We start from the raw sequence: 41,803 nt of genomic DNA, 5'->3' as shown, positions 1-41,803 counted from the left end.
GGAATGACGGGCTCGATCCGGCGGTCTTCAGGAACGGCGTACACCCGGCCCACGCCATGGATCGTGTCCGCCGCAATCCCGTCAGGGGCAAGTGTAACCGCCGCTGGCAATCTCCCCGGAACCGCCGTTTGAAAACCCCCAGAGGGAGCGGTGCCGGCGATTTTCGAACCTCACTCATTCGAAAATCGGCGGCGCTGCGGGCTACCTGGCGGATGCTTCCCGCAAAAAGAGCAGCGGGGGCCGTCAGGTGAAAGGACTGAGGGAGATCGTCTTGATCCAGATCTCAAAAAGCAGGGGCTGAGCATCAGCGCCATCGCGCGAAAGGTCGGCTGCGACCGCAAGACTGTCCGCAAACATCTCGACCGGGGTCCGGAGGCCCCGGTCTACGGGCGGCGCGCGCCACGGCCGCGGGCCATCGAACCCTTCGAGGCATATTTGCGGGAGCGTGTGATATCCTTTCCCGATCTCACCGGCGCCCGGCTTCTGCGCGAGAACAAGCAGATGGGCTACGTCGGCGGCTACACCGCGGTCGCGGATTTCCTGCGCGCCCTCGTCGAAAACGGATCTTCAATACACGTTGCGGTCGCTCAACAGTCGCATCGGTGTGAGGGCGATGATCCACAGGTCGCGGGCCAACGACCAGCCGCGGATGTAGTCGAGATCAAGCGCGGCGCGCTGTGCCATCTTGCCCAGCGTTTCTGTCTCGCCGCGCGCGCCGTTGATCTGCGCCCAGCCGGTCAGGCCCGGCCGGACAGCGTAGCGGGCCATGTAATTGGCGATCTGCGGGGCGTAAAACGCGTCATGGGCCACGGCATGGGGACGTGGGCCGACCAGCGCCATATCGCCCATCAGCACGTTGATCAGCTGCGGCAGCTCGTCGACCGAGGTGCGGCGCAGCACGGCACCGACCCGGGTGACGCGGGCGTCGCCCCGCGTAGCCTGCGCAAGCCCCGCGCCCACGGTCATGGACCGGAACTTGAGGATCTCGAAGGGGCGCCCGTCCAGCCCGGTGCGGATCTGCCGGAAGATCACCGGGCCGCGACTTTCGGCCCGGATCGCGATGGCAACGATCACCAGGAGGGGTGCCAGCAGCAGCAGCGCCAGCGCGGCGAGGCTCCGCTCGACCAACGGCTTCAGCGCCAACTGCAGCGTCTTGTCGGCTTTAGCGAAGCGGTCTGCTGCAAAGGTCATGTCGGCGATCCTCAAATTAGTGCAACTTGTCACGATCCGTATGTATCAGCCCTATCCGTCTGTAGGCAGGTGTTCGATAGCGTGGGCGTGTGCAACTTTGCATATGCCATCTATCTGATAGGTCTAAAGAAAATACGAAAGTCAGGGTTCGGCTGGCAGCCCGGCGGCAGCGTCTTGCGGTTGGGGGTGGTCAGACCGGCCGGGTCCGCGTCACCCCGGCGGCTCCTGAGTGGCGCGGCGCGGACCTCTTAACAGGTTCGCCCAATTGGGCTTTTTGCGCAAACTCAGGATGTTTTGATCGAGAGGGGCTTCTTCCGATGATCCAATCGGTAATCCTGTGCGGCGGGTCTGGCGCTCGCCTGTGGCCCTGTCGCACAAGGGCTTTCCCAATCAGTTCACGCCGCGGCTCATCGGCGAGGACTCACTGTTCCGGGCCTGTGCACGGCGCTTCGCCATGGCCGCTTTCGCCCAGCCACTGGGTCCTTCGATGACCGAGTTCCGCTTCATGGCGCTGGTACAGCTGGGCAATCCGGGCATTTCCGAGGCCACCGTGATGCTGGAGCCCAGCCTCCGCAAAACCGCGCCAAAGTTGCTGCACTTGCAGGCGCAAGGCGAAGGCGACGCGCGGATGCCGGTGGCACCGTTCGATCACGTGATCTGAGATGTCGATGCCTCACCTGAGGGCCATGGCGCACGATCTGTGCGAACTGCGCAAGGCTCGCCGCCTTCTTGCCGTGCATGAGGGTTGGGGGGAGCTGTCATCCCAGTCCGTCCGAAGGCCTCGGCCCTGCAAGGAGACGTCACAATTCGCCTCGGACACCATGGCAAGGTTTTCGATGACCGCTACCAGCGGGAAACTTGGCAGGATAATGGCGTGCATCGTAGAAGGTCGGGGACCCATCCCTCTTAAGCAACTGACGCTGCAACTGGCCATGAAGCAAGGCTTCGCGGCGACCGGAGCAAAGACCCGAAGGTCGCTGGAACCGCATTTCTTGGACTTGCTGTCCACCCCTGTACGTGAGAACCAGCTCTTCCGGCCGCGAGTGCAAACACCGGTCTAGAGACCGAAGTTTCGCGGAATGAAAGTGGCGACGACGCACACAGGACTTGGTATCAGGTGCCGGATCCAGAAGAGTTGCGCCCCATTGCCGAAATTCTCGATGGTATGACCGGAAATCGGGTCCGGGAGCTTTTCCGCCGGATCGGTCGTACAAACCCGAAGGAAAGATTCTGGGACAACTCCGAAGAGCCGGTCGAGCGAGTAGAGGCCGCCGTGGAACTACCCGACGATTGAGTTTGAGCGCGAGCGCACAAGGCGGTACGGCTTTGCGATACGCACTTCCGGAATAGGCCAGCCATCTCGCTGCAAAACGATACGCTCGCGCTTCAGGGCGGCAAAAATTGATCCCTTGTCCCGGGCCGTACCTTGCCCATTCGATCAATGCGCCGTTCTACTCTGCAGGGCGCGAGGGGTGCGAGACGCCAGAGTAGGCGATCAGAGGTCGCGGTAGGCTTCGAGCGCCTTGCTGGCGTACATGAGCGCCGGTCCACCGCCCATCTCCAGCGCGATCTCGAGCGCTTCGACAAGTTCGGACTCCTCTGCACCGTGCTTTCGCGCGCTGTCCACGTGATAGAGGATGCAATCCTCGCACCCCTTCACCACCGCGATCGCCGTGGCGATCAATTCACGCTGGGCGGACGAAAAAGCCCCCGCGCTGGTTGCAGCCTTCGACAACCTTGCAAACCCGTCCATGGCGGCTGGGGCAGCCTTCGCGAACATGCCGATGCGTCCCTTGGCGGCGGACAGCCGGTCTTTCGTTTCAGATCCCATCTGGTCTGTTCCTTGAGCATTCTCGGTTTCGGTTGTTCATGTTCGGCGCTCCGAAGGAAGATCAGGCCCTGAGCCTTTCCAGTGCGACCTGGGCAACCCGTTGGGCCGTGATGCCGAAATGTTCGTAGAGTGCTTCCGCCGGGCCAGACGCGCCGTATCCAGCCATTCCGACGAAGCTGCCATTTTGACCCAGAAGCCCGTCCCAGCCGAACCCGATCGCGGCCTCTATCCCGACGCGCACGGCGCCTAGCGGTCCGAGCACCTGTTCACGCTCCGCCACGGGGCGAGCCGCAAACAACTCGAAACTCGGCAACGAAACGACCGCAGTGCCGATCCCCTGCGCTTCGAGAAGTCGCCGCGCGGCACAAGCGATCTGCACCTCGGAGCCTGTCGCGATTAGCGTGACGCGGCGAGCGCCTGCCGTTGCATCCCGCAGCACGTATCCGCCGCAAGCAGACAGATTGCCGACGTCGGCGCCACGACGCAGCCCCGCCACGTCCTGCCGGGAAAGGACGATCGCGGTGGGACCGTCCTGGCGGTCGAGCGCGATCTCCCATGCCTCGGCGACCTCGACGGCGTCGGCGGGACGCAGGACCAAGAGACCCGGCGTTGCCCGCAGCATGGCCAGCGTTTCGACCGGCTGGTGCGTCGGGCCATCTTCGCCGAGGCCGATGGAATCGTGGGTGAGCACATAGGTCACCGGCAGTTTCATCAGGCAAGACAGCCGAAGCGCCGGGTGCAGGTAGTTGGCAAAAACAAGGAACGTGCCGGAATAGGGCAGGTAACCGCCGTGCAGGGCAAGGCCGTTCATCATCGCCGCCATCGCGTGTTCGCGGACGCCGTAATGTACATAGCGCCCGCCAAAATCGCCCCACGAAACGGGATGCGTGGCGGCCGTCATGGTATTCACTGATCCGGTCAGATCGGCGGACCCTCCAATCAGATGCGGCACCGCCGCGGTCAGTGTTTCCAGCGCAAGCCCGGAGGCCTTCCGCGTCGCCATAGATACGGTGCCGTTGTCCATTCGGGAAAGAAGCTCTGCCTTGCACGCGGTCAGTGCCTCCCGCCAATTTTCCGGAAGCTTCCTTTCAAGATGCGCGCGGAACGTGGCACCGCTGTCAGATTGCGAAAGTCGGTCTTCCCAGGCAAGCCGCTCGGGTGCTCCGCGCGATGCGGCATCTCTCCAGGCTGCACGAATGTGCTCCGGAATGTCGAATGGCGCGTGGCTCCAGCCCATTGCTGTCCGCGTGGCGGCAAGTTCCGCCGACCCCAGCGGTGAGCCATGGCATTTTGCCGTCCCAGCCTTCGAGGGCGCGCCACGGCCGATGGCCGTTCGGCAGGCGATCAGTGTCGGCCGGTCTGCGAGCTTTGCCGCATCGATGGCACCCGACACCGCTTCCGGGTCGTGCCCGTCAACGGCGCAGGTCGCCCAGCCCGATGCCGCGAAGCGTTGCGCCTGGTCCTCGGATGTCGCAAGCGCAGTTTTTCCGTCGATGGTGATGCCGTTGTCGTCGAACAGAACGATCAGGCGCCGCAACTTGAGATGCCCAGCCAGCGATATCGCTTCTTGGCTGATGCCTTCCATTAGGCAGCCGTCGCCCGCGATCACAAAGGTGTGGTGATCCACAAGGTCCATGCCGAATCTGGCGCGGTCCATTTCCTCGGCTAGCGCCATGCCGACAGCGGTGGCGAGGCCTTGGCCGAGGGGGCCGGTGGTCGTCTCGATGCCCGCGCCGTGGCCGTATTCGGGATGACCGGCCGCAGCAGAGCCGATCTGACGGAAGTTCCGCAGAACGTCGATATCCCACCCGGGATAGCCGCACAGGTGCAGCGCCGAATAGAGCAGCATGGAGCCGTGCCCGGCCGAAAGCACGAACCGGTCACGGTCGGGCCAGTCCGATCGGTCCGGATCGAACTTGAGGTGTCGCGTGAAGAGCACCGTTGCGACATCTGCCATACCCATTGGCATGCCGGGGTGGCCGGAAGCCGCCTGTTCGACGGCGTCGGCCGACAAGAATCTGATGGCATTCGCCATGTCTACATGGCTTGCCTGCTGCTGGTCGCGCATTGTCTCGTGCTCCGGCGGGTTTTGGGGATCGCGGGGTAGGGTGGATCCGGGCGGTTGCCGCCCGGATCGTCGCGGGTCAGCCTGCCGCGCGGACCGTGCGAGTTATGAGCGACTGCACAAGCTCCGCGGCCTCGACCTGCGGCAAGTGCCCCACAGCCGGAAGACGGTGGAGAGCGGCATTCGCTGGGACGCTTTCTGCCACTTCATCCATACAAAGGATGACGTCCTTGCGGCCGACGATCACAGTGCAGGGCCCGAGGAAGCGGTCAAGCGCGCGCCCGAGCGAGAAGAGCTGCGTCGACCTCTCGAACACCGCGGCTGCAACGCGCCGTTGTGCGGCCACAAGACCCGGCGTGTCGCGGGCTGCGAGCGTGGCGCGCACAAGAACCGGCGCAAGCTTCTCCGGATCGTGCACGAGGCGGCGCATCCATGTCGCAAGCGCGGTTTCCGACTGTGCTGACAGGAAGCCTTCGATGAAATCGCCGTCGACCTTCGCGCCGAGACCGGCCGGCGAGAGAAGGGTCAGAGAGCGGACATCAAGATCACCGCGCTCCGTCAGTGCGGCCGCTACGGCAGCGCCGAGCGAATGACCGACAAGATGGATGCCCGCCGCGACGTCCCGAAGGCTTTCGCCGACACACGCCACGATTTCCGCGAAGCTGGACGCTCCGACATGTGCCGATGCGCCATGCCCTGGCAGGTCCAGCGCCATTACCGGCAAACCGACAGGCAAGGTGCCTACCATTCCGCGCCACGAGGACAGATCCGCTCCGAAACCGTGAATGCAGATAATTGGCGAACCTTGACCCTCGCGCAATGTCCTGACCGCAAGCGCGCCGCCGCCTTGGCGGTGCGCCGTGGCCGACGCCATTATGGCGGCGGCGACATCCTTCTGGACCACCGCGCCACCCGGCCCCGATCCCTTGATGCTTGCAAGGTCGAGCCCCCTCGCCGCTGCTTCGCGCCGCGCCACCGGAGAGGATCGTCGCCATCCATCGGTGGAACCCTGCGCCTCCGCTTGGGCGGTGATCGCCGAAGCGGCGGGTGCAATAGTCGTTTGCTCCGCAGATACTGGGGCCTGCGCCTCGGACGACTGGGTGGCGGACACCGCGGCGCCTTCCAGGCTTTCGCCGGGTTGGCCCAGGTGCATCAGCGGCGCGAGAACCTCGGCGACATCGCCTTCCTTGTAGGGCATGTTGATAACCACACCCTCGGCGAAGGCTTCGACCTCGAAGGAGGCCTTCTCGGATTCCACCACGGCGACGAGATCGCCTTTCTTGACCGTGTCGCCCAGCTTTACGTGCAGCTCGACGACCGTCGCTTCCGTAAGGTCCTGTCCCACCTGGGGGACCAGAATTGCCTCAGCCATGTATCAGGTCCTCATGCTGCGTGGGGTTGCGCGCGTTCGACGGCGCTCGCCACGAAATCCACCGTCCGGCGGGTTGCGGCGGCGAACTCAGCCGCTGTGGCAACAAAAGCACCGAACCGGCTGAATTCTTCGGGCTGCATGCCGTCAAAGTCGTATGCCTGACGGAAATAGGGAAGGCGCCGCAGTTTCTCGATCAAGTCCTCAGGGGCGTCTTCATCGATTGCTCCGGAGCGGAACGGCTCCATCCTATCCTCGGCATGCATCAGCTGCGCGATGTAGGAGGGCGGACAGGTATAGACGAAATCGCCCCCAGCCAGCATTTCGACATGCCCGCTGGACGCGCGGCCGCCGGGCCCTTCGTCAGTGACACGCATGGAGCATTGCAGCATTTTCGACGGGTGCCCGTTGGCCTTTCCGTGCTTGTAGGCGCGTTTCATCACCGCGATCTCACCCAACAGAATTTCCTGCGGCGACAATTCTATGCCACGAGTTTCGGCCTGCGATTTCAGATCCCCAACATTTCCAAGGCGCGCGGACATATGGGTGATGACAGACCGCCAGCGCGAAAGGTCGATCCCGGCAGCTTTCGCGCGTTCAAGGCCGCGCGAAACCGCGGCCATGCAGGCGACATACTGGGGTACGGTGAAGGAGGTGGTGTTGTTGGTCGAGATACCCTTCGCCGTAAGCTCCTCGATCACGCGGTAGCCCTCGGCCGATCCAGGGATCTTGACCATCAGGTTGGGGGCCAAGGCCGCCAAATCGAGTCCTTGTGCGAGCATCCTTTCGTAATCCGTCACGAACCGCGGATCGACCTGCCCCGAGACATGGCCATGACGGCCGTTGCTGGCCTCGTAGACAGGCAGGATCATCGCCGCGCTCTGGCGCGCGACCTCCAGGTAGGTTTTCCAGTAAATGCCCTCGACGTTGTCTCCTGGGTTCTCGGCCGTGATCCGGCGGATTTCGCCGATCCAGAATTCGGGATCGTTCTGGATCGCTTGGAGTGACAGGGGCGGGTTCGTGGTTACGCCGCAAAAACCCATCTCGCCCGTGTTGCGAACGGTTTCGGGGTTGAAGAGCCGCGTAAGCTGCGCCTCCCAGATGTCGCGTTTCGCCTCGGGCGCGCCTGCGACGACGCCGCGTTTCCAGTTCTCATAGACCAGCGGCGAGGAGTCGAACCAAATTTCGCAGTCCGGATTGGTGGCTGCGAGTTTTTCGAGAATGTGCTGTTTCATGGCGCCACGTCACTCCGCAGCCTTAGAGATGGCGTTCAGGTGGAGCGACCGGCGCACTGCGGCGACTACGTCTTCTTGCTGCGGAACACTCGCGGCCTCGAGGGCGAGGTTGAACGGAACGGGAATATCGAGTCCCGCGACGATTTCTACCGGGGCGTCGAGATCATAGAACGCTTCTTCCTGGATGATCGACGCGATGTCCGACGCCACGCCGCCGCGGCGGTTGGCTTCCTGGACGATGACGACGCGGCGGGTTTTCAGAACGGACTTGAGGATCATCTCACGATCCAGTGGCACGAGCGTGCGTGGATCGATCACCTCGACGGAAATTCCCTGTGCTTCAAGTTCTTCCGCGGCCTTGAGGGTGCGCGGTAACATGTTGGACCATGCGATCACAGTGACGTCGGTCCCGGCACGCTTGATATCGCCGACGCCGAACTCGATTACATGCTCGCCATCAGGCACCGGACCCTTTGTCATGTAGAGGTGCTTGTGCTCTAGGAACATCACCGGGTCCTGCTGTCTCAGCGCGTACTTGAGCAGCCCCTTTGCATCGGCGGGTGTCGATGGCATCACGACCCTCAGGCCGGGGATGTGATAGAAAAGCGCCTCGAGCGACTGCGAATGCTGTGCGGCAACACCGCCACCGGTGCCGCCCTGCGTGCGCATCACAAATGGCACGCGACCGTCGCCACCGGTCATCAGCCGGAACTTTGCCGCCTGGTTCACGATCATGTCCATGCCGAGCATGGCAAAATCGACATAAAGGATCTCGACCACAGGCCGTGCCCCGGCGATGGCCGCCCCAACACCGACCCCTATCATTCCCGCCTCGGCGATCGGCGTGTCGCGCACGCGGCCGGGCCCATATTTCGCCAGAAGACCCTCGGTCACCTTGTAGGAGCCGCCTCGTTCGGCGATGCCTTCCCCTATGATGAATACTTCCTGGTTTGCGGCCATTTCCTCGTCAAGCGCTTCGCGCAGCGCGTCGCGGTACATGATTTCGCGTTCAGCCATGTCTCGTTCCTCCCCTCAAGCGGGTAATCAGTAAGTCGCCGCGAAGGCTCTGAACTCTTCGGCGGTGACCTCGCCGGACTGTTTCGAGAATTCCACGGCCTTCTCGAATTCCTCTGCGATCTCGGCCTCGATGGCCGCGATCGTCGCATCGTCGACATCCGCCATTTCGCGCAGCGACGCCCGGGCGCGGTCAACCGGATCGCGGGCCATGTAATAGGCCAGCTTGTCCTCGGGCATGTACTTGCCGGGATCGTTCACATGGTGCCCCATGTGCCGGAAGGTCTTTGCCTCGATCAGCACCGGACCCTTGCCTGCACGGCAGGTTTCGGCTGCCTTGAGGGTCATCTCATAGACGGCGAGCGGATCATTGCCATCGACCTGATGGCTTTCCACGCCGATGGCTGTTCCGCGTTTGTAAAGGTCGGTTTCCCGTGTGGATTCCTCGATCCGCGTCGAAACAGCGTACTGGTTGTTCTCGATCACCAGGATGAAGTTCAGGTTCCAGATCGCGGCAAGGTTGAGGCTTTCAAGGAACGTTCCGTTGTTGGACGCGCCGTCGGTCGTAAAGGTGACCGTAACGGCATCCGATCCGCGGACCTGGGCCGCCAATGCGGCCCCGACCCCCAACGGTGTGCCCGCGCCGACGATCCCGTTCGCACCGAGGTTTCCGACCGAGATGTCTGCAATATGCATGGAGCCGCCATAGCCCCTGCAATATCCGGTGTCCTTCTGGAGCAGCTCGGCCACCATCTTGTTGACGTCAGCGCCCCACGCGATGCAGTGGCCGTGGCCGCGGTGGGTCGATGCGATGTAGTCGCCTTCTTTCAGAGCGGCGCACACCCCGGTCGCGATGCCCTCTTGCCCCAGGTAGGGGTGAAAGTATCCACGGATCAGTCCCTGGCGGTAGAGCTTGATGCCCTCCGTCTCGAAGGTCCGAATCTTGAAAGCTGTGCGGAAAATTTTCTCCAAAAATTCCTGCGAATAAGCGTTCTTCTTGCTGGCCCTTGCGCTCATCTCTCTCCCCAACACCGAAAGATTCTCGGTTTCCCCTTCATTTCTGGAAAAAGTCATACACACCGCCTCGGCCGCTGTCGAGAAAATTTTTTGCAAGAATGTCGGGCGTCCTCCAGCGCGATCTTTGGGTGCGGCGCGGAGAAAATGGCCTTCTGAAGGGCTTTATCTCTTAGGATCATTGTGTTGCATGAAATTTGGGCGGTTCGGTCCAGTTGCTGACTGGCTGAAAGCTTGAAAATTGCTTTCCTGGAGCTTGGTTTGCCTATAGACATTGGTTAGTCACTTCGGAGCTTCACTTGGACCAGACACCTCCCCCAGGCCCTGCTGACGGCGACCTCGGCACCCGGATCCAGCTTCGCTATGGCGCCCTGCGAAAGTCGGAAAGGATCGTAGCGGACTATCTGCGCGAGCACGCCGGAGAGAGAATCAATTTCTCGATCACCGACTTCGCCCAAATCCTCGGTGTCAGCGAAGCCACGATCAGCCGCGTCAGCCGCGCGCTGGGATACTCGGGATACCCCGATCTCAAGCTGTCCATGGCCCAGAATTCCGGCACACAGTCGATGATTCCGAACATTCCGCAGGAGATCGACAAGTCTGACAGTCTCATTGCGAGCAGTGCCAAGCTCGCCAATCTCCTTGCGCAGAGCATCCTGGGAACGCAGCGCCTGCTTGACGCGCACCGGCTTGAGGCCTGCGTAGAGGCGATCGGCAGTGCCCGCCGTGTAATCCTCGTCGGAGTAGGGGGGGGTGCCGCGATCTGCGAGGAGACCGCGCATCTCTTCATCAAGGCGGGTATCGACGCTTACGCCTACAACGACTCATATACGCAAATCATCGCGGCGGCGAACATCTATTCGGATTGCGCGATGATCGGAATTTCGCACACCGGAACGACCAGTGGCGTCGCCAATGCGCTGACTCTGGCCCGTGAGAAGGGTGCCAAGACCATCGCTATTACCAGCGACCCGTCTTCGGCCGTGGCGCGCGCAGCCGAGATCCTTCTGACGACCTGGAACGCGAGCACGCCGAGCGTGCCGCTACACGGCGATTTCCTAGAGGGCCGGATCAGCCAGCTGTTCTTGATCGACCTGATCTATATCGGGCTTCTTTTCCAGGGCGACGGCGAACGGGGCGAGCATCTCAAGATGACGACTCGGGCGCTTGAACGTTACTATCGCGCCACCGATTGAAGCGTCGTTGATGAAGCCCGCAACCGCTGCCTTTCAGGGGCGGGATGCCCGCGACGGAGCTATCGGGACTGTTCAAGCACGTATATCTGCGGTGCACCCTCCGGAGGCAGGGTCGCGGGATCTAACTCGATCACGCTGCCGTCCACGCGCGTGACCCGCTCGGCCGGGAAACGGGACGTGAAGGTTTCGACGGGTTCTATGTCCAGAACGCCCCTTTCAGAGTAGTAATGCATGGGGATCACCGCGCGCGGCTTCACCCGCGCGATCACCGTATCGAGATCATCCAGCGCAATCGTCGCGTGTTCGCCGGTTAGCGCGAATAGGACATCGACTTGGTTTTCGAGGGCGGCGAGGTGCTCGGGCGCCACTGGGTTGCCGATGTCCCCCATGTGCAGGACGCGGATGCCGCCCAGTTCGAAGTAATAGAGCGCGTTGGCATCCGGGTCGCGCTGAAAATACTTCTGAAAATCGAAAGTCATACTTTCCATGGCCGGAAAGCTACGTATTTGCAGACCCCTAACTTCGATCCCGTCTTCGGGAATTTCAAGAGCGTTGACCACTATCGGATCACCATCCACGTGGCTGGGGTCGGAATGAAACTCGTCTGTGGCCGAACTCATGATGACGATGTCCGCAGGCTCGCCGATCGGATCGAAGCCTGAACGCTCGGGCTTGAACGGATCGGTGATGACTGTCAGATCATCGCTCTCCAGTCGGAAACTCGCATGTGCGTAGAAAGTGATCTTCATTGAGGCACCCTTTCCGAATTGCGCCATCAGCCTGCTGTTTTTTCACCGACGAACAGGTCCCAGCTTTCGACCAGTTCGTCCTGCATTGCGGAAAACGCCTTGAGATGGGGACTTTCCATATGTGCTTCCCACAGCGGGCGGGACGCCCAAGACTCAACGAAGATCACGTGTCCCGGGTTCTCGTGCGACAGGTGCATCTCGTATTTCAGGCACCCTTCCTCGCGGTGCGTGGGTTCGACAAGGCCGCGAAGGCTCTCGGAAAGTGCCTGCTCCTGCCCTGTGCGGGCTTTCAGTGTGGCGATTACGGTAAGCGTCATACTGCGGTTTCCTTGCGCTGAACGATCGACCGGCAGGTAGCCAGGTCGATGCCGTAGTCGAGGTCGGGCACGATCCGGTCGGCGCCAGTGAAATCCTCGTTCGCAGTGTAGGTGGAAAGGGTCACGATGCAGCACATGCCTGCGGCCTTGGCGGCAGTGAGGCCGATATGGCTGTCCTCGATCACCACGCAGTCCGCGGGATCAAGGCCGAGGCTTTCGGCCGCCAGAGTGTAGATCGCCGGATCGGGTTTCTTGCGCGATACGATGTCGCCGGCGTAGATGTTCATCTTCTCCGCGCGTTCCGGTCCAAGAAGCGTTTTGACAACGGCTTCGACAGCACGCTCGTTCGAGGTGGAACAGACGGCAACGACGAGCTGGGCTTCAAGCGCGGCATCGACCATACGCGCCACACCTGGCCGCAGGGGCAGTTTGCCAGCTTCGATGAGCCGCATGAAGATATCAGTCTTGGCGACATGAAGCCCCGAGACAAGGGCATCCCGATCGTCTGTCTTGGGCCAGCCGCATTCGTCGAAATGGCGGCGCATGCGTTCCTTGCCGCCGCCCGTGGTCAGAAGCTCGCCGTATCTTTCGACGGACCACTCCACGCCCAGCCCCGCCTCTTGGAAGGCGGTATTGAAGGCAATCCGGTGCCCGTCGCGTTCGGTGTCGACAAGCACACCGTCGCAATCGAAGATCAGCGCTCCCATGTCACGCGGCATCGGCAACCTCCGGGGCCCGTCCGTCCGAACCGAACAAGCGGATCATCGCCATAACGTCCGCTTCCATAGCGTCATGTTGGGCAATGATGAAGGGAAGCGGTTCGCCAAGCGTTGGCTTTTCGTCCCGAAGGTTGCAGAACCCGTCGATAAACAACCGCTTGTGCCCGGTCGATATGTTCACCTTCGCGCAACCGAGCCCGATGCAGCGATGGAATTGCTCTTCGGTCAAGCCGGTGCCGCCATGCAACGCAATCGGGATTTCTATGACCTTGGTGATCCGTTCGAGCAGGTCGTAGGCGATGTTCGCCTCGCCCTTGTAGAATCCGTGTGCTGTGCCGATGGCCGGGGCGAAGACCGCAAGGTACGGCATTTCACGGCAGAATTCGACGCATTCGTCGAAATTGGCAAGTTGGGCGTCGTCAGCGCCGACGACCTTGTCGTCCTCGACACCTCCTATCGCGCCGATCTCAGCCTCGAGTCCTACACCCGCAGCTTCCGCGAGGCGGTAGACTTCAACGGAGCGGCGCAGATTCTCGTCGAATGGCAGACTGGATCCATCGAACATCACAGCCGTCCAGCCGGCGTCGATGCAGCGCTTGATGACGTCCAGATCGGTGCAGTGGTCGAGATGCAGGGCCACGGGAACCGGGGCGTCCTCTGCCAGCATTCGCACCCAGGAGGCGACGGCGCGTGCGCCCCAGTGCTTGACGGTCTTGACCGAAACCTGGACGATCACGGGCGCGTTCAAGGCCGTGGCCCCAGCGATCACGGAAGCGGCACTGTTGAAGTCGATCATGTTGTAGGCTGCAATGCCGTACCCGTTCGTTCGGGCATGGCGCAGCATCGGCCGCATGGATACGAGAGCCATCGGAAAGTCCTCAAGGTTTTTTGCGCGCCGACCCTGGAAAGCGGCGGCGCGCTGTGCATCAAATCTTGGTTTCGTCCACGAAGGCCGGATGGAACAGCCGCGTTCTGCCGTCGGCCTTCGCCTCGTTGTCATAGACCGTGCCGTTCGGAGCTGACACGATTTCGAGTTGCATGCCCCAGGGCGCCATGAAGTAGCACCAGGTCAGACCAATATTGGGGCCGTCTGTATAGGCCGTTGGCTCGCCCAGCACGTCCACGTCGTTGTCGTGCAGGAACTTGATCGCCGCGTCCATGTCGTCGACATAGAAGGCGAGGTGGTGCCCCCCGATGTCGCTGTTCTTCGGCGGCGTCTTGGCCTGGTCCGGTGCCTCGTACTGAAAGATCTCAAGGTTGGTCCCGTTTCCGCAGCGGACGTACCGGAATTCCTTGATGACGCAGGTGTCATCGACGCGCAGGTGCTTCGACATCCAGCCGCCTTCCCCCGCGAAGTCCTTAGCGGCCGTGTACAGTACCTCGGCGCCGAGGATCTTCTCGAAAAAATCACAGGCCTCGTCGATATCGGGCACGGTGAACCCGATATGTTCCATTCCACGCATTCCTGGCATTGGCATGGTCTTCGTCTCCATCTTGTCGGTGTTCGCAGGATCAGTGATGTTTCTCGGCAAAATCATTCAGCGCGGCGTACTGCCCCGATTTCGCCATGGCCTCGTAGAAGCCGCGATATATGCCGTGCTGTTCCTCGTAGAGATCGTGCAGCGCGGTGTTCGGTTCGAACTCGTTCTCGACCGCGACCATCGCCTCGACCGCTTCTTCGATCGTTGCGAACGCGCCCGAGCCGTAGGCTCCGAGGATCGCTGCGCCAAGCACCGTGCATTCGCGCTCCCGCGTGACCTTGGCTGGCTGCCCGATGATATCGGTCATGATCTGGACGAACCCGTCGGACTTGGTACCGCCGCCGGTCAGGCGGAAATCGGTGATGCCGCCCTCGACGTCGTTCTGAAAGGCGTCGAAGACCATGCGCATCTCATTGGCACAGCCTTCCAGCAAGGCCCGGATCAGGTCGGCGCGGGTGTGGTAGAGGCCTAGCCCGAGGAAACCGCCGCGCGAGACGGCGTCGTAGTACGGTGTGACCTGACTAGCCATGAAGGAATGGAACAGCGCGCCGTTGGCACCGGGTTTGGAGCCCTGCGCGTTCTCCACCATCACGGAATAGACGCTGCATTTGCGGCGCTTGGCATCGTCCAGCTCGTTCCTGCCAAGCTGATCGCGCCACCAGCGCAGGCAGGCACCGAGGCTGAAGGCACCGCCTTCGATGTCCCACGCGCCAGGCACCCCGTGGCCGCCCCACCAAAGGCTCTGGCCCTTGATGCGGTCGACACTGTCCAGATGGGCGACCATTACGCCGGCGGTCCCGACGGTGAACTCGGCCATTCCCTGCCTGATGACGCCCGCGCCGATGGCGGCGCATTGCTGATCGCCCGCGCCGCGGCACAGCGTCAGTCCTTCGGGCAGCCCGGTTTCCTCGGCTGCCGCGCGCGACAGCTTGCCCGCGCGTCCGGAGGGGATGCCCACGGGGGGCAGGCGGTCCCGGTCGATGCCGATTACCTTAAGGATGCGGTCGGACCAGTCGAGCTTTGCGACGTCCATCATTCCGTTAAGTGTCAATGACGCGGGATCGGTAGACCAGTCCTCGGCACCCATGCGGAACAGGAAATACTCCTGACCGTTGGCGAACCAGCGCGTGCGATCAAACTCTGCCTTCCGCTTGTCGGCGAGCCAAGCAATCTTCGCGGCCGTCCACAACGGGCTGACCTGCATCCCTGTATGTTTCTGGTGCTCGTTCGGGCAGGGGAACTCAGCATTCAGCCCGTCAACGTAGCGCAGCGCGCGGCCACAGTTCCAGACGATGGAGTTCCCTATCGGCGACTTGTTCTCATCCAGCATAATGAAGGTGCCGCGCTGGCTTGAAAAGCCCAGCGAGTGATAGGCAGTCGGCGGCAGGTTCGCCTGCGCCACGGCTTGCCTCGACGCGCTGCAGATTCCTTTCCAGACCGCTTCTACATCCTGTTCGATCCAGCCCGCCTGCGGCGAGATGCAGTCGTATTCCTGGTAGCCGTGCCCGACAGGCCGCCCCCCTTCGTCGAAGATCATCACGGTGCATCCCGTAGTGCCCGCATCGACCCCGACGAAAACCCTCTTGGCGCTCATGCTCTTCCTCCCTCCTGCCCAGCGGGCAGTTCCTCCAACCACGCTGAGAGACCCGCCAGAAACGCCTTGCGCGCACTGGCCTCTTCATCGGTAAGTACCGCCAGCAACTCCTCCTTGCTGGCGAGCACATCTTCAGGCGTGGCCTGCACCACGCCGACGGCAGCAGGGCGCGTGTCCCCAGTTCCGTTCCATCCCGTGTTCACCGGGAAGCCGACGGAGGCGTATGCATCGCACCACGTCGCATCCATCAGCACCGAAAGGTTGTTCTCGCCGAGGCGTGCACGCACCCAGCAATGCACGTCCCTGACCCCGCCTGATCCGGCAAGTTTCCGGACTTCCGGCGGCATGGACGGGTGCGGCGGGATCCCCGCCGCAAAATCGCAGGACACCATTTCAACGTCGGCGAAAAACCCCAGCCTGCGAAGCGCGTCCCTCAGGATCATGTGGCGTGCCGTGCAGGCGCAGCGCCCGCTGCGCAGGCCCCCAAGCGGCGTCCGGTCCGGCCCAGACCGGTAGGGCAGGGCACGAACTGCGTGGAACACCTGTACCGCACCACGACGACCTTCCCCGTCCACATGGCATTCGAGGAAGTCATCCAACGCCTTCGCGTAAGCGTGATCTTCCGCTTCGGTCATGTCACTGTCGCCCTTCTCCGGACCGACGTCAGAAGTAGGCATGGCCGTCTGTGGTATCGAAGACGTGCCATTTGTCCCGATTGACGGTGAGGTGACAGGTCTGTCCCGGCTTGCCGGTGAATTCTGGCGTCGTCTTCACCCTGACCCGCGTGTCGGCCAACGCGACTTCCACCAGCATGTCCCCGCCGAGCAGTTCGTTCACGAAGATCTCGCCGGTGATCGACGGGCCGCCGGGCCGTTCGAGGGCAATGTCGAGCGCATCCGGCCGCACGCCCATCCGCGCCCGGCCCGCGGCGGCACCGCCGTTGAGCTGCCGGACCTGCTGCGGAAGAAGCGGAATGTCGAAGTTGCGGTGCCGAAGGCTGACGCTGTCGCCTTCTCCGATCACGTCGCAGGTCAGGAAGTTCATTGCGGGCTCGCCTACGAAACCGGCGACCCAGGCATTGACCGGATGGTTGAAGATCTCGCTCGGCGTGCCCCATTGCTGCAACTCGCCATCATGCATGACCGCGATGTAGTCGGCCATCGAAAGGGCCTCCAACTGGTCATGGGTCACGTAGATCATCGTGGTCCCCAGTTCGCGCTGAAGATGCTTGATCTCGCCCCGCATATGGGCGCGCAGCTTCGCATCAAGGTGCGCGATGGGTTCGTCGAACAGGAAAAGCTTGGGCTGGCGCACGATGGCGCGCCCGATCGCCACCCGCTGCTTCTGACCGCCGGACAACTCGTGCGGGCGGCGGTCGAGAAGGTGATCGATCTCAAGCAGCCGCGCCGCGGCTTCGACCCGCTCCTTGATCGCTTTCTCCTCTGTCTTGCGCAGGCGCAGCGGGTTGGCAATGTTCTCGAATACCGACTTGTGCGGGTAGAGCGCGTAGTTCTCGAAAACCATTGCCACGTCGCGGTCTTTGGGGGCGAGGTCGTTGATACGAAGGTCGTCGAAGAAGATGTCCCCCGACGAAATGTGTTCGAGACCCGCCAGCATCCGCATGGTCGAGGATTTTCCGCATCCGGACGGGCCGAGGATCGACACGAAGCTGCCATCGGGACAGGTGATGTCGAGGTGTTTCACAGCTGCCGTGTCGCCGTAGTATTTCCAGACGTTCTTGATCGTGATGGTAGCCATAACAGGGCCTTTCCAGATAGTGGTGACGCCATGGGTCCCGCAGCGGCGCGGGACTCGCACGCTCATTCTTTGACGGCACCCATGGTGAGTCCGGTAACAAGGTATTTGCGGATTACGAGGCCGAGCAGCATCATCGGTGCCGTCGTGACAACGCCAGCCGCCATGATGGACCCCCACTGGATGTTCTGCGGCTGGACCAGTTCGCGGGTTGCGACGGGCAGGGTTTTTGCCCCACCGGAGCCGATGATCGCCGCGAACAGGAAGTCGTTCCAGGCGAAGAGGATGCACAGGACCACGAAGGCGCCGATCCCCGGCGCGACGAGCGGCAGGATGGACACGAAAGCCTGGAAGCGGGTCGCGCCGTCAACCATCTGACCCTCTTCAATCGCGTATGGAACGTTGTCGAAGAAGCCTTTGAGGATCCAGATTGCGAAGGGAAGGTTGAACGTCGTGTAGGCCAGGATCAGGCCGGGGAGCGTCCCCACGAGGTCGAACGTCCGGAAGATCGAGTAGAGCGGTACCATGACCGCCACGACCGGAGCCATACGGGTCGAGATGATCCAGAAGAATAGGTCCTGCTTGCCGCGAAAATCGACCCGGCTGAGACTGTAGGCGCACAGCGATCCGAAGATGACCGACACCACGGCCGAGCCGCCCGCCGCGATCAGGCTGTTCGCCATGTAACGTCCGAAATTTCCTTCGGCGAACAAGCTGGTGTAGTGCTTCAGCGTGGGTGTGAAGTCGAAGAACACGCCGATGCCGCCCCAGTCTCCCACCTCAGGAAGATTGAAGGCCTCAAGGAGGTCCTTGAAGGACGACGTGAACATGATCACGAAAGGGAGCAGGGTCCAGACAAGATAGAAGATGAGGAAAGCGGCGGCGGCGACCCGCAGGAGCTTCTGCGCGGTGCTGTCATAATGAACGACGTCTTGCGAGGCCATCGTCTCAGGTCCTTCCGGATTTGGGTTTGTCGAAGACGCGCACCAGGATCATTCCGAGCACGATGGTCACAATAAGCAGGGTCAGTGCGATTGCCGCGCCTCGACCGAGCTTGAAGAACTTGAATGCCACTTCGAAGAGATAGACAGGCAGGATCTTCGTGGCGCTGCCGGGACCGCCGCCGGTCAGGACGAGGATGTGGTCGATGAAGCGAAAGTTGTCCATGAAGCGCAGCAGCACGGCGATCAGAAGGACGGGATACAGGTTCGGCAGCGTGATGGCGAAGAAGTTGCGCATCGGCGAAGCACCGTCGACCATGTTGGCTTCAAGCTGATCGCGGGGAACCCGCTTGAGCCCGGCAAGAGCAATCAGCGTAATGAGCGGTGTCCACTGCCATACGTCCACAAGCACGATGCCATAAAGCGCGGTGCCGGGCGTGGCGAGGATCGAAGCGCTGTCCAGAAGTCCGATGCTCTGGAATATCCAGTGATACCAGCCGAAGGTGCCGTTGTAGAGGAACAGCCACAGAAGACCGGCCACCGCGGGCGCCATCATCATCGGCATCAGGAGCGCGGTGACGAGGAATTTCTCGTACTTCGAATTGTTCACGATGACCGCGAGGATCATCCCGATGGTCAGCTGAAGCCCGAGGCACATCGCGCTGTATTGCAGAAGCAGGATCCAGCCGTCCTTGAACCGCGGGTCTTGGAGCAGCCGGGCATAGTTCTTGAACCCGACCCACTCGCCGCCGCCGATGTCCACGTCCTGCAGCGACAAGACGATGAGCCAGAAGAACGGGTAGAGCGAGATGAATGCGAGAATCGCGATGGCTGGCGCCATGAGGTAGAGGTAGTAGCGTTTCGGTGCTGGCGGGTTGAAGCTCGTTGGCCGCGGCTTCGGATCGGATATCGGGCGGGCTTCGACTTCGGTCGAATGTTCGCGCGCGCGAAACAGATCGCCGGCCAGTCGAAAGGCGCCTTCCTTTCCGAAATGGGTTGCTTCTGTCATGTGAGTGCTCCCACGGGCGGTGCGCAACGCGCCCCTGCTGCTCGGTCGGTTGGAGGGATGGAGCGGCGAGCCTCTGGGCTCGCCGGCTCCGTCGCTTGGCTCAGACGTCGTTCAGAAAGTCGAACTGCTCCTTGAGCGCGAACGCCGTTTCCTGCGGACTCTTCTGCCCTGCAAGCATCTGCTGCGTTTCCTGAGCAGTGATCGAGTAGTACTCGTTCGCCTCCGGGATCTTCGGGCCGAGCACGAAGTTCGGATCCTTGATCCCGTAATTGTAGACTGCATCGAAGGTCAGAGCGTTTGGCATCTTGGTCGGACGGGCTTGTGCGGCTATCACATCTGGGCGTTCCAGAACCGACTTGCGTGTCGGGGTTCCCCCGAGCCCGGCCAGAACATCGTACTGAATGTTCTCGCTGGTGGACCAGATCGCGAAAAGATAAGCCGCACGCTGGAGATCTTCAGAAGCGTTGGCGTTGATCCCGATGCCCCCGATACCGCAGTTGGTTCCGTTCACGTTGGGCCCGCCGGTGAGGTTCCATTCCGGATCGCCCTTTGGGCATGGGGCATATGCCGTCTTGCCTCCTGCCGCGACCGACGTTTCCGGGTTTTCGACGGAAGCCGCGAACTCGTGAAACTGCACCTGCATCGCGATGTTGCCGGACTGGTAGACCGTGTTCAGCTCCAGCGTGCCGTTGGCGAGGTTGTCAGGGTGCGAAGCGTCGCCGAATTCCTTGAACTTCTGGAGCATGAGCACCGACTGTTCATCACCCCAGTTGGCAGGCCCGGGACGCTTGGAGCCGAGCTTGTCATCGATCGGAAAGTCGATCCACTGGCCGTGCGAGTACATCAAGCGCTGGATGTCGAGTTGCGTGGTCCACGCGAATGCGCCCTGGTGCTGCGCGTAGCCATAGGGCACGTCCGCGCCGCTTTCTCGCAATGCTTTAAAGAACTTGGCGAAATCCAGAACCTGCTTCCAAGTCGTGTCGGCAGTGTATTCCAGCCGGTAACCGTATTCGGCTTCGAAGTCTTTGGAGTACTGTTCGAACAGGTCCTGACGATAGAAGGTGCACGCCACGGCAGCGTCGTAGGGCAGGGCAATGATCTTCTCATCAGAGTAGAAGCGACCGCACGCCGACAGGAAGTTCTCGAACCAGACGTCATCGCCGTAGCCGTTTGGATCCTGAGGAAGTGTCTCGTCGCCGAACATGGTCGAAAGGTCGACGTAGAAGTCCGCGAAGGGGGCTCCGATCGGCTTGTCCTGAACGTAGTTCAAAACGTAGTCGGACTTGCCGCTGCGCAGGTCGATACCTGCCTTCTGCTGCACTACCGGAAGATCGTCGGTCAGGATCTCCACCTCGATCCCTGTAAGGTCATAAAACGCCTTGATATTCTCGCGGATAGCGAAGGACGGCGGAGTGTTCTCGGACAGGAATGTAAGCTTGGAACCGGCGTACTGCCGCCATTTGGCATCGTCAGAGGATTGCGCCTGCACCGGCGAGCGCATGATGACCGAGTTCATGCCGACGGCGAGTGCGCCGGTGCCCAGTGCGGTCGCGGCGGACCCGCCGAGTTCCAGAAAACGGCGGCGGCTGATCCGCGAGTACAAGGCGTTTCTTGGTTTGTAGAACATCTCTCTCTCCCTGTGCTGGCGATTACGGGTCGCCACAACCCGGTTTGCGCGCTCGGCTCCGCGTCCTGACTTGCCCCTCCAACGGGCCTTCAGGAGCCGATTCCTCCCGCCGCGCTTTCAAAAGTTATCGCCGCTCGAACATTCTGTAAATAATTTTCTTCTCCACGGAGCCTCAAGTTTTACTCTGTAAGGGTCAAGAAACCATGGTTATCATGAGCTCAGGCTCCAAAGATACAAGCAAGCGCTAGGTTCAGAGTTGCACTTGCACTCCTAGTCCGAAAATTTTTTCCATCTTTCGGCCCAAGACAGATCATTCACTCTGTTCGGAACGCTGCCGACTTTGTTGCGCAAAGAAGGTGAGAGTCGGGCTTCCCTTTTACCCTGACGGACTTACCCCACGGCCTCTGTGAAAGGTATGCCGAGCGCGGTGTAGTAGTTCATGACGGCGATACGGATCTGGAGTTCCGCGACCTGGGGCGAACACTACGCCTTGAACTGCGCCTTGAGAGGACAGCGGGGGAAGTCGCGCCGGTCGGCGCGATACCATTGCCCGGATTTCGTGCCGTTTCCCGGGGCCAGCCGCTTCCTTGCCGGGCATCGGACCACATCGTGACGGGGATCGCACTTGAAGCGCACGGTCGGAAAGCCCTGCGCCCCCTTGCGGCGGGTGGCGCGAAGGGGCGGAATGACGGGCTCGATCCGGCGGTCTTCAGGAACGGCGTACACCCGGCCACGCCATGGATCGTGTCCGCCGCAATCCCGTCAGGGGCAAGCCCGAGCGTGTCTTCGATGGCGTCCGGGCGCTCCGCTGCTCCGGACGGAAGTCACAATCACGGCCCGATTTGCAAGGCGCCCCATTGAAATGCTGCGCTGCAGCATTATCTCTCCTTCAACGGTCGACGAGGCCGCACACATTTAGCAATCTGGAGACCGCATCATGGCCAACAAGCAAGACTTCACCACCTTCTTCAAGACCGCGCCCGCGGCATTCAACACCGCAGCCGTGACCGACGCCTGGAAGACATGGGCGACCTTCGGCGAGCGGTTCAGCGCCATCGCGCTTGACGCCGCGAACAAGTCGAACGACGTAACAACGAACACCGTCAAGGAGTCGCTGAAGCTTCTGCGCGATGTGACCAGTGCTCAAAACGCGCCCACAGATTACACCAAGGTAGTCAGCGATTTCGGCACGTCGCAGGCCGAGCTCGTGAAGACGCACTTCCAAGCGCTCGGCGACGTCGCCAAGCTGGCGCAGAACGATGCGACCGAGCTGCTGTCAACCACCGGTCAGCACATCACTGAACAGGGCAGCAAAGCGGCCAACGCCGCTCAGGCGTCAGCGAAGGCAGCTTCTGGCAAGAACGCGAGGGCCGCGTAACCCGCGATCATTGACCTGACGAAGTCGTGTGCGTGACCAGTCAGGCCCCAATGCGTACCGCAAGCACGCGCGCGACGGAGTTTGGAATGTGGCGTCTGTTCCTTGTTGATGGGAGAGGCGCCATGTTCGTGTGCGGGCTAGCCATTCGGTTCGGCTTCCCACCATGATTGCGACAGCCTAGAACAGGCGCGCGGCAGGATGCAGGCATGGGGATTGCCCGAAACGAGCCATTCAGGTTATATTTCCAAGTGAACTGCCATAACAGTGCACGGCCAATGACAGCCATGACTGCCGTAGCGGCGAAGAATGCCTTCGGACCAGTTCTCGAAGCGTCGCTCCGCGAAGCGGTGGCCGTCACGAAGAACCGTCGAGAGGTCGCCGCGATATTCTCTAAGGAATGCGTGCGTGCGCTGGCCGACAGCTTCCTTGCCGATCCGCGGAAGGCGGATCTGGCCACCGGGAAACTCGCCCTATTCGACGCGGTGATGGCGCAGATGGACATCAACCGGCATATCGATGCCAGCCGCCGTGCGATTGCCGACGGCGATGGGATTGTCGCGGATGCGACGTATTTCGCGAGCCTGAGTGATCGCGCGCCACCCCGGATCTCCTGATATCCAACATCATGCAGCCCGCAACTGTTCTCTTTGCGCCTGACGTAGATGCTGCGCTGGTCGAGATTATCGACCATGCCGATATCGACAGCATCGCGACCACGCGACTTCTCTGAACGCATCCAGACGCACTTGGTCCTAACGCTTAGCACCTTTTCAGAAGCGGGACCCATGTTTCAGGGCCAAGGTGAGGGTTTTCCCGTGGCGGGCTACGTTTTTCTCCACGAACAAGACCCGTCTGCCCGCGAGGTGCATGTTCTCGACATGATTGCGCCGGGACGGAACTGGCGCTGAATTGGCATGGACAAAACGGTCCCGAAACCTTGGGCAGTATCGAACCGGATTTCTGTGTAACCGCCGCTTGTAATCTCCCCGGAACCGCCGTTTGAAAATTTCCCGGACTGAGTAGTGTTGGGGATTTTCGAACCTCATTCGTTCAAAAACCGCGGCGCCGCGGGCCACTTGGCGGATGCTTCCCCTAAACAGCAGCGGGGGCCGTAATGTGAAGGGACTGAGCGAGATCGTCTTGGTCCATGATCTTAAGACGCAGGGGCTTTGCATCAACGCCAGTGCGCGGAATCTCGGCTGCGCCCGCAAAACTGTCCGCAAACATCTCGATCGGGGACTTGAAGCTCCGGTCTGCGGGCGGCGCGCGCCGCGGCCGCGGACCATTGAACCCTTCAAGGCATATCTGCGGGAGTGCGTGCTGTCCTTTCCCGATCTCACCTGCGCCAGGTTTCTTCGGGAGATACGCGATATGTGATACGAGGATGTCAGCACACCGGCCATTGTTCGTCGAGGCCGTGCCACGGTCGAGGTTCCTGCAACTCCTTATTGAACGACAATCATAGACATCCCGGAACGACGCGCGAAACGAGTGCTGCGCGAGGTTCTTCGCAGATTGTTCGCACTCAGGTAAGCCTAACGTTCGGTACGCTCGGCGTTCGGCGGACGTTGTCCGGAGTTTGAGGACCCCATTGTTGAACGATCTTCCGGACATGCGTATGTTATTGATTTCGTTGAACCGGGGTTTTTGAACCTCTTGGTCCGTCGACCACGACTTGTCCACGGAAAACTGGTTCTGACGGGCGGGCAGCCCTTTTTCGCAAGGGGTCGGAGTGCCAGTGTCAGAATGAAGAGGACCGATCAGATGACAGGCCGCTCGGCTCGCAGGAAAATCAACGCAATCTCGGCCGTCTTGGTCGTTCCGGAGCTCACCTCGGGATGCGCAATGCAACCCGGAGAGATAGTAGCCCTCTGCGTGGTGTAGGAGCGTCGACCTTCGGAGAGGTCCAAGCCTGATCAGGGGGCCACCGTGAAGCGCTTCCACTACGACAGCCACGATCGCTTCATGGGCTCCTACAACTTCGCTCTAAGGCTCAAGACGCACGGCGGGCTCACGCCATATAAATTCATCTGCAACGTTTCGACCCCAGAGCTGGATGGGTTCACCCGCTGTGACCGATGTCCAAAGGTCTTCCTCTCTGCCATCGCTCTGGCGGCCCTCATCATCTATTGCTTATGAATCATGACCCTTCTGTATCTGGGCTCTGTGTGTTTACCCCGTCACCGGCCAGGGTCAGTGACGGGGTGGTAGAGATGTTGCGCCCGCGGATCGACCAAGGTGATCTGCGCCCCGTCCGGTCGACAGACCAGCCGATTGGCCAGCGCCGTGCCACCGGCTCCGGCACCAATGATGACGATCCGCGCCCTGGTCTGTGTCTGCGCCTGCGTTTCGTATGGCGCGGTCAGGGCTGCTGTGGCCGCTCCGCCTGCGGCAAGGCCAAAGAACTGCCGCCGTGTTGCACGGAAACTCGTCATTGGCGCCTCCCTCGCAGTGAGTGTACTCCGCAGCATACATATGATGTTTTTAGAATTTGTATTTGATACATAACAAACCTTTGAAATCCCTCGCGCCGTTGCGACCGCGCGAGGGTCTCGGGGGCGGATCAGTAGGAGGTGATCCGCGTGTTTTCGGCCAGCATGGCGCCCGCCATGGCCGCCGGGGCGGCAACGCCCACGCCGTCGATCAGTACCGATTGGTCCGCGCCTTTGCCCGGCAAGTAGATCGCGCAGACCTCGACGCTGTTGTTCGGGCCTTCCATGATTTTGCGCATCAGGCCTTGCGGGCTCATGTCGCGCGGCGGCTGTGGCGCAGTCGCGGTTTCGGGTGCGTCCTTCAGCGCGATGTCGGCGGCCGGGCCGCATAGAAGGATGTGCTGGGCCACGCCCTGCTGCGCGGCATTGGCTGCAAGCACCATCGCCATCAACTGTGTCTGCGGCTCGGGCGCGGTCAGGATGGTGACGAGCGTCTCGGGCTTATCTTGTGCCACAGCAGGCAGGGCGAGGCTCAGCGCCGCGGCGGTGGCCAGTGCAAGTGTCTTCATGGGTAGCTCCTTGGATTGGGGTGAAAGATTATTCGGGACGACAGATTTCGCCGCGGGTCATGGCACGCAGGGTGGCAACGCCAAGCAGGGCAACGATCAGGCACGATGCGATCAGCGCGGCCTGCCCGGCCCAGAAATGCGCGGAGCTGCCGGTCAGCGCGGCAAAGCGCAGCGTGGCCAGAGTCAGGGCCGCGACGGGAAAACTCAGCGCCCAATGGGACAGGCCGAAGGGCAGGCGGCGCAGCTTGCCGACTTGCGTCAGGGCAAGGCCGAGAAAGACCAGCGTCGCGGCATAGAGGAGGCGCGCAAAGCCATCCAGCACGCCGCCGTTCAGTTGCAGCCAGGCAAGGAAGCCCACGGCGGGCGGTGCGATCAGGATGGCCAGCGTCGGCACCATTCGGCCTGGTAGCGGGTCGTGAAAGATCAGCCGGTTCATCACCAATACAAGCAGCACGATCCAGAAGATCAGCCCGGCTGCGAAGAACACCCATGAGGTTTCGGGAAAGCCGAGTCCCACCCCAGCGATGGGGGCCACCACGTTGCCCACCGCCGGTATGAACCATGCCGGCGAGATGTGGTTGGCCTGGAATGCCCGGTTTCCGATCCAGTTGGACAACACGGCCAGCGTCAGACCCGCCTGTGTCAGCGCCCCGATCAGCCAGATCCCGCGCGCGACATCGGGCACGCTCGGCGCAAGCGCCGTGGCGATGAGCAGCAGCGAGATCGAGAAGGCCGGAAAGAAGGCGAGTTTGACGGGATGCTGCCATTCGGCGGCGACGGCCTTTGGATGGCGAAGGGCTTTGAGTAAATAGATTGCCGCGAGCGCGACAAAGATCGCAATGGTCAACGCCAATATCGCAAGACTTGCCCTGGTCCAGCCTGCGGCGTGCAGCGCCGTTGTCAGGCCCGACAGCCCGAGGACAGAGGCAAAGAAGGGCACGGGAAAATGTGCGAGGCGCGGTTCGGCTGTTGGCGTGGCAGACATGAGGTCATCCGGGGATCAGGGGGCATCAGGGTCGGACCCGGCACTGTCACCGGGTCCGACATCGATCGGGGCGGAAAGGACTTACACTCCGGTCGAATTTCACGGGCTGGCTGTTCGGTGGGTGTGTTCGCCCACCGGGCAGTCGCCCTCGTCGGACAGGCAGGCGTCGCTGCGCAGCTCCAGCCACATGGCGTTCAGGACGGCAAAGGCAGCTGCGAGCGGGAGGCCAAGAAGCCAGGCAAAATACCACATGTTTTCAGTCCTTTCAGTACAGCGTATCGGCGTTTTCGTTGACGTCTGCCTCGGTGACTTTGCCCCAGAGCACCTTGTAGACCCACGAGGTGTAGGCAAGGATCAGCGGCATGAAGATCAGCGCACAGACCAGCATGATGAACAGCGTCTGGTGGGAGCTTGAGGCATCCCAGACGGTCAGCGAACTGTCCGGGGCCACCGTAGAGGGCAGGATGAAGGGGAACATCGTCAGCCCGACCGAGGCGATGATGCCGGTGATCGCCATCTTCGACCACAGCAGGGTGGAGACTTCGCGCCCCGCCCGCAGCCCCATCACCGCGAGTGCAATGCCGACGAAGCCCATGACCGGTGCGACGATGATCCAAGGCCGCAACCAGTAGGCCGTGAGCCACGACCCTTCGCGGCTGACCTCGGAAAAGAGCGGGTTGGACGGCCCCGCCGGGACCACGTCGTTCACCAGTGCAAACCCGTCGATCCCCACGGCCAGCCACAGCCCTGCCAGCGCGTAGCCGCCAGCTGCCGTCATACCGGCCACCGCTCCGATACGGCGGGCGCGCTCGGCGATCGGGCCTTCGGTCTTCAGCGTCAGCCATGCCGCGCCATGCATCAGCAGCATGGAGAAGGACACGACACCCGCCAGGATCGCAAAGGGCCGCAAGAGGCCAAGGAACTTGCCGTAAAAGCTGCCGTCATACATCGGCATCAGGTCGTCGGTCAGGTAGAAAGGCACGCCCAGCAGGACATTCCCCACCGCCACGCCAAAGATCAGCGCGGGCACCGCGCCCCCTGCGAACAACGCCCAGTCCCAGCGCGCGCGCCATGTCGCGTCATCGCGCTTGGAGCGGTACTTGAACGCCACAGGGCGCACGATGAAGGCCGCCAGGACGACGAACATCGCCAGGTAGAAGCCGCTGAACGACACTGCGTAAAGCGGCGGCCAGGCCGCGAAGATTGCGCCACCGCCTAGGATGAACCAGACTTGGTTCCCTTCCCAGACCGGACCGACGGTGTTGATGACGACGCGGCGCTCCGTATCGGTCTTGGCGACAAAGGGCAGCAGCGCACCCGCGCCCATATCGAACCCGTCCGTAAGGGCAAATCCGATCAGCAACACGCCCAGAAGCGCCCACCAGATGACACGCAGTGTGTCGTAGTCGATCATTTCATGCAGGATCATGAGAGTTACTCCGCCGGTGTCGAAAGGGGTGATGCAGATGGGCTGGGCGCACCGGGGGTTTGGCGCAACCGGGCCTCGTGGCGGGCCTGCCAGGCGTCGGTTTCTTCTACGTCCTGGAACGGGCCCTTGCGGATGTATTTCACCATCAGTCTGACCTCGATCACGAAGAGCACGGTGTAGAAGAGGATGAAGCCCGCCAGCGTGATCAGCAGATCCGCGATGGACAGGTGCGAAGCCGACATCGCTGTCGGCAATACTCCGTCCACTGTCCAGGGCTGGCGGCCGAATTCCGCGACGAACCAGCCCAGCTCGGCTGCGATCCACGGCGTCGGAATGATCGCAACGGCTGCATAAAGCGACCAGCGCGGGAACTGCATGTTCCTGAACGACGCGCGGTAGAAGAAATAGGCCATCACCGCGATGAAGCTGAAGCCCAATGCCACCATGAAACGGAAGGCCCAGAACAGCGGAAAGACGCGCGGAATGGTGTCTTCGGCGGCCTGAGCGATCTGCGCGCCGGTCGCCGTGCGCGGGTCTACGACGTAGCGCTTGAGCAGGAAGGCGAAGCCCAGGTCATCGGAGTTCTGTTCAAAGACGGCGCGCGCCTCGTCCGGGACATTGCCGCGCGTCTCGCGGATGGTCATGAGCGCATCATACGCGATGATGCCACGGCGGATGCGCTCTTCGGCCTCGGTCACCAGGTCGTTGATGCCGGGAATTTCCTCAGTTAGGGAGCGCGTGCCGATCAGCCCCATGGCCCAGGGGATATGCACCGCGTAATGCGTCTCGCGCGCTTCCTGGTCGGGAAAGCCGACGAGGGTGAAATGCGCTGGCGCGGGCTCCGTTTCCCACATTGCCTCGATTGCGGCGAGTTTCATCTTCTGGGTGTGGCTGGCGGAATAGCCTGATTCATCGCCCAGAACCACGACGGAAAGCGCCGCCGCAAGGCCGAAGGAAGACGCCACCGCGATCGACCGCCGCGCCAGGTCCTTGTGGCGGTCCTGGATCAGGTAGAGCGCGGAGACGCCAAGCACGAAGACCGCCGCCGTCACATAGCCCGCTGACACCGTATGCACGAATTTGGCCTGCGCAACCTCGTTGAAGACCACGTCGAAGAAGGAGGTCATCTCCATCCGCATTGTGTCGGGGTTGAACTCTGCTCCCACCGGGTTCTGCATCCAGCCATTGGCGATCAGGATCCACAGCGCCGAGAAGTTTGACCCGATGGCCACCAGCCAGGCGACGACAAGGTGCTGCACCTTCGACAGCTTGTCCCAGCCGAAGAAGAAGAGCCCCACGAAGGTGGCCTCGAGGAAGAAGGCCATCAGTCCTTCGATGGCCAACGGCGCGCCGAAGATGTCACCGACGTAGTGGGAGTAATACGACCAGTTCATCCCGAACTGGAATTCCATGGTGATGCCGGTGGCGACCCCGAGGACGAAGTTGATGCCGAACAGCGTGCCCCAGAACTTGGTCATCTGGCGCCAGATGGGCCGGTTCGTCATCACATAGACGGTCTCCATGATCGCCACGAGGATCGACAGACCCAACGTCAGCGGCACGAAGAGAAAGTGATACATGGCCGTCATCGCGAATTGTAGGCGCGACAGCTCGATCAGTCCGATCTCCATGAGCGTGATCCTTTCGGTTGATAACCCGCATCACAGGTGCAGATTTTCGACCGTTATATTCCGCATTCAAGATACGAGAATGATCTGGATCAAATTCACATTCCGCAGTTGGAATTATTTCCTGCGTCCGGTCAGGCGCGCGCGACCTCGACGATGCGGTCGGCCTGATCCCGTTCGGCCGCATGATGTGCCGCAACAAGGAAGGCAGCATCAGGACAGGCCTGTCGCAAACCGGCCATGACACGGCGGGCTGTTGCCTCGTCCAGCCCCTCCGTAGGTTCGTCGAGGAGCAGAAGCCGCGGCGTCCGCAGGATCGCGCGCGCCAAGACCAGTCGGCGCGCTTCCCCCCCCGAAAGCCCGGCCCCGCGCGCGCCTAGCCGCAGGTCCAGACCGCCACGGCCGCGCAGGGTATCAGCCAGGCACGTGGCCTCCAACGCGGCCCAGAGCGCGTCGTCGCGGGCCTCGGGCGCGGCAAGCCGCAGGTTCGCCGCCACGGTGCCCGAGATCAGGACCGCACGCTGCGTCACGAGGACGGCGCTTTCCGTCACCGTCTCCATAGGCAGTCGCGACGGATCGGCCCCGAACAGGCTTACCTGACCCCGCGAAGGGGACAGCGCGCCGACCGCCATGAGCAGCAGCGTGCTCTTGCCGCTCCCGCTGGCGCCTTGCAGCACGACGGTCTCGCCGGGCCGGACCGACAGGGACACCGGCCTAAACAGTGGTCGACCAGACACCTCGATGGCGGCATCGCGCATTTCCAAACCCGTGTCCGAAGCCAGGACAGGGGCGTCCGACGCCTGTGGGGCATGAGCACGCAGCGCCGGGCCGATGCGCCGCGCGGCCTGTGTCATGCGCCCGATTTCGGTCAAGGCCCGCCGAACCGAGGCCACTGCTTCGGCCAGCGCCAGCGCGGCAAAGACGCCGATGGCTGCCGTAGCCACGGAAATCGTGCCCGCTTGAACCAGTGCGATCCCGCTCAGAAGGCAGCCCACCGTCACCAACGCGCTCACCATGTCCAGCAGCATCCCCGTGATGCGGTCGATCCGGTCGAGCTGCCTGCGCGCCTCTGCCGCCCGGTCGAAGGCGTCCTGCGCCCCTCGGGTGGCGCGAGGCAACTGGCCAAAGACGGCAAGATCATCCCGCCCCAAGACCAGATCGACCATTCGGCTGCGCCCAATCTGTAACGCGGCCTCAGCCAGCCGGGCAGGGCGTTTCGCGACCTTCTGGCCCGCGAGGAAGATCACCGTCGGCAGGACGAGGTAGCCCGCACCCAGGATCAGCGCCATGGTGGGGGCCACCAGCCACCACAGCAGAAGCGACGCCGCAAGGATCGTGATCCATCCGGCCAAGGCAGGCAGGACCAAACGCAGCAGCGCCCCGTCCAATGCCTCCGTGTCGGCGGTGATGCGGTTCAGCTCCGACGCCGCACGCAGCTGTTCCAGCGCGCGGTGCGGTCGCATCAGCACGCCGCGCAATAGCGCGACCCGCAGGCCCGACACCGCGCGCAGTGTGGCATCATGGGTCAGCACACGCTCGCCGTAACGGGCCGCGGTCCGCCCCAACGCGAGGAACCGCACCATGGCCGAGGGTGCAAAGACGTTGAACAGGACGCCGATTCCCGCAATGCCTGCGGCGGCGGTGGCCATGATGAACCACCCCGAGAGAGCCAACAGGGCAACGCCCATCACCAACACGGCGATCGACAGCGCAAGACCATATGACAGCGCTACCCGTTCGGCGCGCGAAATGGCGATGATGACCGACAAGAGCGCCTTCATGCCGCCGCACTCCGGTCTATCGTGATCCTCTGCGCCATCCGTGCGGCCAGCGCAGTGTCATGGGTGGATACAACCAGCGTTCCGCCCGCGTCAGCAAATCGCAGCAGGCTGTCGCTGACGAGTTGCGCGGTCTCTGGATCCAGATCCGCCGTTGGCTCATCGGCCATCAGAAGCCCCGGGTTGCCGTGCATGGCCCGCGCCAGCGTCACGCGCCGCGCCTCCCCGCCGGACAATCCCGCGCCGCGTTCGCCCAAGCGGGTCAGATCGCCGCGGAGTAGCAGGTCGATCACGTCCGTCAGACGGGCGGCCTCCAGCGTTTCCTTCGTCACGGCCGCGCCGAAGCCAATGTTGTGGCGCAGCGATCCGTTCACGAAATGCGGTGCCTGCGGCATCCACCCGATCCCGGCGCGCCAAGCATCTGCCGTCTCGTCCGACAAGGGCACGCCTCCGATCAGGATCAGGCCTTCGGCCGGCCGCTCCACCCCAGCGATCAGGCGCAGCAGGGTCGTCTTGCCCGAACCGCTCGGTCCCTCGATCGCAAGGCTGTCGCCGGGTTCCAGCCGGATATCGGGATAGACGACACCCCTGTGACCCAGGCCCCTGGTCTCCAACGTCGTCATGGGGCAGGGCGAAACCGCCTCTCCGCGCCCCAGGCGCCGCGGGCGCATCTCGGCGCGCCAGGTCGCGACCTCGTCCATCACTGCATCCGCACCGGATTTGTCATGCCAGGCCGCGGCGAGATCGCGCAGGGGCCTGAAGAATTCGGGCGCAAGCAGCAGCAGGTACAGGCCGACAGTCGGCTTCAGGACGTCGCCCCAGCCGCCCCAGCTCAGCTCTCCCAGCAAGGAGAACCCCACCCAGATCGCGACCATGGCCACGCCGACGGCCGAGAAGAACTCCAGCACCGTCGACGACAGGAAAGCGATGCGCAACACCGCCATGGTGCGCACGCGCAAGTCATCGCTGGCCTGGGCAAAGCTGTCCACCGTTGCGGGGCCGGCCCCGATCAACCGCAGGTCGGACAACGCCGCGAGCCGTTCGACCAGCAAGTCGCTCAATTGGCCGACTTCCTGCAACTGCCGCGCACTGGCCTCCTTCGCGGCCCAGCCCACCAGGGCCATGAATACCGGGATCAACGGACCGGCCAGCAGAAGAACGAGGGCGACCGCCCAACTGTGCCAGGCCGCAATGCACAGGATCACCGGGGGCAGCACCATCACCCGCATCCGGGCCGGTCGGTAGCGCAGCAGGGCCGGGCGCAGCGCCTCCAGCTTTTCGTGGGTCAGCGCCGCGATGGCGCCTGCGCCCCCCAGCGCGGATGGTGTGGCTGCCTGCGCCTCTGCCGTCACGATCTCGTGCCTTAGGACAGCAATGCGCGCATCCGCCGCCCGGGCCAGCATCCCTTGCGCCGCCATGTCGAGCGTTGCGCGCAAGCCCCAGAGTAGCACGATCCACAGACCGGTGCGCCAGACCTCGACGGGCTGATCCGCCATGAGATCGCCGAAGACCCGTGCGATCACCGCGGCGACCCCCAACCAGACCAAACTGGACAGCACCGCCAACAGGCTGCCCGCGGTCTCGTTCGCGCTGGGGTGATCCTTGGGGGCCGAAGGACCCCTTGGTTTTTTCCGTATCATGGATGCGTGTTTAAGCGGAACTTGGCCGAGCCGATTTGATCTGGCGCAAGGCTTTTCCGGCATTTTCGTCCCATCTTGGCCAGATGACCCGGAAACCTCCATGCGATTGACCATCCGAACCAACCTTGCCGCGCGCATCCTGATGACCTGCGCCGAAAACCCCGATCGCGTGCTCAAGACGGCCGAGGTCGCGGAACTGTGCAACTGTTCCACCAACCATGCGGCACATGTGGTGCAACGACTTCAGGCCGATGGCTATGTGTCCACCGTGCGCGGTCGCTCTGGCGGGTTCTCCCTTGCCTTGGCCGCCGACAAGGTATCCATCGGCGCCGTCTTCCGTCTGTTCGAGGCCGATATTCCTTTTGCCGAGTGTTTCGACGAGGTCACCAACACCTGTCCCTTGAGTAAAACCTGCCGCCTGAAACGTTATATCGAGCGCGCCCTAGATGCCTTTTACCACGAACTCGACATGGTCACGCTGCGCGATCTGGTGCAGGGGAATTGCGGCCTGAGCGCGCTTTTGACGCTAAGGCCCGAAGTGCCGAACTCGTGCTCCCGATAAAGATCAACGCCGCGCAAAATGGTCCAACGGGATCTTCAGATAGGAGCGACCGTTGGCCTCCGGTTCGGGCAGGCGTCCGCCGCGGATGTTGACCTGAAGCGCAGCGAGCATCAGGCGGGGCAGCGGCAGGGTGGCGTCGCGGGCATCGCGCAACGCTCGGAATTCAGTTTCGGTCAGCCCGTCCTTGAGGTGGATATTCTGCGCCCTGTGCTCGGCCACCGTCGCCTTGCATTGCGCCGCGCGCCCGTTCGGCGCGTAGTCGTGGCCGACGAACACGCGCGTCTCATCCGGCAGGGCAAGAATGCGCTGGATGCTGTCGAAGAGCGCTTTGGACGAGCCGCCGGGAAAATCCGCACGGCTGGTGCCGCTGTCCGGTATCATCAGCGTGTCATTCACAAAGGCCGCATCGCCCGCGACATAGGTGATCGAGGCCAGCGTGTGGCCGGGCGAGAAGATCACCGAGACAGGTATGTTGCCCACCATGAAAGTGTCGCCGTCGGCAAAGAGCCGGTCCCATTGGCCGCCATCGGTGGGCACGGTGCCGGGCAGGTTATAGATGTCGGTCCACAACTTCTGGACGCCCGTCACCTTCTCGCCAATCGCCGTGGGCGCGCCGGTCTGTGCCTTCAGCCACTGCGCCGCCGAGAAGTGATCGGCGTGCGGATGCGTGTCGAGGATCCATTCCAGCGCGATCCCGGCTTCACGGACGTAGGCCAGCAGCTTCTCGGCATTCGCCGTACCTGTTGCACCGGACAGCGTATCGAACTCCATCACCGGGTCGACAATTGCGCCTTTCATGGTGAGGGGATCGTGAAAGACATACTGCCAGCTTCCGGTCGGTTCATCCCAGAAGGGTTTGACGATGGGATTGGTCATGGTTCTGACTCCTGTAGTTCGACTTGGCTCAGAATCTGCTGGCCCGCAGCATCCGAATTCCTTCCTCGTGTGATTCAAGGCGATCGGTGAGTAGCCCGGCACTGCCTTCGTCTCCTGCGTCCGCACAAAGCGAGACGGCCGTGCGCAGCGTCGCGGCAATCGTTTCTTGCTCGGCAATGGCCTCGGCGACCATGTCATCGGCGGACTTGGCCGACGCGGGCCGGGCCATGAGGTCGTACACCGAGGTAAGGGGACAAGCGCCCTGAATGCAGATGCGTTCCGCGATGCCTCCCAGTGCGGCGCAGATATAACTTTTACTGTCCTTTGAACATCGCATGAAGCTGGTGGAACTGCGGGTCTGAGACGTTCCAGCGGCAGCCGTGGATCTGGACTTAGAGGTGAAAGGTCTGGCCGAGACCGCCGGTGAGTGCGGAAACAACGGGCGGGGCGGTCATTGTTGTGGTCCCTTTTCATGAGATAGGTGTGCGGTCCCGCCAGGCGGCGGGACCGTGGAAAGTCAGAGTTGGCGGGTGGAGAAGTACCAATCCACCGTGTCGTAGCCTTCGCTCGCGCGGGCGGCGGCCTCTTCGGGGGTTTTCGGCGTCGGCACGATCACCGCGTCACCGGGCTTCCAGTTTTCCGGCATGGCGCAGCCGTTCTCATCCGCGGTCTGAAGCGCGATCAGAAGGCGGTAGATCTCGTCGACCGAGCGGCCCGCGTTCATCGGGTAGTAGACCATTGCACGCAGCACACCTTCGGGATCGATGATGAAGGTCGCCCGCACGGCGGCGGTGTCGGAGGCGCCGGGCTGGATCATTCCATAGGCCTGCGCCACGGCCATGTTCAGATCCGCGATGATCGGAAAGCGGATTTCGGTGCCGAACTTCTCCTTGATGTTCAGAACCCAGGCGATGTGACTGTAATGGCTGTCGATCGACAGGCCCAGCAGCGCGGTATTGGCGGCGGCAAAATCATCATGGCGCTTGGCAAAGCCGATGAACTCCGTGGTGCAGACCGGGGTGAAATCCGCCGGGTGCGAGAACAGTACAAGCCACTTGCCGCGGTAGTCCTCCAGCCGCTTCTGGCCGTGGGTGGTAAGCGCGTCGAAAGCCGGGGCCGGTTCGTTCAGACGGGGCCCTGCGGGTCGGGCGGCGGCTTGGGCGATGGGGGTCTGGGCGGTCATCTCTGGGTCTCCTTCGTGATCCCGTTTCGGTGATGACCCCAATCTGGGGGATTGTGTTATATATGTGAAATTGAATATAGTGAAGGAACTGATAGAGAGCTTCTATATGTTCACCCTTCGGCAGTTGCGCTTTCTCGTGGCGCTCGCGGATCATCTGAACTTTTCGCAGGCGGCAGAGGTCTGTTTCGTCACGCAACCCACCTTGTCGTCAGGCATCAAGGAACTGGAGGCGATCCTCGGCGTGCAACTCTTCGAGCGGACAAAGCGCAGCGTCATGCTGACGACCGTTGGTGCAGAGATTGCCGAGCGCGCCCGGCGCCTGCTCTTGGATGCCGGGGAAATCACGGTCACGGCGGAAGCCCATCGCAACCCGTTTCAGGGGGATTTGCGCCTGGGCGCGATCCCTACCGTCGGCCCTTACCTCATACCTCATGCCCTGCCGGAAATTCGCAGGGCCATGCCCGAGATCAAGCTGTTCCTGCGCGAGGAAATGACGGAGGCTCTGATTGCTGGACTGACGGCGGGACGTCTGGACGCCATCGTCATTGCCTTGCCGTTCGAAACCGGAAATCTCCAGATCGCGCCGCTGTTCGAAGACGGCTACCAGCTTGCCTCACCACCCGACTGGCCCGCCCCGATGGGCACGGGTCGCCGCGCTCTGGAACAGGCCAAAGGTCATTTGATGCTGCTGGAAAAGGGGCATTGCCTGCAACGGCATGCCTTGGCCGCCTATCCCGGCCAGCTTTCAAAGGAACTGGATGACTTCGCGGCCACAAGCCTGAACACGCTGATCGCCATGGTGTCCGAAGGTTTGGGCATCACATTGCTGCCTGATCTGGCGGTGGCCGCCGGCGTGGCTGGGGAAAGCGGTGTCCGATTGACCCCATTGCCGGATGCCTGCCCAAGGCAGGTCGTACTTGCCTGGCGGTCTGGCTCCGCACGGGAGGCCGTCTTCGCAAAGCTTGCGGGGATCCTGCGCTCCTACAAACAGATGAATTGACCACATTCGTCACTAGTCGCGTCGTCAGATGCGGCGAGAACCGGAAACCGTCGCGTTAGGGTCGCATGGTGGCAGCCCAGTATCCCACCGTCGAGACACCAGGCGACAGTAGGTATGCCGCAAGGAGTTATGCTGGAAGAAAAGATCAGAGTATTGATTTGCACTCAGAGGTGACCAGTCTACCAACATAATTTCCATTGGGAATTGACCCATGTGAGCCTTTCCCAGCACCATGCTTGGCGGGGGCCGATGGAGTAGTACACATAAGACTTGTGAACATCATCCGACGTGTGGCGCTGCGAGAGAAGTTGCCAATCCGAGAACTTGCGCGGCGGACCGGCACCGGAAGCGCCGAGCAGATACCACAATTCTGACCTGCCGTTCGTGCGGTGGTAATTCGCAAGACAACATCGGCAGTGGCGCTGAACGTGCCGAGAAATCCCGCCGAGTCTTGTGCACGCGGACGCCCCCAGCCGGACGCGCATGGATCAGCGCCCTGTCGTCAATCAGCTCGATCCGTCCCGCTTCCAACTCTCCGGGCAGGAATGCCTGTCGACCCATTTTCAGATGCCATCGGCAACCTCCCGTCTGGTAGATTGGTGAAACATAGCGCTGCAAATATGCGTCAACGGAAATCTTGCCTGTCGTTCCACATCAGGCCGGGAGCGCGGGCCTGCCCTTGTTGACTTTGCGAAGGCTAACATTTTGCGGTTGGATCGAGCGGAAGCAAAGCCTTTGTTTTCAGAACGAATTTCAACGTATTCGAGTTCTTTTCCATGAGCAGGTTCAAGTGCGGCGCCAGCCTTTTCGCCTTTCTCGATCTTATTCCAACGGTCGCCCTTCCCGGAAGCGGGTCGATCACGATCAACGGATACGCCTTCACCGGTGACGGCGACTTTACCGCATGCGGGAACTGGAACGAGGGGCTGGGCTGTGGCTTGGCGACGTCGTGACCGATCAACGATCCCGGCACCCAGGCCTTATGGGTCCGCAGGCCGTCTGTGTGAACGGGGTCTTCATCAACAATTCTCAGTTGCCGCTCGGCACGCTCTTTCTGGGCCAGGATCACACGCAAGACGATTTCTCGATGCAGGCTTGGGACGGCCCGTCAATCTTCGAGTTGCGCGGAGGCACCTTCACTGTGAGCCGGGCGACCGTCGGCAAGGCGACCCAGAGCAACGAGTATCGCGCCCTCGGATTCGGGACCATCGCGCCCGCGACCGTGAGGCGCATGGGGGGCACCCTGGCAGGCAGCTGGCATTTCGTGCCGTATTCCAGCGACGAACCGGGGGCGGCGGCATCGCGGCTTGAACTTCACTAAAACCTTGTATGGGACCTTTCGGTGTTTTCGGGATTTCCCGGGGCGCTGGCGCTGGCCAATCCCGGGATAACGCTGACGGTTGGGCCCTTCATGGAAGTGACCGGTACGATCGAGAACCCCGGCCTGATCACCTTCGCACAAAACGGCATCCTCGAAATCGAGGGCAAGACGACGCTTTCGGGCGGCGGGCAGGTGGTGATGGGCTCGCCGGAATCGACGATACGCTATGGCAACGACAACCTGCCCGACGACGAGTTGATCAACGTGGACAACACGATCCGCGGGCAGGGCACGATCAGTGTCGATCTGATCAACCAAGGCACAATCCGCAACGAGGGCGGAAGGCTTCAGTTGGACCGCGCTGTGGTCAGCGACGGCACGATCCGGGCACAGGACGGAACGCTGAACATCGGGGGCGACCTTGAGGGGAATGGGCGGGTCGAAGTCGCGTCGGACGGTGTGCTCGAAGTCGATGGAGGGCTCTTCAAGAACCATACCGTTGTGGTGGAGAACGGCGGCACCATCGACTGGACCGATCCGGCCCGGACCACGATCGAGGTCGTCGATTTTTTTGGTGACCTTACGCAGATCGGCGGTACCTACGCGCCCGGCGCCTCTCCGGCGGAAAGCCTGCTCGACGGGGACTACACGCTGGGCGGCGGCGGGATATTCGAGCTCGAGTTCGCCGGTCTGACTACCGGGCTCTTCGACCAGCTCACCGTGACCGGCGATGTGTTCCTGACCGACGGCTACCTGTCGGTACTAGAGCTTGCGCCCTTCACCTTCGGCGCTGGCCAGTATTTCGAGGTGGTCGAGGTGCAGGGCAGCCTGTTCGGCGAGTTTGGCGGGCTGGGCGAGGGCGCACGGATCTCGGGCCTGTCGCGGGACGTGTTCATCACCGATGCCGACGGCAACGGCAACGACATCGCCCTCTATACCGAGGGCGGTTTGGCTCCCGCTCATGTGCCGCTGCCCGCCAGCATTCCCGCGTTCCTGGCCGCGCTCGGCGGGCTGGCCGCACTCCGCCGAAAGACTGCCGCCGCCTGACGGGGGACGGACGGCTTCTTGCGCGGCTCGAGCGTGCCCAGAACTATCTGTCAGCCTCGGCCGATTACTTCATGGCACGGGCGAGCCTGTTGGTCGTCCGGATGGCCTGACGTTTGTAGGACGGGGAAAATTTCGGCTCAGGCGGGAGTTGCGGAACAGAGACTCGCCGTGATCTAGTTCAGCTGAAACCGAACGGACCAGTAGGGAACAAAGAGGAGTTCTATCATGCATTTTCTTTTGAAAACCGTTTCCCTCGTCGGCCTTGCCATCTCCACGGCGCTGCCCGCCTTTGCAGAGAAACTGACTGGACAGGAGGTGGCATCCTTGTTCGCGCGGGGCCAGATCAGTTTTCAGGCAGGGTCCGTCTGGACGACCGAGGCGGGCAATCGTTACACGCTCACTCACCCTAATTCTTCCGGGGAAACAGGATCGTTCAAGATTTTCTCAAATGGAACCATCGAACGACATGACGAGGCCACGGGCCGCAAAACGCGCTATCACTTCGATCGCGCATCAGACGGCACGATTTCGGCGGTCTATGGCAATGGGAGCCGTTACGCGATCAAATGACAACTGCCACGATGTTGTGAAGGGCATTATAGTAGATCCGCTGTTTGCGGCCCGGCCCCGTAACGTAAGGAGAAGAATAAGCAGGGGGTGCCGGGCAAAAAGCCCAATCGCATCGAGCCGCAAAATGCTCGCGAACACATATTTTTACCATAATATCCATTCCCAGTTATAAATTGTGTAAGCGGTGGATTCACAAACGAAGCGCAAATTCTGTACGAAGACAGAGATTTGCATGGAGTATTAAGAATGGGAACCCACTACTGTCACCAGATGCCGGGACTGAACACCTAGGCTGTATGGCCGGAAGTCGAAACGGGCGCGTAGCCGATCTTCATTGGTCCACAGCCCTCAAGATCGCTTGCCAGTCCTGCCCGGCGCCAAGCACACGCAAGATCGCGAGATGATCGCCCTCGATCCGGTAGATGATCAGATGCTCTGCGCTTGGGTGGATGCGGACAGGCGGCTGGAACTCAGAACGCTCGCGCGCAATCTCCGGCATGAACAGCAGCCGCTCGAAGGTGTCTTCCAGAATGTCGGTATAGCGATCGGCCTGAGCCATGGACCACTGCTGCGCGGTGTAAATCCAGATGTCTTCCAGGTCGTTCTGAGCGACCGGTGTCAGACGGTAGGTCGTCAGGCTATCTGCGGGCATGTTTCTCCCGCATCTGCGACTTGAACGCCTTGAAATCGAACGGCTCGGGCTCGCCGCTCTTCACGCCCTCGTCGATCGCGCTCTGCAGTGCCTCTATCGCCTGCGCGCGCTCCTGATCGCGGCGGATGAGGTGGCGCACATAATCGCTCGTGTTGCTGAAACTACCGTCTTTCAGACGGGCTTCCACCCAACTCTTCATCGGATCGGGCAGAGACACATTCATTGTGGCCATGGATCATACTCCTTGTTCCGATCAAAGTATCATGCTTTGGCAGCGTTCGTCAAAATACTTGGCATACTTTGCCATGAGCACCAGGTCGCCCGGCGCCGGGCGTGATCACGAAGAGCCGCGACCGGCGACGCCTTCGAGCTCTGGTACAGAGTTATTTGGAAGGTGCTTCGAGGCATCTTTCGCATCGTATAAGTGACGTCATTATCACCATGTCGCTTCGGAAATTTCGGTGCTGTAAGCGCAAAGCGGTAATATCACCCATGGTCAAAGCAGAAGTGACACTCTGCCCCTCAAAAGGATTGGGGGAGAGCGGTCATCCGGGCACACAGGAGCAATTCAAGTCAGGTGGCATCGAATTCCTGTCCGAGGCGCGCCAGTTCCGTGAGGGCCTCTTCGCGCCCCGCAGGCTTCCGGCGATCAAGCCGGAACAGGCCGAGCGCGTTGAACACCTCCCGCTTCGTCGCTTCCGTCTTCGTGAGGGCCCGCTCGGTCCCTTCCCGGATCACTCCGAGTACGTGGCCGGGATCCTTCGCCAGCCGGGCGCGCTCTTCGCGGATCGGCGCGATCAGGGCCTGCAGGATATCCTCGAGGCGCCGCTTGATCGCCCCGTCGCCAAGGCCGCCGCGCGTGTAGCGGGCCTTCAGTTCCGCGACGCCCTCGGCGTTCTCATCGAAGGCGTCGAGATAGGTGAACACCACGTTTCCGTCCACGCGTCCGGGATCCTCGACGCGCAAGTGGCCGGGGTCGGTGAACATGGCCCGCACCGCGGCGCGGATCTCGTCCGGCGAGGCCGACAGCCGGATCGCGTTGCCGCCCGATTTCGACATCTTGGCCTTGCCATCCACGCCGGGCAGCCGCCCGGCCTTCGGGATTATGGCGCGCGCCTCTGGCAGCACCGCGCGGCCTGCGGCCGCGTTGATGCGGCGGACGATCTCGTTGGTCTGCTCGATCAGCGGGGCCTGGTCCGCGCCGACCGGCACAACGGTCGCCCGGAAGGCGGTGATGTCGGCCGCCTGAGCCGCGGGGTAGCACAGGAAGCCCGCGGGAATGTTCCGACCGAACCCGCGCGCTTCGATCTCGTCCTTGATCGTCGGGTTGCGCTCGAGCCGGGCGACGGTGACGAAATTGAGGTAGAGCATGGTCAGTTCGGCGAGCGCCGGGAGGTGCGACTGCAGGCAGATCGTCGTACGCGCGGGATCGATCCCGACGGCGAGGTAATCGAGCGCGACCTCGAGCACGTTCCGGCTGACCTTCGCCGGATCGTGGGCATTGTCGGTCAACGCCTGCATGTCGGCGAGCAGCAGGAACTGCGCGTGGCTGTCCTGCAGGCGCAGGCGGGTCGACAGCGAGCCCGCGTAGTGGCCGAGATGAAGGGGGCCGGTGGTCCGGTCCCCGGTGAGAATGACGGGTTTGC

At 62.1% G+C, this 41,803-nt stretch carries 42 protein-coding genes and 1 pseudogene; 11 read left to right on the top strand and 32 right to left on the bottom strand.

Annotated features, from left to right (window positions below):
* Positions 1-567: 567 nt before the first annotated feature.
* Positions 568-1,191 carry a sugar transferase gene (locus tag DKT77_RS13830; RefSeq protein ID WP_109812283.1) on the bottom strand — a complete coding sequence of 208 codons (624 nt, stop codon included), beginning with the start codon at positions 1,189-1,191 and terminating at the stop codon, positions 568-570.
* A gap of 454 nt (positions 1,192-1,645) precedes the next feature.
* On the opposite strand from DKT77_RS13830, the gene DKT77_RS20715 reads away from it, so the two are divergent.
* Positions 1,646-1,852, top strand: a complete 207-nt coding sequence (locus DKT77_RS20715; RefSeq protein WP_146205007.1) for a hypothetical protein — start codon at positions 1,646-1,648, stop codon at positions 1,850-1,852.
* 834 nt (positions 1,853-2,686) lie between these two features.
* On the opposite strand, the gene DKT77_RS13815 is transcribed toward DKT77_RS20715, so the two are convergent.
* The 6 genes from DKT77_RS13815 to DKT77_RS13790 form a co-directional block, all read right to left on the bottom strand.
* Complete coding sequence (locus tag DKT77_RS13815) at positions 2,687-3,022, bottom strand: carboxymuconolactone decarboxylase family protein (protein ID WP_109812280.1); 336 nt, start codon at positions 3,020-3,022, stop codon at positions 2,687-2,689.
* A 61-nt stretch (positions 3,023-3,083) separates the two neighbouring features.
* Positions 3,084-5,090 (bottom strand): transketolase, encoded by a 2,007-nt coding sequence (gene tkt / locus DKT77_RS13810; protein ID WP_109812279.1) that lies wholly within the window; start codon positions 5,088-5,090, stop codon positions 3,084-3,086.
* Between the two features lie 76 nt (positions 5,091-5,166).
* Positions 5,167-6,459: an alpha/beta fold hydrolase gene (locus tag DKT77_RS13805; protein ID WP_109812278.1), complete on the bottom strand. Its 1,293-nt coding sequence runs from the start codon at positions 6,457-6,459 to the stop codon at positions 5,167-5,169.
* 11 nt (positions 6,460-6,470) lie between these two features.
* Positions 6,471-7,499, bottom strand: coding sequence for a transaldolase family protein (locus DKT77_RS13800; protein ID WP_420798319.1), 1,029 nt, complete (start codon positions 7,497-7,499; stop codon positions 6,471-6,473).
* 201 nt (positions 7,500-7,700) lie between these two features.
* Positions 7,701-8,708, bottom strand: coding sequence for an alpha-ketoacid dehydrogenase subunit beta (locus DKT77_RS13795; protein WP_109812276.1), 1,008 nt, complete (start codon positions 8,706-8,708; stop codon positions 7,701-7,703).
* Between the two features lie 27 nt (positions 8,709-8,735).
* Positions 8,736-9,722 carry a thiamine pyrophosphate-dependent dehydrogenase E1 component subunit alpha gene (locus DKT77_RS13790; protein ID WP_238547903.1) on the bottom strand — a complete coding sequence of 329 codons (987 nt, stop codon included), beginning with the start codon at positions 9,720-9,722 and terminating at the stop codon, positions 8,736-8,738.
* 296 nt (positions 9,723-10,018) lie between these two features.
* Here DKT77_RS13790 and DKT77_RS13785 point away from each other — a divergent pair, with 296 nt between their 5' ends.
* Positions 10,019-10,915 (top strand): MurR/RpiR family transcriptional regulator, encoded by an 897-nt coding sequence (locus DKT77_RS13785; RefSeq protein WP_109812274.1) that lies wholly within the window; start codon positions 10,019-10,021, stop codon positions 10,913-10,915.
* 59 nt (positions 10,916-10,974) lie between these two features.
* Here the strand turns inward: DKT77_RS13785 and DKT77_RS13780 are convergent, their stop codons facing one another.
* From DKT77_RS13780 to DKT77_RS13730, 11 genes are all read right to left on the bottom strand, one after another.
* Positions 10,975-11,664 (bottom strand): MBL fold metallo-hydrolase, encoded by a 690-nt coding sequence (locus DKT77_RS13780; RefSeq protein ID WP_109812273.1) that lies wholly within the window; start codon positions 11,662-11,664, stop codon positions 10,975-10,977.
* A 26-nt stretch (positions 11,665-11,690) separates the two neighbouring features.
* Positions 11,691-11,981 (bottom strand): putative quinol monooxygenase, encoded by a 291-nt coding sequence (locus DKT77_RS13775; protein ID WP_109812272.1) that lies wholly within the window; start codon positions 11,979-11,981, stop codon positions 11,691-11,693.
* Entirely contained in the window at positions 11,978-12,700 is a 723-nt protein-coding gene (locus DKT77_RS13770) for an HAD family hydrolase (RefSeq protein WP_109812271.1), read from the bottom strand. The genes DKT77_RS13775 and DKT77_RS13770 overlap by 4 nt, the downstream gene beginning before the upstream one ends.
* Positions 12,690-13,568: a class II fructose-bisphosphate aldolase gene (locus tag DKT77_RS13765; RefSeq protein ID WP_274520091.1), complete on the bottom strand. Its 879-nt coding sequence runs from the start codon at positions 13,566-13,568 to the stop codon at positions 12,690-12,692. Before DKT77_RS13765 ends, DKT77_RS13770 begins: the two co-directional genes overlap by 11 nt.
* 58 nt (positions 13,569-13,626) lie before the next feature.
* Positions 13,627-14,154: a VOC family protein gene (locus DKT77_RS13760; protein WP_238547901.1), complete on the bottom strand. Its 528-nt coding sequence runs from the start codon at positions 14,152-14,154 to the stop codon at positions 13,627-13,629.
* A 58-nt stretch (positions 14,155-14,212) separates the two neighbouring features.
* Positions 14,213-15,775, bottom strand: coding sequence for an FGGY-family carbohydrate kinase (locus tag DKT77_RS13755; RefSeq protein WP_109812268.1), 1,563 nt, complete (start codon positions 15,773-15,775; stop codon positions 14,213-14,215).
* Entirely contained in the window at positions 15,772-16,410 is a 639-nt protein-coding gene (locus DKT77_RS13750; protein ID WP_109812267.1) for a hypothetical protein, read from the bottom strand. The genes DKT77_RS13755 and DKT77_RS13750 overlap by 4 nt, the downstream gene beginning before the upstream one ends.
* A gap of 28 nt (positions 16,411-16,438) precedes the next feature.
* Positions 16,439-17,533: an ABC transporter ATP-binding protein gene (locus DKT77_RS13745; RefSeq protein WP_238547900.1), complete on the bottom strand. Its 1,095-nt coding sequence runs from the start codon at positions 17,531-17,533 to the stop codon at positions 16,439-16,441.
* Positions 17,534-17,595: 62 nt separating this feature from the next.
* Positions 17,596-18,474: a carbohydrate ABC transporter permease gene (locus DKT77_RS13740; protein WP_109812266.1), complete on the bottom strand. Its 879-nt coding sequence runs from the start codon at positions 18,472-18,474 to the stop codon at positions 17,596-17,598.
* Between the two features lie 4 nt (positions 18,475-18,478).
* Positions 18,479-19,480: a carbohydrate ABC transporter permease gene (locus DKT77_RS13735; RefSeq protein ID WP_109812265.1), complete on the bottom strand. Its 1,002-nt coding sequence runs from the start codon at positions 19,478-19,480 to the stop codon at positions 18,479-18,481.
* Between the two features lie 100 nt (positions 19,481-19,580).
* Entirely contained in the window at positions 19,581-21,107 is a 1,527-nt protein-coding gene (locus tag DKT77_RS13730) for an extracellular solute-binding protein (RefSeq protein WP_109812264.1), read from the bottom strand.
* 937 nt (positions 21,108-22,044) lie between these two features.
* Between DKT77_RS13730 and DKT77_RS13725 the strand changes: the two genes are divergently transcribed.
* The 3 genes and pseudogenes from DKT77_RS13725 to DKT77_RS21085 all read left to right on the top strand — a co-directional run.
* Positions 22,045-22,485: a Phasin gene (locus DKT77_RS13725; RefSeq protein WP_109812263.1), complete on the top strand. Its 441-nt coding sequence runs from the start codon at positions 22,045-22,047 to the stop codon at positions 22,483-22,485.
* Positions 22,486-22,691: 206 nt separating this feature from the next.
* Positions 22,692-23,099: a hypothetical protein gene (locus DKT77_RS13720; RefSeq protein WP_146205006.1), complete on the top strand. Its 408-nt coding sequence runs from the start codon at positions 22,692-22,694 to the stop codon at positions 23,097-23,099.
* Positions 23,100-24,408: 1,309 nt separating this feature from the next.
* Positions 24,409-24,549, top strand: a pseudogene (locus DKT77_RS21085) (IS481 family transposase); the annotation flags it as partial.
* A 116-nt stretch (positions 24,550-24,665) separates the two neighbouring features.
* Here the strand turns inward: DKT77_RS21085 and DKT77_RS21080 are convergent.
* The 8 genes from DKT77_RS21080 to DKT77_RS13670 form a co-directional block, all read right to left on the bottom strand.
* Entirely contained in the window at positions 24,666-24,920 is a 255-nt protein-coding gene (locus DKT77_RS21080; RefSeq protein WP_238547899.1) for an FAD/NAD(P)-binding protein, read from the bottom strand.
* Between the two features lie 128 nt (positions 24,921-25,048).
* The gene (locus DKT77_RS13700; RefSeq protein ID WP_109812260.1) at positions 25,049-25,486 is read right to left on the bottom strand and encodes a hypothetical protein; all 438 of its coding nucleotides are present in this window, start codon (positions 25,484-25,486) and stop codon (positions 25,049-25,051) included.
* Positions 25,487-25,514: 28 nt separating this feature from the next.
* Positions 25,515-26,471, bottom strand: a complete 957-nt coding sequence (locus DKT77_RS13695) for an SLAC1 anion channel family protein (RefSeq protein ID WP_109812259.1) — start codon at positions 26,469-26,471, stop codon at positions 25,515-25,517.
* A 99-nt stretch (positions 26,472-26,570) separates the two neighbouring features.
* Complete coding sequence (gene cydX, locus DKT77_RS13690) at positions 26,571-26,723, bottom strand: cytochrome bd-I oxidase subunit CydX (RefSeq protein WP_109812258.1); 153 nt, start codon at positions 26,721-26,723, stop codon at positions 26,571-26,573.
* A gap of 13 nt (positions 26,724-26,736) precedes the next feature.
* Positions 26,737-27,900, bottom strand: a complete 1,164-nt coding sequence (gene cydB, locus DKT77_RS13685; protein ID WP_109812257.1) for a cytochrome d ubiquinol oxidase subunit II — start codon at positions 27,898-27,900, stop codon at positions 26,737-26,739.
* A gap of 5 nt (positions 27,901-27,905) precedes the next feature.
* Positions 27,906-29,531: a cytochrome ubiquinol oxidase subunit I gene (locus tag DKT77_RS13680; protein WP_109812256.1), complete on the bottom strand. Its 1,626-nt coding sequence runs from the start codon at positions 29,529-29,531 to the stop codon at positions 27,906-27,908.
* A 131-nt stretch (positions 29,532-29,662) separates the two neighbouring features.
* Positions 29,663-31,309, bottom strand: a complete 1,647-nt coding sequence (locus DKT77_RS13675; RefSeq protein ID WP_109812255.1) for an amino acid ABC transporter ATP-binding/permease protein — start codon at positions 31,307-31,309, stop codon at positions 29,663-29,665.
* On the bottom strand, positions 31,306-32,946 hold the full coding sequence (locus tag DKT77_RS13670) for an ABC transporter ATP-binding protein/permease (protein WP_109812254.1): 1,641 nt from the start codon (positions 32,944-32,946) through the stop codon (positions 31,306-31,308). The genes DKT77_RS13675 and DKT77_RS13670 overlap by 4 nt, the downstream gene beginning before the upstream one ends.
* Positions 32,947-33,046: 100 nt before the next feature.
* Here DKT77_RS13670 and DKT77_RS13665 point away from each other — a divergent pair, with 100 nt between their 5' ends.
* The gene (locus DKT77_RS13665) at positions 33,047-33,508 is read left to right on the top strand and encodes an RrF2 family transcriptional regulator (protein ID WP_109812253.1); all 462 of its coding nucleotides are present in this window, start codon (positions 33,047-33,049) and stop codon (positions 33,506-33,508) included.
* A gap of 3 nt (positions 33,509-33,511) precedes the next feature.
* Here the strand turns inward: DKT77_RS13665 and DKT77_RS13660 are convergent, their stop codons facing one another.
* The 3 genes from DKT77_RS13660 to DKT77_RS13650 form a co-directional block, all read right to left on the bottom strand.
* On the bottom strand, positions 33,512-34,384 hold the full coding sequence (locus DKT77_RS13660) for an MBL fold metallo-hydrolase (protein WP_109812252.1): 873 nt from the start codon (positions 34,382-34,384) through the stop codon (positions 33,512-33,514).
* A gap of 28 nt (positions 34,385-34,412) precedes the next feature.
* On the bottom strand, positions 34,413-34,613 hold the full coding sequence (locus tag DKT77_RS13655; protein ID WP_238547898.1) for a ferritin-like domain-containing protein: 201 nt from the start codon (positions 34,611-34,613) through the stop codon (positions 34,413-34,415).
* A 288-nt stretch (positions 34,614-34,901) separates the two neighbouring features.
* A complete protein-coding gene (locus DKT77_RS13650) occupies positions 34,902-35,567 on the bottom strand; it encodes a peroxiredoxin (RefSeq protein WP_109812250.1) in 666 nt (221 codons plus the stop codon).
* A 79-nt stretch (positions 35,568-35,646) separates the two neighbouring features.
* Here DKT77_RS13650 and DKT77_RS13645 point away from each other — a divergent pair, with 79 nt between their 5' ends.
* The 5 genes from DKT77_RS13645 to DKT77_RS13630 all read left to right on the top strand — a co-directional run bounded on the left by DKT77_RS13645 (position 35,647) and on the right by DKT77_RS13630 (position 39,505).
* Entirely contained in the window at positions 35,647-36,567 is a 921-nt protein-coding gene (locus tag DKT77_RS13645) for a hydrogen peroxide-inducible genes activator (RefSeq protein WP_238547897.1), read from the top strand.
* A 776-nt stretch (positions 36,568-37,343) separates the two neighbouring features.
* Positions 37,344-37,520 (top strand): hypothetical protein, encoded by a 177-nt coding sequence (locus DKT77_RS21075; RefSeq protein ID WP_238547896.1) that lies wholly within the window; start codon positions 37,344-37,346, stop codon positions 37,518-37,520.
* Positions 37,521-37,570: 50 nt separating this feature from the next.
* A complete protein-coding gene (locus tag DKT77_RS13640) occupies positions 37,571-37,888 on the top strand; it encodes a hypothetical protein (protein WP_146205005.1) in 318 nt (105 codons plus the stop codon).
* Between the two features lie 21 nt (positions 37,889-37,909).
* On the top strand, positions 37,910-38,935 hold the full coding sequence (locus tag DKT77_RS13635; RefSeq protein ID WP_109812247.1) for a hypothetical protein: 1,026 nt from the start codon (positions 37,910-37,912) through the stop codon (positions 38,933-38,935).
* A gap of 225 nt (positions 38,936-39,160) precedes the next feature.
* Positions 39,161-39,505 carry a hypothetical protein gene (locus tag DKT77_RS13630; protein ID WP_109812246.1) on the top strand — a complete coding sequence of 115 codons (345 nt, stop codon included), beginning with the start codon at positions 39,161-39,163 and terminating at the stop codon, positions 39,503-39,505.
* 331 nt (positions 39,506-39,836) lie between these two features.
* Here the strand turns inward: DKT77_RS13630 and DKT77_RS13625 are convergent, their stop codons facing one another.
* From DKT77_RS13625 to trpS, 3 genes are all read right to left on the bottom strand, one after another.
* Positions 39,837-40,157: a type II toxin-antitoxin system RelE/ParE family toxin gene (locus tag DKT77_RS13625; protein WP_109812245.1), complete on the bottom strand. Its 321-nt coding sequence runs from the start codon at positions 40,155-40,157 to the stop codon at positions 39,837-39,839.
* Positions 40,144-40,389 (bottom strand): type II toxin-antitoxin system ParD family antitoxin, encoded by a 246-nt coding sequence (locus DKT77_RS13620; RefSeq protein ID WP_109812244.1) that lies wholly within the window; start codon positions 40,387-40,389, stop codon positions 40,144-40,146. The genes DKT77_RS13625 and DKT77_RS13620 overlap by 14 nt, the downstream gene beginning before the upstream one ends.
* A gap of 341 nt (positions 40,390-40,730) precedes the next feature.
* A partial coding sequence (trpS, locus tag DKT77_RS13615) for a tryptophan--tRNA ligase (RefSeq protein ID WP_109812243.1) occupies positions 40,731-41,803 on the bottom strand: 1,073 nt, incomplete at its 5' end.

Source organism: Meridianimarinicoccus roseus (assembly GCF_003172915.1).
Lineage (GTDB): Bacteria > Pseudomonadota > Alphaproteobacteria > Rhodobacterales > Rhodobacteraceae > Meridianimarinicoccus > Meridianimarinicoccus roseus.
This window is presented reverse-complemented; position numbering and strand designations above follow the sequence as displayed.

Excerpts from the sequence above, each read along its gene's own strand:
- DKT77_RS13830 (WP_109812283.1), bottom strand. The coding sequence starts at position 1,191 with ATGACCTTTGCAGCAGACCGCTTCGCTAAAGCCGACAAGACGCTGCAG.
- DKT77_RS20715 (WP_146205007.1), top strand. The coding sequence starts at position 1,646 with ATGGCCGCTTTCGCCCAGCCACTGGGTCCTTCGATGACCGAGTTCCGC.
- DKT77_RS13815 (WP_109812280.1), bottom strand. The coding sequence starts at position 3,022 with ATGGGATCTGAAACGAAAGACCGGCTGTCCGCCGCCAAGGGACGCATC.
- tkt (WP_109812279.1), bottom strand. The coding sequence starts at position 5,090 with ATGCGCGACCAGCAGCAGGCAAGCCATGTAGACATGGCGAATGCCATC.
- DKT77_RS13805 (WP_109812278.1), bottom strand. The coding sequence starts at position 6,459 with ATGGCTGAGGCAATTCTGGTCCCCCAGGTGGGACAGGACCTTACGGAA.
- DKT77_RS13800 (WP_420798319.1), bottom strand. The coding sequence starts at position 7,499 with ATGGGTTTTTGCGGCGTAACCACGAACCCGCCCCTGTCACTCCAAGCG.
- DKT77_RS13795 (WP_109812276.1), bottom strand. The coding sequence starts at position 8,708 with ATGGCTGAACGCGAAATCATGTACCGCGACGCGCTGCGCGAAGCGCTT.
- DKT77_RS13790 (WP_238547903.1), bottom strand. The coding sequence starts at position 9,722 with ATGAGCGCAAGGGCCAGCAAGAAGAACGCTTATTCGCAGGAATTTTTG.
- DKT77_RS13780 (WP_109812273.1), bottom strand. The coding sequence starts at position 11,664 with ATGAAGATCACTTTCTACGCACATGCGAGTTTCCGACTGGAGAGCGAT.
- DKT77_RS13775 (WP_109812272.1), bottom strand. The coding sequence starts at position 11,981 with ATGACGCTTACCGTAATCGCCACACTGAAAGCCCGCACAGGGCAGGAG.
- DKT77_RS13770 (WP_109812271.1), bottom strand. The coding sequence starts at position 12,700 with ATGCCGCGTGACATGGGAGCGCTGATCTTCGATTGCGACGGTGTGCTT.
- DKT77_RS13765 (WP_274520091.1), bottom strand. The coding sequence starts at position 13,568 with ATGGCTCTCGTATCCATGCGGCCGATGCTGCGCCATGCCCGAACGAAC.
- DKT77_RS13760 (WP_238547901.1), bottom strand. The coding sequence starts at position 14,154 with ATGGAACATATCGGGTTCACCGTGCCCGATATCGACGAGGCCTGTGAT.
- DKT77_RS13755 (WP_109812268.1), bottom strand. The coding sequence starts at position 15,775 with ATGAGCGCCAAGAGGGTTTTCGTCGGGGTCGATGCGGGCACTACGGGA.
- DKT77_RS13750 (WP_109812267.1), bottom strand. The coding sequence starts at position 16,410 with ATGACCGAAGCGGAAGATCACGCTTACGCGAAGGCGTTGGATGACTTC.
- DKT77_RS13745 (WP_238547900.1), bottom strand. The coding sequence starts at position 17,533 with ATGGCTACCATCACGATCAAGAACGTCTGGAAATACTACGGCGACACG.
- DKT77_RS13740 (WP_109812266.1), bottom strand. The coding sequence starts at position 18,474 with ATGGCCTCGCAAGACGTCGTTCATTATGACAGCACCGCGCAGAAGCTC.
- DKT77_RS13735 (WP_109812265.1), bottom strand. The coding sequence starts at position 19,480 with ATGACAGAAGCAACCCATTTCGGAAAGGAAGGCGCCTTTCGACTGGCC.
- DKT77_RS13730 (WP_109812264.1), bottom strand. The coding sequence starts at position 21,107 with ATGTTCTACAAACCAAGAAACGCCTTGTACTCGCGGATCAGCCGCCGC.
- DKT77_RS13725 (WP_109812263.1), top strand. The coding sequence starts at position 22,045 with ATGGCCAACAAGCAAGACTTCACCACCTTCTTCAAGACCGCGCCCGCG.
- DKT77_RS13720 (WP_146205006.1), top strand. The coding sequence starts at position 22,692 with ATGGGGATTGCCCGAAACGAGCCATTCAGGTTATATTTCCAAGTGAAC.
- DKT77_RS21080 (WP_238547899.1), bottom strand. The coding sequence starts at position 24,920 with ATGACGAGTTTCCGTGCAACACGGCGGCAGTTCTTTGGCCTTGCCGCA.
- DKT77_RS13700 (WP_109812260.1), bottom strand. The coding sequence starts at position 25,486 with ATGAAGACACTTGCACTGGCCACCGCCGCGGCGCTGAGCCTCGCCCTG.
- DKT77_RS13695 (WP_109812259.1), bottom strand. The coding sequence starts at position 26,471 with ATGTCTGCCACGCCAACAGCCGAACCGCGCCTCGCACATTTTCCCGTG.
- cydX (WP_109812258.1), bottom strand. The coding sequence starts at position 26,723 with ATGTGGTATTTTGCCTGGCTTCTTGGCCTCCCGCTCGCAGCTGCCTTT.
- cydB (WP_109812257.1), bottom strand. The coding sequence starts at position 27,900 with ATGATCCTGCATGAAATGATCGACTACGACACACTGCGTGTCATCTGG.
- DKT77_RS13680 (WP_109812256.1), bottom strand. The coding sequence starts at position 29,531 with ATGGAGATCGGACTGATCGAGCTGTCGCGCCTACAATTCGCGATGACG.
- DKT77_RS13675 (WP_109812255.1), bottom strand. The coding sequence starts at position 31,309 with ATGAAGGCGCTCTTGTCGGTCATCATCGCCATTTCGCGCGCCGAACGG.
- DKT77_RS13670 (WP_109812254.1), bottom strand. The coding sequence starts at position 32,946 with ATGATACGGAAAAAACCAAGGGGTCCTTCGGCCCCCAAGGATCACCCC.
- DKT77_RS13665 (WP_109812253.1), top strand. The coding sequence starts at position 33,047 with ATGCGATTGACCATCCGAACCAACCTTGCCGCGCGCATCCTGATGACC.
- DKT77_RS13660 (WP_109812252.1), bottom strand. The coding sequence starts at position 34,384 with ATGACCAATCCCATCGTCAAACCCTTCTGGGATGAACCGACCGGAAGC.
- DKT77_RS13655 (WP_238547898.1), bottom strand. The coding sequence starts at position 34,613 with ATGGCCCGGCCCGCGTCGGCCAAGTCCGCCGATGACATGGTCGCCGAG.
- DKT77_RS13650 (WP_109812250.1), bottom strand. The coding sequence starts at position 35,567 with ATGACCGCCCAGACCCCCATCGCCCAAGCCGCCGCCCGACCCGCAGGG.
- DKT77_RS21075 (WP_238547896.1), top strand. The coding sequence starts at position 37,344 with ATGAGCAGGTTCAAGTGCGGCGCCAGCCTTTTCGCCTTTCTCGATCTT.
- DKT77_RS13630 (WP_109812246.1), top strand. The coding sequence starts at position 39,161 with ATGCATTTTCTTTTGAAAACCGTTTCCCTCGTCGGCCTTGCCATCTCC.
- DKT77_RS13625 (WP_109812245.1), bottom strand. The coding sequence starts at position 40,157 with ATGCCCGCAGATAGCCTGACGACCTACCGTCTGACACCGGTCGCTCAG.
- DKT77_RS13620 (WP_109812244.1), bottom strand. The coding sequence starts at position 40,389 with ATGGCCACAATGAATGTGTCTCTGCCCGATCCGATGAAGAGTTGGGTG.